Source organism: Streptomyces sp. WMMB303 (assembly GCF_029351045.1).
Taxonomy (GTDB): Bacteria; Actinomycetota; Actinomycetes; order Streptomycetales; family Streptomycetaceae; genus Streptomyces.
On the sequence record NZ_JARKIN010000001.1, the window covers coordinates 3,121,252 to 3,176,186 of the forward strand.

57 protein-coding genes and 1 pseudogene (1 of these 58 running past the window's edge) are annotated in these 54,935 nt (G+C 73.3%); 39 read left to right on the plus strand and 19 right to left on the minus strand.

All coding sequences use genetic code 11. The features are described from left to right. Positions 1-436 carry the 5' end (the start) of a GAF domain-containing protein gene (locus P2424_RS13925; protein WP_276476068.1) on the minus strand. It extends 1,754 nt beyond the left edge of the window, so only the first 436 of its 2,190 coding nucleotides appear in the window; the start codon lies at positions 434-436; its stop codon lies beyond the left edge, outside the window. Between the two features lie 10 nt (positions 437-446). Then, on the minus strand, positions 447-1,298 hold the full coding sequence (locus tag P2424_RS13930; RefSeq protein WP_276476069.1) for a 3-hydroxybutyrate dehydrogenase: 852 nt from the start codon (positions 1,296-1,298) through the stop codon (positions 447-449). Between the two features lie 319 nt (positions 1,299-1,617). Between P2424_RS13930 and P2424_RS13935 the strand changes: the two genes are divergently transcribed. Beyond that, positions 1,618-2,973 carry an MFS transporter gene (locus tag P2424_RS13935; protein WP_276476070.1) on the plus strand — a complete coding sequence of 452 codons (1,356 nt, stop codon included), beginning with the start codon at positions 1,618-1,620 and terminating at the stop codon, positions 2,971-2,973. Positions 2,974-3,078: 105 nt separating this feature from the next. Here the strand turns inward: P2424_RS13935 and P2424_RS13940 are convergent, their stop codons facing one another. Both P2424_RS13940 and P2424_RS13945 read right to left on the minus strand, forming a co-directional pair. Beyond that, a complete protein-coding gene (locus tag P2424_RS13940) occupies positions 3,079-3,294 on the minus strand; it encodes a DUF397 domain-containing protein (RefSeq protein ID WP_276476071.1) in 216 nt (71 codons plus the stop codon). After that, a complete protein-coding gene (locus tag P2424_RS13945) occupies positions 3,291-4,148 on the minus strand; it encodes a helix-turn-helix transcriptional regulator (RefSeq protein ID WP_276476072.1) in 858 nt (285 codons plus the stop codon). Before P2424_RS13945 ends, P2424_RS13940 begins: the two co-directional genes overlap by 4 nt. A 235-nt stretch (positions 4,149-4,383) precedes the next feature. On the opposite strand from P2424_RS13945, the gene P2424_RS13950 reads away from it, so the two are divergent. The 12 genes and pseudogenes from P2424_RS13950 to P2424_RS14005 all read left to right on the plus strand — a co-directional run bounded on the left by P2424_RS13950 (position 4,384) and on the right by P2424_RS14005 (position 11,668). After that, positions 4,384-4,617 carry a hypothetical protein gene (locus tag P2424_RS13950; RefSeq protein WP_276476073.1) on the plus strand — a complete coding sequence of 78 codons (234 nt, stop codon included), beginning with the start codon at positions 4,384-4,386 and terminating at the stop codon, positions 4,615-4,617. Further along, positions 4,614-4,841, plus strand: coding sequence for a hypothetical protein (locus P2424_RS13955; RefSeq protein WP_276476074.1), 228 nt, complete (start codon positions 4,614-4,616; stop codon positions 4,839-4,841). Before P2424_RS13950 ends, P2424_RS13955 begins: the two co-directional genes overlap by 4 nt. Beyond that, positions 4,838-4,960, plus strand: a complete 123-nt coding sequence (locus P2424_RS13960; protein ID WP_276476075.1) for a hypothetical protein — start codon at positions 4,838-4,840, stop codon at positions 4,958-4,960. Before P2424_RS13955 ends, P2424_RS13960 begins: the two co-directional genes overlap by 4 nt. Before the next feature lie 178 nt (positions 4,961-5,138). Further along, positions 5,139-5,438, plus strand: coding sequence for a putative ATP-grasp-modified RiPP (tgmA, locus tag P2424_RS13965; RefSeq protein WP_276476076.1), 300 nt, complete (start codon positions 5,139-5,141; stop codon positions 5,436-5,438). A 7-nt stretch (positions 5,439-5,445) separates the two neighbouring features. Further along, on the plus strand, positions 5,446-6,405 hold the full coding sequence (gene tgmB / locus P2424_RS13970; RefSeq protein WP_276476077.1) for an ATP-grasp ribosomal peptide maturase: 960 nt from the start codon (positions 5,446-5,448) through the stop codon (positions 6,403-6,405). Continuing rightward, positions 6,402-7,577 (plus strand): methyltransferase domain-containing protein, encoded by a 1,176-nt coding sequence (locus P2424_RS13975; protein WP_276476078.1) that lies wholly within the window; start codon positions 6,402-6,404, stop codon positions 7,575-7,577. The genes tgmB and P2424_RS13975 overlap by 4 nt, the downstream gene beginning before the upstream one ends. A gap of 185 nt (positions 7,578-7,762) precedes the next feature. Then, positions 7,763-8,478 (plus strand): annotated as a pseudogene (locus tag P2424_RS13980) (SDR family oxidoreductase). A gap of 98 nt (positions 8,479-8,576) precedes the next feature. Beyond that, positions 8,577-8,981 carry a hypothetical protein gene (locus P2424_RS13985; protein ID WP_276476079.1) on the plus strand — a complete coding sequence of 135 codons (405 nt, stop codon included), beginning with the start codon at positions 8,577-8,579 and terminating at the stop codon, positions 8,979-8,981. Positions 8,982-9,216: 235 nt separating this feature from the next. Next, on the plus strand, positions 9,217-9,879 hold the full coding sequence (locus tag P2424_RS13990; protein ID WP_276476080.1) for a GPP34 family phosphoprotein: 663 nt from the start codon (positions 9,217-9,219) through the stop codon (positions 9,877-9,879). 187 nt (positions 9,880-10,066) lie between these two features. Continuing rightward, a complete protein-coding gene (locus P2424_RS13995) occupies positions 10,067-10,555 on the plus strand; it encodes a phage holin family protein (protein ID WP_276476081.1) in 489 nt (162 codons plus the stop codon). Continuing rightward, on the plus strand, positions 10,552-10,971 hold the full coding sequence (locus tag P2424_RS14000; protein WP_276476082.1) for a DUF3618 domain-containing protein: 420 nt from the start codon (positions 10,552-10,554) through the stop codon (positions 10,969-10,971). The genes P2424_RS13995 and P2424_RS14000 overlap by 4 nt, the downstream gene beginning before the upstream one ends. Before the next feature lie 148 nt (positions 10,972-11,119). After that, positions 11,120-11,668 carry a GNAT family N-acetyltransferase gene (locus P2424_RS14005; RefSeq protein ID WP_276476083.1) on the plus strand — a complete coding sequence of 183 codons (549 nt, stop codon included), beginning with the start codon at positions 11,120-11,122 and terminating at the stop codon, positions 11,666-11,668. Positions 11,669-11,717: 49 nt separating this feature from the next. Here the strand turns inward: P2424_RS14005 and P2424_RS14010 are convergent, their stop codons facing one another. Continuing rightward, complete coding sequence (locus P2424_RS14010; protein WP_276476084.1) at positions 11,718-12,218, minus strand: YbjN domain-containing protein; 501 nt, start codon at positions 12,216-12,218, stop codon at positions 11,718-11,720. Beyond that, complete coding sequence (gene mshA / locus P2424_RS14015; RefSeq protein WP_276476085.1) at positions 12,211-13,578, minus strand: D-inositol-3-phosphate glycosyltransferase; 1,368 nt, start codon at positions 13,576-13,578, stop codon at positions 12,211-12,213. The genes P2424_RS14010 and mshA overlap by 8 nt, the downstream gene beginning before the upstream one ends. Before the next feature lie 197 nt (positions 13,579-13,775). Between mshA and P2424_RS14020 the strand changes: the two genes are divergently transcribed. From P2424_RS14020 to P2424_RS14035, 4 genes are all read left to right on the plus strand, one after another. Next, positions 13,776-14,603: a class I SAM-dependent methyltransferase gene (locus tag P2424_RS14020; protein WP_276476086.1), complete on the plus strand. Its 828-nt coding sequence runs from the start codon at positions 13,776-13,778 to the stop codon at positions 14,601-14,603. 106 nt (positions 14,604-14,709) lie between these two features. Beyond that, on the plus strand, positions 14,710-15,249 hold the full coding sequence (locus P2424_RS14025) for a PadR family transcriptional regulator (protein ID WP_276476087.1): 540 nt from the start codon (positions 14,710-14,712) through the stop codon (positions 15,247-15,249). Beyond that, on the plus strand, positions 15,246-15,959 hold the full coding sequence (locus P2424_RS14030) for an ABC transporter ATP-binding protein (RefSeq protein WP_276476088.1): 714 nt from the start codon (positions 15,246-15,248) through the stop codon (positions 15,957-15,959). Before P2424_RS14025 ends, P2424_RS14030 begins: the two co-directional genes overlap by 4 nt. Continuing rightward, positions 15,956-17,536 (plus strand): FtsX-like permease family protein, encoded by a 1,581-nt coding sequence (locus P2424_RS14035; protein WP_276476089.1) that lies wholly within the window; start codon positions 15,956-15,958, stop codon positions 17,534-17,536. The genes P2424_RS14030 and P2424_RS14035 overlap by 4 nt, the downstream gene beginning before the upstream one ends. Before the next feature lie 23 nt (positions 17,537-17,559). Here the strand turns inward: P2424_RS14035 and P2424_RS14040 are convergent, their stop codons facing one another. Next, entirely contained in the window at positions 17,560-18,831 is a 1,272-nt protein-coding gene (locus tag P2424_RS14040; protein ID WP_276476090.1) for a CHAD domain-containing protein, read from the minus strand. Between the two features lie 156 nt (positions 18,832-18,987). Beyond that, a complete protein-coding gene (locus P2424_RS14045; RefSeq protein ID WP_276476091.1) occupies positions 18,988-21,246 on the minus strand; it encodes an RNA degradosome polyphosphate kinase in 2,259 nt (752 codons plus the stop codon). Between the two features lie 227 nt (positions 21,247-21,473). Between P2424_RS14045 and P2424_RS14050 the strand changes: the two genes are divergently transcribed. Together P2424_RS14050 and P2424_RS14055 are read left to right on the plus strand one after the other, a co-directional pair. After that, positions 21,474-23,417, plus strand: coding sequence for a helix-turn-helix domain-containing protein (locus P2424_RS14050; RefSeq protein WP_276476092.1), 1,944 nt, complete (start codon positions 21,474-21,476; stop codon positions 23,415-23,417). A 371-nt stretch (positions 23,418-23,788) separates the two neighbouring features. Beyond that, on the plus strand, positions 23,789-24,304 hold the full coding sequence (locus tag P2424_RS14055) for a hypothetical protein (protein ID WP_276476093.1): 516 nt from the start codon (positions 23,789-23,791) through the stop codon (positions 24,302-24,304). A gap of 251 nt (positions 24,305-24,555) precedes the next feature. On the opposite strand, the gene mshD is transcribed toward P2424_RS14055, so the two are convergent. The 6 genes from mshD to P2424_RS14085 all read right to left on the minus strand — a co-directional run bounded on the left by mshD (position 24,556) and on the right by P2424_RS14085 (position 31,294). Further along, complete coding sequence (gene mshD, locus P2424_RS14060; protein ID WP_276476094.1) at positions 24,556-25,455, minus strand: mycothiol synthase; 900 nt, start codon at positions 25,453-25,455, stop codon at positions 24,556-24,558. Positions 25,456-25,521: 66 nt separating this feature from the next. Further along, positions 25,522-26,973, minus strand: a complete 1,452-nt coding sequence (locus P2424_RS14065) for a HAMP domain-containing sensor histidine kinase (RefSeq protein ID WP_276478966.1) — start codon at positions 26,971-26,973, stop codon at positions 25,522-25,524. 80 nt (positions 26,974-27,053) lie between these two features. Continuing rightward, entirely contained in the window at positions 27,054-27,923 is an 870-nt protein-coding gene (locus P2424_RS14070) for a response regulator transcription factor (protein ID WP_276476095.1), read from the minus strand. Next, on the minus strand, positions 27,920-29,143 hold the full coding sequence (locus tag P2424_RS14075) for a trypsin-like peptidase domain-containing protein (protein WP_276476096.1): 1,224 nt from the start codon (positions 29,141-29,143) through the stop codon (positions 27,920-27,922). The genes P2424_RS14070 and P2424_RS14075 overlap by 4 nt, the downstream gene beginning before the upstream one ends. A gap of 101 nt (positions 29,144-29,244) precedes the next feature. Beyond that, positions 29,245-30,294: a LacI family DNA-binding transcriptional regulator gene (locus tag P2424_RS14080; protein WP_276476097.1), complete on the minus strand. Its 1,050-nt coding sequence runs from the start codon at positions 30,292-30,294 to the stop codon at positions 29,245-29,247. A gap of 217 nt (positions 30,295-30,511) precedes the next feature. Next, positions 30,512-31,294: a response regulator transcription factor gene (locus tag P2424_RS14085; protein WP_276476098.1), complete on the minus strand. Its 783-nt coding sequence runs from the start codon at positions 31,292-31,294 to the stop codon at positions 30,512-30,514. A 302-nt stretch (positions 31,295-31,596) separates the two neighbouring features. Between P2424_RS14085 and P2424_RS14090 the strand changes: the two genes are divergently transcribed. From P2424_RS14090 to P2424_RS14140, 11 genes are all read left to right on the plus strand, one after another. Next, complete coding sequence (locus P2424_RS14090; RefSeq protein ID WP_276476099.1) at positions 31,597-32,706, plus strand: alpha/beta hydrolase; 1,110 nt, start codon at positions 31,597-31,599, stop codon at positions 32,704-32,706. Positions 32,707-32,720: 14 nt separating this feature from the next. After that, complete coding sequence (locus P2424_RS14095; protein ID WP_276476100.1) at positions 32,721-32,987, plus strand: MoaD/ThiS family protein; 267 nt, start codon at positions 32,721-32,723, stop codon at positions 32,985-32,987. Beyond that, positions 32,984-34,510 (plus strand): hypothetical protein, encoded by a 1,527-nt coding sequence (locus P2424_RS14100; RefSeq protein ID WP_276476101.1) that lies wholly within the window; start codon positions 32,984-32,986, stop codon positions 34,508-34,510. Before P2424_RS14095 ends, P2424_RS14100 begins: the two co-directional genes overlap by 4 nt. 124 nt (positions 34,511-34,634) lie before the next feature. After that, positions 34,635-35,351, plus strand: a complete 717-nt coding sequence (locus P2424_RS14105) for a DUF2993 domain-containing protein (protein WP_276476102.1) — start codon at positions 34,635-34,637, stop codon at positions 35,349-35,351. Positions 35,352-35,909: 558 nt separating this feature from the next. Continuing rightward, positions 35,910-36,746, plus strand: coding sequence for a sulfurtransferase (locus tag P2424_RS14110; RefSeq protein ID WP_276476103.1), 837 nt, complete (start codon positions 35,910-35,912; stop codon positions 36,744-36,746). Positions 36,747-36,776: 30 nt separating this feature from the next. After that, positions 36,777-37,064 carry a DUF1416 domain-containing protein gene (locus tag P2424_RS14115; protein WP_075003218.1) on the plus strand — a complete coding sequence of 96 codons (288 nt, stop codon included), beginning with the start codon at positions 36,777-36,779 and terminating at the stop codon, positions 37,062-37,064. Positions 37,065-37,167: 103 nt separating this feature from the next. Continuing rightward, a complete protein-coding gene (locus P2424_RS14120; protein WP_019355238.1) occupies positions 37,168-37,533 on the plus strand; it encodes a DsrE family protein in 366 nt (121 codons plus the stop codon). A gap of 287 nt (positions 37,534-37,820) precedes the next feature. Beyond that, positions 37,821-38,399, plus strand: a complete 579-nt coding sequence (locus tag P2424_RS14125) for an FABP family protein (protein WP_276476104.1) — start codon at positions 37,821-37,823, stop codon at positions 38,397-38,399. A gap of 498 nt (positions 38,400-38,897) precedes the next feature. Further along, complete coding sequence (locus tag P2424_RS14130) at positions 38,898-39,695, plus strand: LAETG motif-containing sortase-dependent surface protein (RefSeq protein WP_276476105.1); 798 nt, start codon at positions 38,898-38,900, stop codon at positions 39,693-39,695. Between the two features lie 77 nt (positions 39,696-39,772). Further along, positions 39,773-40,228: a transcriptional repressor gene (locus P2424_RS14135; protein WP_276476106.1), complete on the plus strand. Its 456-nt coding sequence runs from the start codon at positions 39,773-39,775 to the stop codon at positions 40,226-40,228. Positions 40,229-40,260: 32 nt separating this feature from the next. Further along, positions 40,261-41,274 (plus strand): glycine cleavage T C-terminal barrel domain-containing protein, encoded by a 1,014-nt coding sequence (locus P2424_RS14140; protein WP_276476107.1) that lies wholly within the window; start codon positions 40,261-40,263, stop codon positions 41,272-41,274. Between the two features lie 58 nt (positions 41,275-41,332). Here the strand turns inward: P2424_RS14140 and dtd are convergent, their stop codons facing one another. Further along, positions 41,333-41,758: a D-aminoacyl-tRNA deacylase gene (gene dtd / locus P2424_RS14145; protein WP_276476108.1), complete on the minus strand. Its 426-nt coding sequence runs from the start codon at positions 41,756-41,758 to the stop codon at positions 41,333-41,335. Positions 41,759-41,909: 151 nt separating this feature from the next. Between dtd and P2424_RS14150 the strand changes: the two genes are divergently transcribed. The 3 genes from P2424_RS14150 to P2424_RS14160 all read left to right on the plus strand — a co-directional run bounded on the left by P2424_RS14150 (position 41,910) and on the right by P2424_RS14160 (position 44,928). Then, positions 41,910-42,461 carry an ABC transporter substrate-binding protein gene (locus P2424_RS14150; RefSeq protein WP_276476109.1) on the plus strand — a complete coding sequence of 184 codons (552 nt, stop codon included), beginning with the start codon at positions 41,910-41,912 and terminating at the stop codon, positions 42,459-42,461. Between the two features lie 146 nt (positions 42,462-42,607). Next, positions 42,608-43,558, plus strand: a complete 951-nt coding sequence (locus P2424_RS14155; RefSeq protein WP_276476110.1) for an asparaginase — start codon at positions 42,608-42,610, stop codon at positions 43,556-43,558. A gap of 95 nt (positions 43,559-43,653) precedes the next feature. After that, positions 43,654-44,928, plus strand: a complete 1,275-nt coding sequence (locus P2424_RS14160) for a GNAT family N-acetyltransferase (RefSeq protein ID WP_276476111.1) — start codon at positions 43,654-43,656, stop codon at positions 44,926-44,928. 197 nt (positions 44,929-45,125) lie between these two features. Here P2424_RS14160 and P2424_RS14165 read toward each other — a convergent pair whose 3' ends face one another. Beyond that, positions 45,126-45,308 carry a hypothetical protein gene (locus P2424_RS14165; RefSeq protein ID WP_019354313.1) on the minus strand — a complete coding sequence of 61 codons (183 nt, stop codon included), beginning with the start codon at positions 45,306-45,308 and terminating at the stop codon, positions 45,126-45,128. A 233-nt stretch (positions 45,309-45,541) separates the two neighbouring features. On the opposite strand from P2424_RS14165, the gene P2424_RS14170 reads away from it, so the two are divergent. The 4 genes from P2424_RS14170 (at position 45,542) to P2424_RS14185 (ending at position 49,045) form a co-directional block, all read left to right on the plus strand. Beyond that, positions 45,542-46,408, plus strand: a complete 867-nt coding sequence (locus tag P2424_RS14170; RefSeq protein ID WP_276476112.1) for a GntR family transcriptional regulator — start codon at positions 45,542-45,544, stop codon at positions 46,406-46,408. Positions 46,409-46,509: 101 nt separating this feature from the next. Beyond that, positions 46,510-47,640 (plus strand): phosphotransferase, encoded by a 1,131-nt coding sequence (locus P2424_RS14175; protein WP_276476113.1) that lies wholly within the window; start codon positions 46,510-46,512, stop codon positions 47,638-47,640. Between the two features lie 175 nt (positions 47,641-47,815). Next, positions 47,816-48,484, plus strand: coding sequence for an HAD hydrolase-like protein (locus tag P2424_RS14180; RefSeq protein ID WP_276476114.1), 669 nt, complete (start codon positions 47,816-47,818; stop codon positions 48,482-48,484). Positions 48,485-48,625: 141 nt separating this feature from the next. Continuing rightward, positions 48,626-49,045 (plus strand): ankyrin repeat domain-containing protein, encoded by a 420-nt coding sequence (locus tag P2424_RS14185; protein WP_276476115.1) that lies wholly within the window; start codon positions 48,626-48,628, stop codon positions 49,043-49,045. 155 nt (positions 49,046-49,200) lie between these two features. Here the strand turns inward: P2424_RS14185 and P2424_RS14190 are convergent, their stop codons facing one another. From P2424_RS14190 to abc-f, 3 genes are all read right to left on the minus strand, one after another. Beyond that, positions 49,201-49,980, minus strand: a complete 780-nt coding sequence (locus P2424_RS14190; RefSeq protein WP_276476116.1) for a class I SAM-dependent methyltransferase — start codon at positions 49,978-49,980, stop codon at positions 49,201-49,203. A gap of 208 nt (positions 49,981-50,188) precedes the next feature. Further along, the gene (locus P2424_RS14195; protein WP_276476117.1) at positions 50,189-51,157 is read right to left on the minus strand and encodes a virginiamycin B lyase; all 969 of its coding nucleotides are present in this window, start codon (positions 51,155-51,157) and stop codon (positions 50,189-50,191) included. Beyond that, positions 51,157-52,800 carry a ribosomal protection-like ABC-F family protein gene (abc-f, locus tag P2424_RS14200; RefSeq protein ID WP_276476118.1) on the minus strand — a complete coding sequence of 548 codons (1,644 nt, stop codon included), beginning with the start codon at positions 52,798-52,800 and terminating at the stop codon, positions 51,157-51,159. Before abc-f ends, P2424_RS14195 begins: the two co-directional genes overlap by 1 nt. Positions 52,801-53,274: 474 nt before the next feature. Here abc-f and P2424_RS14205 point away from each other — a divergent pair, with 474 nt between their 5' ends. Both P2424_RS14205 and P2424_RS14210 read left to right on the plus strand, forming a co-directional pair. Beyond that, complete coding sequence (locus P2424_RS14205) at positions 53,275-53,949, plus strand: TetR/AcrR family transcriptional regulator (RefSeq protein WP_276478967.1); 675 nt, start codon at positions 53,275-53,277, stop codon at positions 53,947-53,949. Between the two features lie 433 nt (positions 53,950-54,382). Then, positions 54,383-54,790 carry a RidA family protein gene (locus P2424_RS14210; RefSeq protein ID WP_276476119.1) on the plus strand — a complete coding sequence of 136 codons (408 nt, stop codon included), beginning with the start codon at positions 54,383-54,385 and terminating at the stop codon, positions 54,788-54,790. Positions 54,791-54,935: the final 145 nt, after the last annotated feature.

Genomic DNA, 54,935 nt, shown 5'->3' on the forward strand with positions numbered 1-54,935 from the left:
AGGTGTCGCCCCGCTCGGGATCGTTGAGGGTCATATAGGCGACCTCGGTGCCCAGCAGCCGGCGGGCGCGCTGGACGATGGCCTGGAGCACGTCGTCGAGGTCGCGGAGTCCGGCGAGGTCGTGCACCGTCTCGAACAGCGCCGTCAGCTCCGCCTCGCGGCGCCGCCTGCCCTCCAGCTCGGCGTGGATGCGCAGGGCGAGCTGCTTGCCCTGTTCGGCGGCGGGCACGGGCCCCTCGGCGGCGGGCTCGGTCCGCTCGGCTGCGGTGTGTGCCGCCGGGTCCTCGTACGCCTCGGCCGGGGCGCCCCGGGCCAGCAGCTCCAGATAGCCGAGGCAGGCGGCGGGTGCGGAGCCGCCCGGCGGTTCGTGGCCCGCGGAGCTCTCGTGGCGTGCGGAGCTGTGGCCGTCGGGACCGTGGTCGGTGGTGCTGTGCATGGGCACAGGGTCAGTGAGCGGTCCAGGCGCCGTCGAGGGGCAGGGAGGAACCCGTGAGGAATCCGGCGGCGGGAGTGCACAGATAGGCGACCGCCTCGACCACCTCGGACGGCTCCAGCAGCCGCTTCATCGCCGAGTCCGCGAGCAGGACCTCGGAGACCACCCGCTCCTGAGGGATGCCGTGCGCCTCCGCCTGGTCCGCGATCTGGCGCTCCACCAACGGGGTACGCACATACGCCGGGTTGACACAGTTGGCGGTCACACCATGGGCCGCCGCCTCCAGGGCCGTCGTCTTGGAGAGCCCCTCCAGACCGTGCTTGGCCGCCACGTACGCCGATTTGTAGGCGGAGGCCCGCAGCCCGTGCACGGACGAGATGTGCACGATCCGCCCCCATCCCTGCGCGTACATCCCGGGCAGCGCACCCCGGGTGGTGCGGAACGGCGCCTCCAGCATGAGGGTGAGCATCCGGCGGAACGCGTCGGGCGGGAACTCCTCGATCGGCCGGACCAGCTGCGTCCCGGCCGCGTTGACGAGCACGTCGGCGCCGTCCGCGGCACCCTCCACCGCGTCCAGCCCGTCGGCGTCCGTCAGGTCGAGGGGGTGGATCTCCACGGGCGCGCCGCCTCCGGGCCCTTCTGCGGCCGCGGCGACCTCGGACGCCAGCGACGCGAGTCCCTCCGGATCCAGGTCCACCGCGCGCAGCCGGGCCCCCGCCGCCGCGAGCCGCAGCGCGCAGGCCCGTCCGATGCCGCTCGCCGCGCCGGTGACCAGCGCCGTCCGGCCGGTCAGGTCCAGGTGGACGGAGCGGGTCGGTACGGGCGACTGCTGCTGCGGAGGCACGGACTCGGGCTCAGGCGTCATGGCCGCAGCCTAGGAGCGCCCCGCGGGCCCCCGGATGTGGCGCACCTCCGCAGTTCACGCGGACCGTATGTGCCTGTGCCACATGGAGCGATCCGCCGACGGCAAGACCGTCTCCCCCGCGCGCCCGGGGCAGACACGGCGCCCCGTACCCCGCACCTGCGGGGTGAACGGGCGCGGCGCCACGTCGATTGACGGCTGCCGTCAATTCGCTGGCGGCCCCCTGAGCGCCCTCGGTAGCGTGCCCGACGCGGTTCAGCCGCTTACGTCTTTCACCGCATACGTCGGTCGCGGCGAGTGCGGGCACACAGGGGGAGCGGTCATGGCCGGGAACGTGTCGTTGAGCAAGGTGCGGCGGGCTGCCGCCGAGAGCGTCGGGGGGCTGCCCCGCCAGTTCTGGTGGCTGTGGACGAGCACCCTCGTCAATCGGCTCGGCGCCTTCGTGGCGACGTTCCTGGCGCTGTACCTGACCCTGGACCGCGGCTACTCCGCCTCGTACGCCGGTCTCGTCGGCGCCCTCTTCGGCCTGGGCGGAGTCGTCTCCTCACTCGGCGCCGGAGTACTGACCGACCGGATCGGCCGGCGTCCGACCCTGCTGGGCGCCCAGTTGGCGACCGCCGTCTCCGTCGCCGCCCTCGGCCTGGTCACGCACCCGGTGGCGATCGCGCTGGTCGCCGCGCTCGTGGGGATGTCCACCAACGCCTCCCGGCCCGCCGTGCAGGCGATGATCGCCGACATCGTCCGCCCCGAGGACCGTGTTCGAGCCTTTTCCCTGAACTACTGGGCCATCAACCTCGGCTTCGCCGTCTCTTCCACCAGCGCCGGGCTCATCGCCCAGTACAGCTACCACCTGCTGTTCTTCGGCGAGGCCGCGATGGTGCTGGCCACCGCGCTGATCACGTTCCGGAAGCTGGCCGAGTCACAGCCCGCCGCGGCCGGCTCCCCGGCGCCCGCCGCCGACCCCGCCCCCGAGACGGTGCGGGACTCCCAGCCCGACGGCAGCAGCGACGTCTCGCTGTGGACGGTGCTGCGCGACCGGCGCTTCATGGTCGTCGTCGCCCTCAACCTGCTGCTGGCCACCCTCATCCAGCAGGCGTTCGTCTCCCTCCCCATCTCCATGGGCGAGCAGGGACTCACCAGCACCGACTTCGGCACCGTCATCGCCCTCAACGGCGTCCTGATAGTCCTCCTCCAACTCCCCCTCACCCGCTTCATCCAGCACCGCGACCCGGCCAAACTGCTGATCGTCTCCGCGCTGCTGACCGGATACGGCTTCGGCCTGAACGCCTTCGCCGCGTCGGCCGCGTTCTACGCCCTCGCCGTCGCCGTCTGGACACTCGGCGAGATGATCAACGCCCCCACCCAGATGGGCCTGGTCGTCCAGCTCTCGCCCACCCACGGCCGAGGCCGCTACCAGGGCGTCTACGCCCTCTCCTGGTCCGTCGCCTCCCTCGGCGCCCCCCTGCTGGGCGGCGCCGTCATCGACCACTTCGGCGCCGACACCCTGTGGACCGCCAGCGCCGCAGTGGGCACCCTCGCCGCCCTCGGCTACGCGCTGCTGCTGCGCGGCATGCGAGCCGAACGTCCCACGGAGACGGTGCGCTCCCCCGCCGAGCCCGCCTCCGCGGGGCCCGCGTCCGCGGAGGCGCCGACGGCACCCCCGGAGCCAGCGGTCTGAGCGCACTTCGGGGTCGCGGCCTGCGCAGCCCTCGAGAGCGCAGGTACTGAAATTCCCCCGCCCCCGCCCCGGTTCCGGGAAGGGCGGGGGCCATCTGTCGTTGACCTACCGGTCGAGCTGACCGTCGACGACCGCGGAAACGAACGCGGACAGCTGATCGCGATTCACCAGCAACGCGGGCCCTTGGGGCGCCTTACTGTCCCGGATCGCGACCGTCTCGGCATCAACGATGCCGCACTCGACGCACTGCGCCCCACTGTCGCTGTACGAGGACGCCCACCAACGGGTGGGAAGAGCGGAGGCATCGTCAACATGCGTCATGTGTTCTTCCTTATCTGTGTAATCAGTTCCGCCGACGCCTCAACCGAGAGCGCTGCGGAGGTCAACCGCTGCCAAGCATCCCGGTGAGCGGCTACCTGCTCGCGTTCCTCGATGTACAGGGCCGAGGTCAAACCTTCGGTATGTACGACGTCGAGATCAGCATGAGAGCCGAACCCGAGAACGGTGAAGCTGCCCAGTTGTCCGACGTGCAGCGGCGCATCTGCGGGCAGCACCTGAACGTTCACGTTCGGGCGCCTACCCATCGCGAGGAGGCGGCTCAACTGCTCGTGCATCACTCCGTCAGCCTCGGAGGTGGACCGTAGAGCCTGCTCGGCGATGATGGCCCACAGCGCGAGCGGGTCCTCGCGCGTCAGGATGGCCTGTCGGGCGAGGCGCACCTCGACAAGCGCATCGACGCGAGCCTCGACCGCCTCAGACATGGCCGTCGCACGAATGATCTCGCGGGCGTACTCGCCGGTCTGGAGCAGACCGGGAATGACTCCGAGCTGCCACGAGGACACCGATTCCGCCTCAGCTTCGAGGCTGATCAGATCCTCGTAGACGGGCGACAGGACGCCTCGGTACGAGTGCCACCAGCCGCGGCGTGCGCCCTCCCGCGTGAGTGTCAGAAGTGCGGCACACACGTCGGGGTCGGACACCTCGTACAGGTCGAGCAGCGCTCTTACATCGTCGGGGCGCACGGCAGTGCGCGCTGTCTCGATGCGGCTCAACTTCGCAGCGTTGAATCGGCCGTCGCTGCGTTCGGCGACATCGTCGAGAGTCCATTCGCGCGCCTCCCGGTACTCGCGAAGCTTCGCGCCGAGTCGTCGGCGTCGCACCGTTGGCGCGCTCATTCGCTCCCCTCCCAGGTCGGGTGTTCAGTCTGCCCGTGCGGTGTTCGCTGACGCTACCCCGGGCCGGGACCCCCCGAGCAGGCATATGCAATCTTGCACGATCGAGTTGATCCTCTTGCATGAATTACTAGTCAAGGAGCACGCTATTCGTAACGGAGTGCACCCAGACCGCAACGGTGTGCACAGCGATGCTGCCTGCTCTCAGCAGGCAGGCACCTGACTGGAGCCACGATCTATGGCCGCACAGACCTACCGCATCGGCGTTTACGTCATCGACCGACGCACGGGCCGCCTCGGCCGTGTCATGGGGCAGGACGGGCCCCACCTCTTACTGCGGCCCCCGCGCGGCGGCACCGAATGGGACTGCCCGCCCGCTGCGGCACGGCTCGCCACCCAGGCCGAGTGCCACGACGCAGGTATCACCGCCAACGGCACCCCGCGCGCACTCCGCCATGGCACCCGCTCGTGAAGCGCGGCACGCTCAGCGTCCAGCCCGGACGGTGCGCCTACTGCGAGACCGACCGGGACGAGACGGTTCAGGTCGCGGTCATCAAGTGCGGCTCCGGCTCCCCTCACGGCCTGCGCATGTGTCTCGCGCACGCCACTCAGTACGCCGTCACCCGCCAGGCTCCGCCGCACCTCGCCGACGAATTGGCGCACCTCTGGCGCGTGCGGGAAGAGCGGACCGAATGATGCGCAGCATCCGGCACCGCGTGATGACCACCTGCGGAATCGCCGGACCATTCCTCCTGCTCACGATCGGCTTCGGCACCGGCTTCACCGTCGCCGCCGCCCTCAGCAGCACCTCATGACTCCCGCCCGCGCCGGAGAGACGCCCCGCGGCACACCCCAGCACCGGCGGGCCGCTCCCCGGCCGACGGCAGTTTCTGACGTACATCGTCGTCGGCCGGGGCACACCAGCGCACCACCCATGGCGACCGACGGGTCAGGGTCGCGACACCTCTACCGGATCTACCGGAAGGCAGGAAGATGCACGCATTGCTCTCACATCCCCGGGAAGCGTTCCCGGTCGCGTCGCAACACGGGCGCATCCCGCACAGCAGTGCCCCGCCGAGCGGCGAGTACTCCCGCCCGTGGGTGCTGCGCTTCGCCCGCGTCCCCGATGCCGCGCAAGCGCTCGTGCGGCCCCCGGCGGTCTACGACAACGAGTTGCAGATGTCCCGCGGCCTGTACGACGGCCCGCTCCCCTGCATGCAGACCCACACCCCGACCGTCCCCGACGGCAGCCCTACGAACCCGCCGCCGCTGGACGAGGGCCCGAAGGACTGATGCCCTCATGCCCGCCGTGCTCGTGATCGCAGCGCAGGACGACTGGCCGACCGACCGCGTCGTCAAGGCACTCACGGACGGTGGTGCGGAGGTGTTCCGGATGGACACCGCGCAGTTCCCGCAAGAGCTGTCCCTCGCCGGGCGCATCGACGCCCGGCGAGGGTGGTCCGGCGGGCTCAGCACCGCACACCGCACCGTCGACCTGGCCGACATCTCCGCCGTCTACTACCGCGCCCCGAACCCCTTCGACCTGCCCGCCATGTCCGACCCCGAGCGCAGGTTCGCCGCCGCGCAGGCCCGCGCCGGTCTCGGCGGCATCATCACCGCACTCGACTGCCGCTGGATGTCCCATCCGGCCGCCATGTCCCGCGCGGAGTACAAGCCGCTCCAACTCGCCACCGCACGCACAGCCGGACTCACCGTGCCCGCAACGCTCATCACCAACAACCCGGCCGCCGTCCGCATGTTCGTCGGTGAGGTGGGAGGCCGGGCCGTCTGCAAGCCGGTGGCAACCCCTGTCTTCATCGAAGGCGATCAGCTCAAGACCGTCTACACCCGCCGTCTCTCCGCAGCGGATCTCGCCGATCTGCGGGGCATCGACACCACCGCGCACCTCTTCCAGGCATGGGTCGACAAGGCCCACGAAGTACGACTCACCGCCGTCGGCGAGCGGCTGTTCGCCGCTGAGATCCACGCCGCCGGCAGCGCTGGACACATCGACTGGCGCAGCGACTACGCCTCCCTCACCTACCAGGCCACCACGGTCCCGGACGCGACCGCAGAGGGCGTGCGACGGTACCTGCGCCGGCTCGACCTTCGGTTCGCCGCCTTCGACTTCGCCGTCACCCCGGACGGCACATGGACGTTCCTGGAAGCGAACCCGTGCGGACAGTGGGACTGGATCGAGCGCGCGACCGGCCTCCCCCTCGCCCAGGCCAACGCCGACGAACTGCAAGGAGCCGCATGAACGACTCGCCTGACAGCGCCCGCCCGCACAGGGAGGCTCTCGTCCACCAGCTCACCGCAGCGGGCGCGATCCGCACCCACCCCTGGGTCGACGCCTTCGCCGACGTTCCCCGCCATCTGTTCGTGCCCCGCTGGTACGAGCAGGAGGCCGACGCGCGCGGGATCACCGTCTGGCGTGAGCGGCAGGCCACCGGCACGGACGCCGACCTCGCCGCCGTGTACCGCGACCAGACCCTCGTGACCGCGCTCGACCCGGCCACCGCCGAACAAGGCGACGAGACGGCATGGACCGGCATTCCCACCTCCTCCAGCACCCTGCCGAGCCTGATGGCCCGCATGCTCGAAGACCTGGCCGTCGAGGACGGACACCGCGTGCTGGAGATCGGCACCGGCACCGGCTACAACGCGGCGTTGCTCAGCCACCGGATCGGCGAACACCTCGTGCACTCCATGGACATCGACCCGGCCCTGGTCGGGACGGCCCGGCAGCGCCTCGCCGAGGCCGGGTTCGTTCCGCAGCTCGCGGTCGGCAACGGCTCGCACGGACACCCTGCCGGCGGCACGTTCGACCGGATCATCGCCACCTGTTCCGTACCGGCCGTCCCCGACGCATGGCTCGACCACAGCGAACCCGGCACACTCCTGCTCACCGACCTCGATCTCGGTATCGAGGGCGGACTTGTCACGCTCCGCGTCGACGGCGGCCGCCGGGCCGTCGGGCATTTCACTGCGACCTGCGGGCGCTTCATGGCCGCCCGCACGGACGCGACCAGCTACCCGGCACCCCAGTGGCCCGACCGGGCACCGACCGCCGACATCCGCCCGACAACGGTCACCGCGGCCGACATCCGGTCCAACTACCCTCTCGGCCTGCTCCTCTCCTTCCACCTGCCCGGCGCCCAGCTCGTCCACCACATCGACGAAGCCGGTGCCCTGGCGCTCCAGCTCCAGCACCCCGACGGCTCCTGGGCTCGCGCACCCCTCGGCGACGACCACACCACCGTCACCCACGGCGGGGTACGGGATCTGTGGCAGCAGGTCGAAGCGGCCTGGCAGTGGTGGAACGAGGCCGGCCGCCCCTCCCAGGACCGGTTCGGGTACGCCCGCGAAGCGGACGGAAACGCCTACGCCTGGCACATCCCCGACGGCACCCGCTGGGACCTGCCCGCATGAGCGTGAGTGCCGAAGGCAAGGACCGGACCCCTCGCGCGGCACCCGGCCACGCCACTCCTGCCGTGCCCGTGCGCCGCGTCCGGGTCAGGTCGCCCGGGCGGCCAGGCTGCGCAGGGTGCGCGTTCCCGCTGCCTGGTACAGGCTGTCCCTGGCAGGGCACTCACGCCCGGAGAAGCATGGTTGCCATGAACGCACGCACAGCTCTGGTCACCGGTGCCAACAGGGGCATCGGCAAGGATATCGCCCGGCTGCTCGCCGCCGAGGGGTTCACCGTGTACGTGGGCTCCCGTGATCCCGCGCGCGGGAAGCGGGCCGCGGCGGAGCTCGGCACCGGGGCCCGCCCGCTGGTCCTCGACGTAACGGATCCGGACGGCATCGAACGGGCCGCGGCTCGACTGGACCGTCTGGACGTACTGGTCAACAACGCCGGCATCTCGCCGTCCCTCGCCCCGCCGACCCAATCCGGCATCGAGGAGTACCGGCGCACATTCGAGACCAACGTGTTCGGGGTGGCGGCGGTCACCAACGCCTTCCTGCCCGCGCTGCGCCGGTCCCCGCGTCCGCGCATCGTCAACGTCTCCAGCGGCACCGCTTCGCTGACCTGGAGCACCTCACCCAATCCGCAGTTCGCCCCGGGCACCGGCGGCGCCGCCGCCTACCGGTCGTCCAGGCGGCCCTCAACGCCCTCACCGTCCTGTACGGACAGACGCTGGCCGAGGACGGCTTCAAGGTCAACGCGCTCGCCCCCGGCCTGCGCGCGACCGATCTCAATCCGCAGGCCGCCGCTGCCGGCGGCGATCCGGCCGAGGCCGCGCAGGGCGCCCTCCACCTGGCCCTGCTGCCGGACGACGGCCCCACCGGCGGCTTCTTCTCCTGGGACGGAACACCCGTGCCCTGGTGAGCGGCCGGGGCGGCGAAGAGGCTCTCCCGTCCACCCTCGTGGTGTTCAATAATGCGCACAGATACGTCACTTGAGTCACACAGGCAACAGGAGCACACATGAGAACACTCGGGCGCGCGCTGCTGGCGGTTCCCGCCGCGCTACTCATCACCGCCGGAACGGCGACCGCGGCAGCCGCCGCGAACGGCACCCCCAGCGGCGCACCGCCGTCGAGCGCCCCGTGCGTGTCGACGTCCGGCGCGAAGGCGTGCTTCGTCGCGAACGGGGACGCGATCTACGTCAAGGACACCAAGGCCAACGGCGACTCGGTCGCGGGCACGCTCAATTCGAGGCTCCCGTCGCACTGGGACCGCCAGTGCTTCAACGCCCGCGGCGCGGCCGCCGGCTGGGTGAAGTGCAGCTTCAACGTGCCGGAGTACGAATGGGCCGACCTGTGGGCGGTCAACAAGCCCTTCATCGGCAGCCAGGCATACACCGGGGTCTACACCAGCCCCATCATCTGAGGCGCGGCCGGTCGGTGGCCGGGCGGGGCGACCTCGCCGGCCACCGGCCGGAGAACAGCCGACAGCGGGCGACCGGCACCACCGTCCGCAGTTCGGCGCATCGGAAGTCCCTTCGGGAAACCGGGGCTTCGAGAAGCTACCTCACACGCATCTCCCTTGCTTCACAGGGTAGTTGGCGCAGGCACGACCGCCCGTACCGTCCGCACGCCGGACCCCACACCCTGGAGAATCACGCATGCCCGCACCCACCTTGGCGGAGGACTTCCTCCAGCTGATCCTCGACGACGACTCCGGCAAGCGGGTCGTCGGCCGCCTGGAGGCCACCCGCGGCCTCGCGGGCGCCGTCCTCGTCGACCTCGTACAAGCGGGGCGAGTGGCGCAGGCCGAGGAAGAGGACGACGAGCGGACCGGACGTTTCGTGGTCCGCGACGCCTCCCCGACCGGGGACCCGGTGTGGGACGAGGCGCTCGAGCGGCTGGGCGACAAGCCGCGCACCGGACGCCGCGCCGTGGAGAAGCTGGTGAAGGGGGCTGAGACCGCGGTACGCGAACGTCTGGTCGAGCGGGGGGTCGTGCGCCAGGAAGAGCCTTCCGTCCTCGGCGTCTTCCCCACGAAACGCTGGCCGGCGTCGGACTCACGGCACGAGGAACAGCTCATGCAGCGCATCGAGAGTGTCCTGGCGGGTGGCGCGGTTCCCGATCAGCGCACCGCCGACCTGATAGCGCTGCTGCATGCCGTTCGGGCGGCGCACAAGGTCATCGACGGTGATCGGAAGACACTGAAGGCGCGTGCCGAGGAGATCGCCGAGGACAACCCCGGCGGGGACGCCGTGCGGCGGGCCGTGCACGCCGTGCGGGCCGTGGTGGTCACCGTGGCCACCAGCGGAGCCGGCGTCTGACACCACCGTGCGCCGCGCCGCGTCCAGGGGCCGACGGCGCACGCTCCGTGACCGGAGACCCCGGCGACCCCCGCGAACCGGGCCTCCGGTCACGGAGCGCTACCGCATAGGCCGGGAAGGCGGGGGTACCGCCGGGGGGAGAGTGACCCGGCACCGGACGCCGAGCAGCGAAAGGCTGGTGCGCACCATGACGACGACGCATGAGGCCCCGACCCGGAGCCCCGAGGCCCCGCCCCGGACGCAGGAGTCCCCGCCGCGCGAGGACGGGCCCCCGCCCCGCAGGGACGCGGTCGGCGAGGAATCGGTCGGCAGGCTGGTACAGCACGCGTCGGAGCAGATCTCCCAGCTGATGCGGCAGGAACTGCAACTGGCGCAGGCCGAGATGCGGCAGAAGGGCAAGCGCTTCGGCCTCGGCGGCGGCATGTTCGGCGGAGCGGGGGTGCTGGGCTTCGTCGCCCTCCAGGCCCTCGCGGCCACCGTCATCGTCGCCCTCGACCTGGTGCTGCCGCTGTGGCTCGCGGCCCTGGTGGTGACCGCCGCGCTGGCGGTGGTCGCGGGGACGCTGGCCGTGCTCGGCAAGGGTCAGATCGGCAAGGCGACGCCGGTGAAGCCCGAGGGGACCGTACAGAGCCTGAAAGCGGATGTCGCCGAGGTGAAGGAGAGGTCGCACCGATGACGCAGAGCCCCCACAGTGACGGTTCCGCACCGAGCCCGGCGGAGCTGCGGGCCCAGGTGGAGGAGACCCGCCGGGAACTCGGCGAGACCGTCGAGGCGCTGGCGGCGCGCGCGGACATCAAGGCACACGGGCAGCGGAAGACCGCCGAGCTGAAGGCGAGAGCGCGGCACGCCGGGGAGACCACCCGCGGCGGCACCCTGCCGGCCGCCGGTGGCGCGGCGCTGATGGCCGCGGCCCTGTTCCTGCGGCACGCCAGGCGGAAGCATGGCGGAGCGCAGTCCTCACCTGCGATCCGGCAGCATGCGGCCGGGGGCAGGCGGCGCCTCGGCGTGCACGGCCACCGAGCAGGTCCGAGAGTCCACCGGCCTGGAGGAGGGAGCACCCGACGGCACCGTCCTGGACAGCGGCCGGCGTGACGTTGCTGTCGCCGGCCCCGCCCTGCAAGGTGCGCTCCGCGCTGCGGCCAGGGTCGCGATCCACCGGCGGCGCCACCATGGTCGTCCACCGCCTGACCGGAACCCGGTGGCCGAGGCCGGCCCGGGGGTACCGGCGTAGGCTGTCCGGGTGCTGAGCTGGCGGCGTCTCGACGAAGGCGACTTTCCGCTGCTGCGGGCCTGGTTGGCGCAGCCGCATGTGGCCCGCTGGTGGCACCACGAGACCTCACCGGAGGCGGTGGCACGGGATTTCGGTCCCGCGGCCCGCGGTGAGGAGCCGTCCGAGGACTGGCTGGTCCTGCTCGACGGCAGGCCGCTGGGTCTGGTGCAGCGGTGCTTCCTGGCCGACTACCCGGACTGCCGGGCCGAGTTGGCGACGGTCACCGAGGTGCCCGGGCGAGCGCTGACCCTCGACTACCTGATCGGGGAACCCGGACTGACCGGTCGCGGCCTCGGGCCCGAGTTGATCCGTTCCGCTCTCGGCCGGGCGTGGACGGACCACCCGGATGCCACCTGTGCCGTGATCCCGGTACAGGCCGCCAACCGGCCGTCCTGGCGAGCCCTGGAGAAGGCAGGGCTGCATCGGGTCGCCGAGGGCGAGCTGACCCCGGACAATCCGGCCGACGACCGTCGCCACATCATCTATCGCATCGACCGGCCGGCAGCCGGACCGGCTTGAGCGGCCGCCTCGACTGCGGCTCGGGTACGGCGCGGTGGCGCGCCCGTGCTCATCCCTCGCGTTCGGTCAGGTGCGTGAACGCGTCCAGGTTCCGGGTGGACTCGCCGCGCGCGGTGCGCCAGGCGTACTCCTTGCGGATGGCGTCGGCGAAGCCCATCTCCAGGAGGGTGTTGAAGGAGCCGTCGGCGTTCTCCAGGACGCTGCCGAGCAGGCGGTCGACCTCCTCGCCGGTGACGGAGGCCAGCGGCAGCCGTCCGACGAGGTAGATGTCGCCGTGCCCGTCGATCGCGTAACCGACGCCGTACAGCTTGGTGTTGCGCTCCAGGAGCCAGCGGTGCACGGCGGCGTGGTTCTCGTCCGGGTTGCGGACGACGAAGGCGTTGACCGAGAGGGAGTGCGCGCCGACCGCCAGGGAGCAGGTGGTCTGCAGCTTCCGGGTGCCCGGGAGCGTGACGACGTACGTGCCCTCCGCCGGGCTCTCCCACTCCAGCTCGGCGTCGTTCAGTGTCCGCTCGATCGCCGCACGTGCCGCGGCAGCAACGTCACCCATGCGGCGATCGTAGGCGACGGCGCCGCTCCTGCAACGCGGCGGCGTACACCTCGGCGGTGGACCCGGCGGCGGCGGCCCAGCCGAAGCCCTGCGCGTGCCGGGCGGCGGCGGTGCCGAGCCGGTCCGGGAGGTGCGGGTCGTCGGCGAAGCGGCGCAGGGCGCGGGCGTACTCGGCGGGGTCGTGTCCGGCGACCAGGTAGCCGCTGACGCCGTCCCGCACGGCGACCGGGAGCCCGCCGACGGCGGCGGCCACCACGGGGGTGCCGCACGCCTGGGCCTCGACGGCGACCAGCCCGAAGGACTCGCTGTAGGACGGCATGACCAGCACGGAGGCGGCCCGGTACCAGTCGGCGAGCTGTTCCTGGCCGACCGGGGGGCGGAAGGCGACCAGGTCGGCGATGCCCAGCCGGGCGGCGAGCTTCTGCAACCCTTCCGGCTTGGCGAGCCCGCTGCCGCTGGGCCCGCCCACCACGGGCACCACCATCCGGCGGCGCAGCGAGGGGTCCTCGTCCACCAGCCGGGCGACCGCGCGCAGCAGCACGTCGGGGGCCTTGAGCGGCTGGATGCGGCCGGCGAAGAGGGGGATGAGCGCGTCCTGGGGCAGGCCGAGCCTGGCCCGGGCGGCGGCGCGGCCGTCCGCGGGCCGGAAGCGGTCGAGGTTGACGCCGGGGTGGACGACGGCGGTGCGGTCGCGGGGTGCCTCGTAGTGGTGGACGAGGTCGCCCGCCTCCTCGTCGGTGTTGGCGACCAGGCGGTCGGCGGCGCGCACGATCTGGGTCTCGCCGATGACGCGGGCGGGCGGCTCGGGGGTGTCGCCGTCGGCGAGGGCGGCGTTCTTGACCTTGGCCATGGTGTGCATGGCGTGCACGAGTGGCACGCCCCAGCGCTGGGCCGCCAGCCAGCCGACGTGCCCGGACAGCCAGTAGTGGGAGTGCACCAGGTCGTAGTAGCCGGGCCGGTGACCGGCCCACACCTGCATCACTCCGTGCGTGAAGGCGCACAGTTGCGCGGGCAGCTCCTCCTTGGAGAGGCCCTCGTAGGGGCCGGCGTCGATGTGCCGCACGAGGACGCCGGGGGCCAGCTCGACGGTGGGAGCCAGGGTGCCGGTCGTGGCGCGGGTGAAGATCTCGATCTCGGTGCCCTGTGCTGCGAGCTGCCGCGCCAGTTCGACGATGTAGACGTTCATGCCGCCCGCGTCGCCGGTGCCCGGCTGGTGGAGCGGAGAGGTGTGGACGCTGAGCATCGCCACCCGGCGGGCCCGGCGCGGGCCGGTCAGGCGCAGCAGCGGGGGCCTGGACTGGTGCGGGAGGGCGGAGCGTCCGCCGCGCCGCTGACCGAGCCGGGACACGTGGTGGCTCACGGTTCCGATGCCTCCTCCGTTGCGGACGGTGCGGTCCGGGACACGGTGCGGTACGAAGTCGCGGCAGCCGCGACCCGGCCACGCGCGGCCCGGGTGCGAGAACAGCGAAAAGGTTGCTCCGTCTTCCCTCTTCACGGTCGAATTTGCCGAACTGTGACAATCGGCTCGGTTCTCGGGGCCCGCGTATCCTCGCCCTCATGCCGCCGCGTCCCCCCGTACCGTCCCGTCCAGTCGGTACGGTCACCCGCGGGACGACCAACCCGAACCGGCTGCGCCGGATGGACCGCTGGATCGCCGCCGCGCACGGCCCCGCACTCCGCCGCTCCCCCGCCCCGCCCGTCGCCGTCGACCTCGGCTACGGCGCGGCGCCCTGGACGGCCGTCGAACTGCTGGAGCGGCTGCGCGCGGTACGCGGCGACGCGCGGGTGTACGGCGTCGAGATCGACCCGGCGCGGGTGGCCGCCGCGCACCCGTACGCGCGCCCGGGCCTGGCCTTTGTCCGCGGCGGCTTCGAACTGCCCGTCGGCGGGGGCCGCGGGCTGACACTGATCCGCGCGGCGAACGTGCTGCGCCAGTACCCGGAGGCGGAGGTCGTCCCGGCGTGGCGGCGGCTGTGCGCGCGGCTGGCGCCGGAAGGACTGCTGGTGGAGGGCACCTGCGACGAGATCGGGCGCCGCCATGTGTGGGTGGCGCTCGGTCCGGAGGGCCCGCGGACGGTGACCTTCGCAGCCCGCCTGGCCACCCTGGCGGCCCCCTCCGACCTGGCCGAACGGCTGCCGAAGGCGCTCATCCACCGCAATGTGCCCGGCGAAGGGGTGCACGCCTTCCTCACCGACTTCGACCGGGCCTGGGCCACCGCCGCCCCCTACGGCGCCCTCAGCGCCCGCCAGCGCTGGATCCGCGCCGTACGCGCCCTCGCCGCGGACTGGCCGCTGGCCGACGGGCCCCGCCGCTGGCGCCAGGGCGAGGTGACGGTCCGCTGGAGCGCCCTCGCCCCGCACACCACGCCGAGCACCTTCCGCTGACGCCCGCGGCCGGGTCGAGAGCGGGCCCGGACCTCTGACACATCGCCGAGAACCGGTGACGGTGCGCACTTGACCCCCACTATTCATTGAGAGAATAGTGGGGGTCATGTCCACCGCAGCTCACGTGTTGCTCGCCCTGCTCGCCGCCGGACCGCTACACGGGTACGACCTGAAGAAGGCCCATGACCTGCGCTTCCCGAAGGCGAAGCCGATGGCGTTCGGCCAGGTGTACGCCACCTTGGCGCGGCTGGAACGGGACGGGCTGGTCGAGCAGGTGGGCACCGACCGCGACGGCGGGCCCGACCGGACGCTGTTCGCGCTGACCGACGCCGGACACGGGGCACTGGGCACCTGGCTGGCCGCAGTCGAGACCCCGGCCCCGTACGTGAGCTCCGACCTGCTCGCCAAGGTCGTCGTGGCGCTCCTGGTCGCCGATCCCGAACAGGCCCGCACCTGGCTGAGCGCCCAACGCCGGGCGCACACGGCGCGGCTGCGGGAACTCACCGCCCTCAAGGCGGATCCGGCGACCGGCCTCGGCGACGTGATCGCCGCCGACTTCGCCCTCACCCACCTGGACGCCGACCTGCGCTGGATGCAGACCACGCTGGAACGCGTCACCGACCTCCACCGGGAGATCCACGGATGACAGTCCTGCAAGCACGCTCCGTCGTGAAGTCCTACGGCCCCACGCCGGCGCTGCGCGGCGTCGGACTCGAACTGGCCGAGGGGGAGGTGCTGGCCGTCACGGGGCCGAGCGGCTGCGGCAAGTCCACCCTGCTGCACTGCCTGTCCGGCATCCTGCAACCCGACTCGGGCGAGGTCCGATACCGCGGCAGGCCGCTGAACGCGTACTCGGAGGCCGACCGGACCCGGCTGCGCCGTACGGAGTTCGGCGTGTTGTTCCAGTTCGGCCAGCTCGTGGCGGAGATATCAGCGGCGGAGAACGTCGCGCTGCCCCTGCTGCTCACCGGACGCAGCCGCGCCGAGGCCCGCACGGCGGCACTCGGCCAACTCGACCGCCTCGGCGTGGCGGACGCCGCCGAGGCCCGGCCGGGACAGCTCTCCGGCGGCCAGCAGCAGCGCGTCGCCGCAGCGCGTGCGCTGGTCACCGAACCCCGGGTGCTCTTCGCGGACGAACCGACCGGCGCCCTCGACCAGCTCGCCGGGGAGAAGCTCCTGGGCGAACTGGTCCGCACGGCCCGCGAGCGGGGCAACAGCGTCCTGCTGGTCACCCACGCCCCGGTCGTGGCCGCCTACGCCGACCGGGAAGTCGTCCTCCACGACGGCGTCGTCGACCCCAGCGGACTCGGCACCGGGCGACTCGGCACCGGCGCGGGGACGGGGACTTCGCTGTGAGCGCCGTCCTGGAGATGCGGCCCGCGGTACTGCTGCGGCTCGCCCGCGCCGGAACCCGCACGGACACCCTCCGGGTCGTCCTCACCGCGGCGGGTGCGCTGCTGGGCACCCTCGCCCTGCTCGCCGCGCTGACGGTGGCCGCCATCGGCACACCCCTCGACGTGACCGCGGGCTCCCGCGCGCAGTCGGACCAGTACAGCAGCCTGCTGCTGCGGCAGCCGGGACTGCGGCCCGGGGTGTGTCTCGCGTTCGGTCTGCTGACCCTCCCGGTACTGGCGTTGGCCGGACAGTGCGCCCGCATCGGAGCACCCGCCAGGGACCGGCGGCTGGCCGCGCTGCGGCTGGCCGGAGCGACCCCCCGGCAGAGCACCGCCGTCGTCGCCACCGAAACCGGGCTCGCGGCCCTGCTGGGCGCCTGCGCGGGCTTCGCCGTCCACTTCGCGCTCCGGGCCGCCCTCGACGAGCCGAACGCGGACGGCCGGCTGCCGCTGCCCACCGATGTGCTGCCCCACCCCGCCGGTATGACCGCGGTTCTGCTCGGAATCCCCCTGCTCAGCGCGGCGAGCTCCGCCGTGCTGACGCGCCGGGTCGTGGTGAGCCCCCTGGGGGTGACCCGCCGCGCCCGTACGCGGGCCCCCCGCCCGTGGCCGGGGCTCCTCCTGCCGGCCGCGGCGGCGGCGTTCACCGGGGTGGGCGCGCTGCGCCCGGAGGAAAGCGGCCGGCCGGGAACGGACTCCGTCCTCGTCGGGGGCGGGCTGCCGCTGCTGCTCCTGCTCGTCGGCGGCGTGTGCGCCGTGCTCGGGCTGGTACTCGGCACCGCCTGGATCTCCCACACCGCCGGCCGGATACTCCACCGCTTCGCCCGCCGCGCCCCGGCCCTGCTCGCCGCGCGGCGGCTGACCGCGGACCCCTGGCACGGCAGCCGCACCCTCTCCGCCTTCCTGGCCTGCGCACTGGTCGGCGCCGGTGCGGCGGCCGTCCGCGCCACCTTCTCGGCGCTGTGGGACGCGGAGACAGCGGCGGCGCGCTACGAAGCGCGCGCCGGAGTCGACGACCAGGCACTCACGAGAGCCGATCCGTTCTACCTCGACTCGATGTTCCTGGTGGACATCGCTGTCGTCACCGCTGCGGTGATCGCAGTCGGCGGACTGCTGGTCGCGCTCGCCGAGGCCGTCGCAGCCCGCAGGCGCACCCACGCGGCGCTGCTCGCCTCCGGGGTGCCCAGGAGCGTGCTCGCCCGGGCGACCCTGTGGCAGACCCTCGCCCCCGCGGTACCCGCCGTTCTCCTCGCCCTCTCGCTGGGTGCCGCCCTGGGCCGCGGCGTCATGGGCCGCCAGGCCGCGGCCGGCGGACACCGCTTCCGCGCGTGCGTGGCCGCGGACGGCTGCCCGGACGCACTCACCGAGGCCAACAGCAAGGCGGTCGCGATACCCGAGATGGTCCGCACCGCCCAGATCCCCTGGGCCGAACTGGCCCTCCAGGCCGGTGGCGCACTGGTCCTGCTGCTCGCCGCGACCGCGGGGGCCCTGCTCTTCCTGCGTTCCACCGCGACCGTCGAGGAGCTCCGCACCCAGTGAGCCGAACGGCGCCGCCGCCCGCCTCAGGAGGGGGCACCCTCCGGGTGGGTGCGGGTCCAGTGCCGGCCGAAGGTGAAGCGGGCGGCCTCGACCTCGTGGCGCTGGTCGGCGTGCAGGACGCCGAGGGCGTAGGCGGTGGCGGGCGCGATGCGGGGGGTCGCGGCGGCGGAGGCGGCAGCGGCTGCCGCGGCGGCGGCCTCGTGGTGCCGCTCCAGGGCCTCGCCCGCCGGGCGGAGCCGCGGGTCGGGCACCGCGTGCGGGCCCAGCACCTCCTGCGCGTAGCGGTGCACCCGCAACAGCACCCGGACGTGGTCCCAGGCAGCGTCCTGGCGTGCCTCGGTGCCCAGCGAGCGGGAGAGGCCGTCGGCGTTGTACGGGGCTCCGGCGCGGGAGAGCGGAAGCGCGGCGACGGCCTCGTCGAGCCGGCGGCGTGCCTGCTCGGCCGACGGCGTGAGCACCGCCGCCGGCCGGTCGGCGTCACCGCCCGGGCGGAACGGTGTCTCGGAGGCCAGCAGCGCCACCGCGTCGGCGACCGCGTGGAACCGGGCCGAGCCCAGCGCCTGGAGCGCGGCCGAGTGGGCGCGGGTGCGGGCCAGGGTGAGCCGGCGCTCCAGCAGGGCCCCGGCGCGGGCCGCTCCCACCGGCAGGGCACCCCGCTCGCGGGTGGCGGCACCGCCCCCGGCGGCTCGCCGCCCGCCGCCCGGGGAGCCGGGGGTCCGGCCGGCCGCCTCGGCGGATGCCGGGTCGGTGCCCTCGCCCCGGCCCGCCGCGCCGCTCGCCAGCCGGTGCAGAGCGAGCGACAGCCGCTCCAGCCGGTCCGCGCAGGCGTACTCGCGGGCCACCACCCCGGCCAGCCAGCTCAGTTCGGTGCGCAGATTGTCGGCCCAGACCGGGTCGAGCAGCGAACGGTAGGTGACGAGCACCCCGTTCATCCGGCGGGCGGCGGAGCGGAGGACGCCGACGGACGCGGCAGCCCGGGCGGGATCCGCCGCACCGGCCGTCCCGCCGGGGCCGGCTCCGGCACTTCCCGCACCGGCGCCGGTGCCCGGCGCGTGGGTGCGCAGCCCGCGGAGGAACTCCGCGGCGCGCTCCTGGAGATAGCCGCCCAGCACCTCGGCAGCCGTCCCGACGGGCGCCGCCCCCGGGCCCGCGGGCACCGTGGCCGCCCCCGGGGCTGCCTCCGCTGCCCGGTCCACGGCCGGATCTGCCGCCGTGCCCCCGGCCGCCCCGGCGTGCCGCGGGGGCTCCCGCGTGCCGCGCCCGGACTCGACGACCACGTCCCGGCTCCGTCCCATCACGTCCCCTTCCGCGCACCGCGCACGTTGTCCCCACCGTCCCCACCGTCCCCACCGTCGCCACCAGCCGCACCGGCCGCCCCGCGCGGGTGCGGCGGTGCGCATCCGCGTCGCCGCATCCCCCTCAGCCCTCCGACCACCACGCGACGCCGCACGTCACGTCGCGGCCGGACCACGTTTCCGCCGCCGCCCCTCGATCAGCATTTCCTGCACGTTCGCCAGTCGCTGCCCGCCGTCCTCCTCGGCGGCCCGGGCGTGCCGCGTCCACACCCCGTCCGGTCCCAGATGCCAGGAGTCCGTGGCGTCCGACATCCCGGTGACCAGCAGCCGGTCGAGCGAGGCGCGGTGCCCGGGATCGGTCACCCGCACCAGCGCCTCGATCCGCCGGTCGAGGTTGCGGTGCATCATGTCGGCGCTGCCCAGCCACACTTCCGGCTCGCCGCCGTTCCGGAAGGAGAACACCCGCGAGTGCTCCAGGAACCGGCCCAGCACGCTGCGCACCCGGATGTTCTCGCTCAACTCCGGTACGCCGGGCCGCAGCGCGCAGATGCCGCGCACCCATACGTCCACCGGCACGCCCGCAGCCGAGGCGCGGTAGAGGGCATCGCACACCGTCTCGTCGACGATCGAGTTGACCTTGATGCGGATGGCGGCCTCGCGCCCGGCCCGGTGGTGCTCGATCTCCCGCTGGATCCGGGCGACGAGTCCGTCCCGCAGGGAGCGCGGGGCGACCAGCAGCCTGCGGTAGGTCTCCCGCCGCGAGTAGCCCGACAGCCGGTTGAACAGGTCGGACAGGTCCGCGCCGACCTCTTGGTCGGCGGTCAGCAGCCCCAGGTCCTCGTAGAGTCTGGCTGTCTTGGGGTGGTAGTTGCCGGTGCCCACGTGCGCGTACCGGCGCAGCACCTCGCCCTCCTGGCGCACCACCAGCGACAGTTTGCAGTGGGTCTTCAGTCCGACCAGCCCGTAGACGACGTGGCACCCCGCCTCCTCCAGCTTCCGGGCCCACTTGATGTTGGCCTGCTCGTCGAAGCGCGCCTTGAGTTCGACCAGGACGAGCACCTGCTTGCCGGACTCGGCGGCGTCGATGAGCGCGTCCACGATGGGCGAGTCGCCCGAGGTGCGGTACAGCGTCTGCTTGATGGCCAGCACGTCCGGGTCGGCGGCGGCCTGCTCCAGGAACGCCTGCACGGAGGTGGAGAACGAGTCGTAGGGGTGGTGCAGCAGTACGTCGCGGCGGCGCAGCGCGGCGAAGATGTCGGGCGCCGAGGCCGACTCGACCTCCGCGAGGTCCCGGTGGGTACCGGCCACGAACTTCGGATACTTCAGCTCCGGCCGGTCCATGGCGGCGACGATCCCGGACAGCCCCGTCAGGTCGAGCGGCCCGGGCAGCGGGAAGACCTCCGACTCGCCGACCTTCAGCTCCCGGATGAGCAGGTCCAGGACGTAGGGGTCGATGGACTCCTCGACCTCCAGGCGCACCGGCGGGCCGAACCGGCGCCGCATCAGCTCCTTCTCCAGGGCCTGCAGGAGGTTCTCCGCGTCGTCCTCCTCGACCTCCAGGTCCTCGTTGCGCGTCACCCGGAACATGTGGTGCGCGAGCACCTCCATCCCCGGGAACAGCTCCTCCAGGTGCGCGGCGATCACGTCCTCCAGCGGCACGTAGCGCTGCGGCGACGCCTCCAGGAACCGCGGCAGCAGCGGCGGCACCTTCACCCGCGCGAAGTGGTTGTGCCCGCTGACGGGGTTGCGGACGACCACCGCCAGGTTGAGCGACAGCCCCGAGATGTAGGGGAAGGGGTGGGCCGGGTCGACGGCCAGCGGGGTCAGCACGGGGTAGATCTGCTGCCGGAAGAGGGTCAGCAGCCGGGCCTGCTCCTTGTCCGTGAGCTCCGCCCAGCGCAGCAGGTGCAGCCCCTCGGCGGCCAGCGCGGGGGCGATGTCCTGCTGGTAGCAGGCGGCGTGCCGCTCCATGAGCTCCCGCGCGCGCTCCCAGATGCCCTCCAGCACCTCGCGCGGCTTGAGCCCCGCCGCGCTGCGGGTGGCCACGCCGGTCGCGATCCGGCGCTTGAGGCCCGCGACGCGGACCATGAAGAACTCGTCCAGGTTCCCGGAGAAGATCGCCAGGAAGTTCGCCCGTTCCAGCAGCGGCGTCTTCAGGTCCTCGGCGAGTTCGAGCACCCGTTCGTTGAAGGCCAGCCAGCTGCGCTCCCGGTCCAGGAAGCGGTCGGCGGGCAGGCCGACGGCGGACTCGTCGTCCAGCCGGTCTCCGCCGCCCTCGTACACGTCCGGGTCGGAGTCGAGGTCGGGGTCCAGGCCCAGGCCGGGGCCGGCCCCCGGGACGCTGCCGGGTTCGGTGGGTGAGCTGAGGCGGTGGGCCGCGATCGAGCCGACCGGGGACTGCGGCTGCTGGGTCATACCGCCATTGTCGATGCTCTCTGCGAGGGAGGACCGGGCCATTCCGCGAGGCTCGCACGCGAGTTTGAATCAATGGTTACGCCGACATGGCATCGCGGGGTGCCGCGGATGGCCTGCCGGGGCGGGCCGCCGGCGAAACTCCTCCGCTCCAGGGAGGTCCCGGAAGCGGCTTTGGCGGTTACCATCCCCACACCCTCACCCGACTTTTCCCCCTTTGCGGCTCCCCCATGCTGAACCTCCGCCACCTGACCACCGGCCCCCACCCGGTCCTGCGCTCCCCGGACTCCCCGGGCCGCCCCGGCCGTCCGGAGCGGCCGGGCTCCTCCGGCCCACCCGAACCGGCCGTCGGCGGCACCCCGGCACCGACGACCGCGCAGCACATCGACGACGCCGTGGCCTGCGATGCGCGCTGGCGACTGCCCGCGGACGCGCCCCGGATGCGGGCAGGGCTGGCCGTTCTGCCCACCGGCCCCGAGGGGGCGGTGCCGGACTGCGCCGCCACGGCGCTGCGGGAACTCGTCCGCGCGGGCGTGATCGCGGTGGTGCTCGCGCCCGCAGCGGCCCCCGCCGGCCAGGAGGCCGCCACAGCGGCAGGGGTGCAGGCCCTCGTGCCCGCAGAACCCTGGGACGCCGAGGAGACCCTGCGCCGCGTGCTGCGGAGACAACTGGCGGCCGAGCGGGAGAACGCCCGCTCCACCGCACAGGTGCTGGCCCTCGCCGCGTCCGCGCTGGAGCGGACGGAGGGACCGGCGCGACTGCTGCGGCAGGTGGCCGCTGTCATCGGCGGTCCGGTGACCCTGGTCGAGCCGGGGCACCCCGAATGGGAGCGGCTGGCCGCCGAGCAGCGCCGGGCCCTGGAAGAGGTGCGGTGCGGGCGGCTCCACTCGGCTGCCGTGCCGTTCGGTGACCAGGAGTTGGTGCTGCACCCGGTCGGAGGCGACCGGCCGCACCGGGTGCTGGCCGCGCTGCGTTCCGGTGGCTGGCCGCCGCACCTGCGACAGCTGCTGGCCCACACGGCGGGGCAGGTGGCCTTGCTGGACCGCGCGATGCGGCACCACCGGGACCGCGAGGTGCTGCGTACCGCCCTGCGGGGCGTACGGGTGTCCGTGCTGCAGTACCTGATGCTGGGGAACTGGGAGGGCGCCGTACGGGTCGCCGAACCGCTGGCCCGGCTGGGCGCCGCCGAGTACGGCGTCGGCGAGGTGCTGGCCGCCGCACGCGGAGTGGTGGCCGTGGTGCAACGCGCGCCGCGGGAGGACCGCGAGCAGACCGCCGCGGCCTGCGAACAGGCCGTGGGCGACGGGGGGCTGGTCGTCCTGTGTCCCGCGGATCCACGGCACGTCATCGTGGTGCTTCCGCAGGACCCGGACGGCAGCACACCGGTGGCGCTGCTGCACCCGGTGGTGGGACAGCGGCCCGGACGTCTCGCCGGGGTCTCGGGGCCCCTGCCCTGGTCGCAGACCGGCCTGGCCTACGAGGCCGCGGTGCGGGCGCTGACAGCCGCGCGGGACGACCCGGAGGGCATCGTCCGGGACGCCGGCGCTTCCTCGCTCCTGGCGTCGCTCTCCCCGCGGGCACGTGTGTGGGCCCACCAGGTCTGTGCCGGACTGCGGAAACTCACCGAGGAGCAGCGCTCGCAGGCGGTACCGACCGCCCGCCGCGCGCTGTCCTACGGAGCGCTGCGCGCGGGCCGGCTGCTCGGCGTCGACCGCACCACGGCCAACAAGCGGCTCCGACTGGTACTGGAGGCGATGGGGCTCGACCACCGGCAGGTCGCACACCGTGCGGTGGCCGACCTCGCCTTCCAGCTCGCCGATCTGCCGCTCCCGCCGGACCTCGCACCGCAGGCGGCTCCCGAGCTGCGGGTGCTGCTGCGGGAGTCGCCGGTCGTGGACCGGGCTACGCGCGAGCTGACCGTACTGGAGCAGGCGGACGACCCGGCGCCGCTGCTGGCCGCCTGGCTCACGCACAACTGCCACGCGAGCGCGACGGCAACGGCGCTGGGAATGCACCGGAACACCCTCGCGGCCCGGCTCTCGGCGCTGGGCGCGCTGCTGCGGCTGCCGCTGGGCGAGCAGGGAGCAGCGCCTCACCAGGTACTGTTGCTGATGGTGTCCGCAGGCCGACTCCCGGTCACCGTCGTACCCGATCCGGCGAGGCCGGGGAGCTGAGCGGCGAACCGGAACGGGCGCCTCACATGCACAGCCGCCCGCCTCGAATGCCTACGGCGCGGTGGCGGCCGGTGTGCCTACGATCCCGGCGTCCGACCGCACCGGCGGGGGAAGCGACGAACAGGCGGGCGAATATCCGCCTCTCTCAGGGCCTTGCCGTGTGCCGCTCGAACGAGCGGCACCTTCGGACGGCGCCGGGCGATTGGGGACCGCCCCGTGCGGAAGCCCGGCGCCGACACGGCACACCGCCCTGAAGCCCGTGAAGTCGTCTTCCTGCCCCGGCCCTCGCACCCTGGTGCCGGACCGGGGCGCGGTCGGCACAGCACGTCCCAGCGAAACCGCACCCCGTGCGGAGAACGAGGAGTCACCGAATGCGCACCCTGCTGCGCCGGGCCACAGTCGCCGCAACCTGCCTCGGCACCCTCGCCGGCGCGGCGGTCGTCATGGCACCCCCGGCCATGGCGGCATCCTGCAACACCACCACCAAGACCGTGGACGACCGCGGGTACTCCGGTCCGTGGGCGGACAACTGGACCATCAAGGCGACCATGTGCTCCTACCGGTCCGGCAGCTACATCTACAGCTACGCCAAGCTGAGCTGGGACGTGCCGTCCTCCTACCCGAACCCCACCCCCCGGACCTTCGACGCGGCGAAGTTCCGGGTCGCACTCAAGAAGAGCGTCTCCGGTGCGACGGACCCGGTCCGCGCCCACCGCGACTTCGGCCTCGAAGGCCGGATGGAGAGCGGCGACGGCTCCTACACCACCCCGACCTTCCGGCACGCCATCTCCCGCTACGCGCTCGGTGACGGCGCCTGGAAGCTGAACTGGAACAACGACGGCGACGGCTACGTCAACTACAAGGTCACCGCCTCGCCCCGGGTCTGACGACCCCGAGCGGCCACGGCCGCGCCGCCGGTCCTCGCGGGCCGGGACGACGCGCCCGCCAAAGCCGCCCACATACTCCCTCCCCCGCCCGCGGCGACGGTGTCTCCCCACCGCAGCGGTGTCGGGGGAGGGCCCGCAACGGGGGAGGGCCGGAGGACGCCCGTCCTCCGGCCCTCAGGGCGGTCTCCGGTCTCCGGCCCTCCGGGCGGGACCCGGTATCCGCCTCGGAGCGGAGCCCGGTACCGGGGAGGTCAGGTCTCGGTGCGGTACATCAGATCCGTCTCGTGGGTGCGGAAGCCCAGCCCCTCGTAGACCCGCACCGCGGCCCCGTTGTCGGCGTCGACGTAGAGCATCGCGGTCGGCAGGCCCCGCTCGTCGGCCAGATACCGCAGACCGATGGTGGTGAGGGCCTTGCCGAGACCGCCGCCCTGCTCGCCGGGGTCGACACCGAGGACGTAGACCTCGCCCAGCTCCTCCGCCGAGTGCACCTTCGTCCAGTGGAAGCCGACCAGCTTCCCGTCCCGCTCGGCGAGGAAGAAACCGACCGGGTCGAACCAGGGCTCGGCCTTCCGGTCGTCGAGATCGCGCCGGGTGAGGGTGCCCTGCTCGGGATGGTGCGCGAAAGCGGCGGCGTTCAGCGCCAGCCAGGCCGCGTCGTCCTCGCCGGGCCGGAAGGCCCGTACGGTCACCCCGTCCGGCAGCACCGGATCGGGCAGCTCCAGTCCGGCCAGCGGGCGCCGCAGCTGGCGCAGCTCACGGAAGAGGGTCATCCCCAGGCTCTGCGCCAAGTGCCGCGCCGCGGGATGGCCGCCGTGCGCCCAGACCCGCAGCCGCCGCCCGGACTGCTCCAGCAGGGCCTGCCCCAGCCTGCGGCCGTAGCCGTTGCCGCGGCGTGTGGGTGCGACGACGAGCTCCCCGGCCGGAGCCTCCACCGGGTCGGTGTCCTCCAACTGCGCGTAGCCGGACAGCGCGCCGTCGCCGCCGCGCAGCAGCAGATGGCGCACACCCGGGCGGGAGCCGCCGCGCAGCTGCAGCCTGCCCTGTTCGGAGACGGCCGGCTGGCCGTCCTCCCGCGCCGCGGCGTCGATCAGCGCCTGGACCTCCCGCACGTCGTCCGCGGACACCTCGTCCACAACATCCACGTCACTCATGGAGACGACCCTACGGCGGAACACGCGGGAGTGGACCGCCCGTCGCTCTCCCGACCGCGAACGCACTCAGCCGGGCTGTTCGGACGGTGGCGGGGTGGGGGCACCGGGCAGCCGCAACACCGCCTCGGTCCCCGGACCGCCGTCCGCGGGGGGCTGGAGCCGCACGTCGCCGCCGCTCTGCCGCACCGTGCGGGCCACGATCGACAGCCCGAGGCCGGAACCGGGCAGGCTCCGCGCCGAGGGGGAGCGCCAGAAGCGGTCGAAGACGTGCGGGATCTCCTCGGCCGGAACGCCGGGCCCCCGGTCGCGGACGGTCAGCACCCCGTCCCGCAGCACGACGTGCACGCTGCCGCCCGCCGGGCTGAACTTGAGCGCGTTGTCCAGCAGGTTGACCACCGAACGCTCCAACGCCGCCGCGTCGGCCCGTACCCACCAGGGGGCGAGGTCGGTCGTCAGCGTCAGCCGCGGCCCCCGCGGCCGGGCCCGCTCAACGGCGCGCTCCACGATCTCGTGCAGCCCGACCACCGAGGCCCGGGGCGGGGCAGCGGAACCGCCCGGCCCACCGGGGGCGTCGGCGCCGCCCGGATCGGCGCCCGTTCCCTCCGCGGCGTGCGGTACCGCCTGCGGGCGGGAGAGCTCCTGGAGGTCGCCGATCAGCTCGGCCAGCTCGGCCATCTGCGCCTGTACCGAGGAGAGCAGCTCCCTGCGGTCCTCCTCGGGCAGCGCCCGCCCGGTCTCCTCGCTGCGGACCAGCAGGTCGATGTTGGTGCGCAGCGAGGTGAGCGGGGTGCGCAGTTCGTGCCCGGCGTCGGCGATGAGTTGCTGCTGGAGCTCGCGCGAGGAGGCCAGCGCCTCGGTCATGGCGTTGAAGGACCGGGACAGCCGGGCGATCTCGTCGTGCCCGTCGACCGGGATGCGCACCGCCAGGTCCTCGGTCCGGGCGATGTGCTCCACGGCCCCGGTGAGCCGGTCCACGGGTCGCAGCCCGGCGCGGGCCAGCGCGACGCCGGCGCCCGCCGCGCCCAGCACGCCCGCACCGCCCACCAGGGTGAGGATCAGTGCGAGCTTGCGCAGCGACTCCTGGAGCTCGGCCATCGGCCGCGCCACCGACACCGCCAGCCCGGTGCCCGCGACCGACGTGGTGCGGACCCGGTACTCGGTGCCGTCCGCGGCTCGGGCCGTGTGCAGGGCCTCGCCGTGGCGCTGTTCGGCCACCCGCACGTCGGCGTCGGTGACGTCCAGCTTCCTGCCGACGATCACACAGTTCCCGCCGGACGGGTCCACGACCTGCACGGTGGCGCCGAAGGGGTTGGGCGCCGGCTGGTCGGGCGGGGTGCACTGGCCGGACTGCACCCGGTCGACGACGGCACCGGGCGCCACGGAGCTCTCCCGCAGCGAGTCGTCCAGCGAGTTGAGCAACTGGGCGCGCACCAGGAACCAGCAGGCCAGCGCGCACGCGGCGACCGCCAGCGCCACCGTCGTCGCGGCCAGCAGCGCCAGCCGGCCGCGCAGCGGCATCGAGATCGCGCGGGCGCCGCCGCGCCGCAGCCGGAAGAGTGCGGTGCGGACACCGCGCCCCGCGGGGTCGGAGCCGAGGCTCACGTGTCGTCCCGCAGCACATAGCCCACGCCGCGCACCGTGTGCACCAGCCGGGGTTCGCCGCCCGCCTCGGTCTTGCGCCGCAGATACATCACGTACACGTCCAGCGAGTTGGACGAGGGCTCGAAGTCGAAGCCCCAGACGGCCTTGAGGATCTGCTCCCGGGTGAGCACCTGCCGCGGGTGGGCGAGGAACATCTCCAGCAGCGTGTACTCGGTGCGGGTCAGCTCCACCGGCCGCCCGCCCCGGGTCACCTCGCGGGTGAGCAGGTCCATCCGCAGATCGGCGAAGGCCAGCGTCTCGGGCTCCTCCGCGGCCTCCGCCTGCGCCTGGGCGCGCGCGTAGGAGCTGCGCCGCAGCAGCGCCCGGACGCGGGCGAGGAGTTCGTCCAGTTCGAAGGGTTTGACGAGGTAGTCGTCGGCGCCCGCGTCCAGCCCGGTGACCCGGTCGCCGACGGTGTCGCGCGCGGTCAGCATCAGCACCGGCACCCGCTGCCCCGCGGCCCGCAGCCGGCGCGCGGCGGTGAGCCCGTCCATGCGGGGCATCAGCACATCGAGGACGACGAGGTCCGGCTGGTGCTCGGCCACCTTCTCCAGGGCCTCGGCCCCGTCGGCGGCGAGCCGGGTCGCGTACCCCTCGAAGCTCAGGCTGCGGCGGAGCGCGTCCCGCACCGCGGGCTCGTCGTCGACGACGAGGACGGTCTGCTTCCCGGCGGCGTTGCCGGACGCGGGGGCCGACGGAGAGGGCTCCGCCCCCGAGGAGGGTGGAGGCGGCGGGGACGGCTCGGGCGGCGGGGGCGGGGTGTCGGAGGGCATGGCTCCCAGCTTGGCACCGTCCCGGCCGCCCAGCAGGTCACGCAGCGCCCTCACGCACCCCCCTGCCGGAGCGCGTCCAGGTCCTTCTTGACGTCGTCGACGGGGATGGCGAAGCCCAGACCGACGCTGCCGGCACTGGCCTGGGAGGTCTGGCCCTGCCCCGAACCGGACGAGAAGATGGCCGAGTTGATGCCGATGACCTGGCCGGCCATGTTGAACAGCGGACCGCCGGAGTTGCCCGGGTTGAGGGACGCGTCGGTCTGGATGGCCTTGTAGGTGGTCGTCTCGCCCTGGACGCCGCCGTTGTACTGGCCGCCGTCGAACTCGAACGGCCACTCCTGGCCGCCGCTGCCGCCGCCGTTCCCTCCCGGCAGCCCCCGCTGTCCGCCGTCCTCCTTGGGGACCTTCACCTCGCGGTCCTTGGCGGAGACGATGCCGCTGGTCACCGTTCCGGACAGGCCCTCGGGCGAGCCGATGGCGACGACCTGGTCGCCGACCCCGACCGCCCCGGAGTCGCCGAGCCGAGCGGGCTGGAGGTCGTCCTGCCCGGCCACCTCCAGCAGCGCCAGGTCCTTGTCCGGGTCGGTCCCCACGACCTCGGCGTCCGCCGTTCTGCCGCTGTTGAAGGAGACCTTCACGGTGTCGGCGCCGGAGACGACGTGGTTGTTGGTGATGATCTGACCGCCCTTGGTGATGACGACGCCGGAACCGGTCGACTCCCCCGAACCGCTGGTCGCCTTGATCTCCACCACGCTGTCCTGGACGCTGCGCACCACATCGGAGACCACACCCTTCGCCGTCGCGTTGCTGCCGCCGACCGCGGGCGCCGCGGAACTCGTCCCGCCGTGCCCGCCGAGCAGCCGCTCCATGCCGAAGGCGGTCCCTCCGCCGATCACGGCCGCTGCCACGGCGACCGCCGTCAGCAGCGCCGCGGGCTGCCGCATCCGGCGGCGGTGCGGGCGCCCGGACCCGGCCTCGGAGGCCGCACCCTCGGCACCGCCCGCACCGGGCTCCGCCGGGCCACCCGACGCGCCGGGGGCGCCGGACCCCGCGGCGAAGGCGGCCTGCGGCGGCGCGGCCGGGGGCGGCGGTACGGCTCCGAAAGGCGCCTGCGACTGCTGCCCGGCCCGGTGCGGATACCCCGGGTGCGGGCTCTGCGGGGGCCGGGTGCCGTGCGCCTCGGAGGGTGCCTGCGGGGGCTGGGTGCCGTACGGGGGCTCGCCACCCTGAGGGCCGTACGTGCCGTGCGGGGTCTGCCGCTCGAAGTTGTCCATGCCCTGAGCGTGCTCCGGCAAGATGAGAGCTCTCTGAGGAGGCGGTGAGAAACCTCCGAGTTCTCGCCCCGCGGGGGCCGTTCGGCCCGCGGGGCCGCGGCTCAGGCCGGATCGCAGCCGCAGGAGCGGCGGATCACCAGTCCGGACGGGAACTGCCGGACGCGGCCCTTGCTGCCGGGGACGCCGCCGTTGCGCGTCCCGGGGATCCGCAGCGAGTCGTCCAGCACCAGGTCGACGGCGGCCTTCGCCATCGCCTCACGGTCCGAGCCGACGGTGGTCAGCGGCGGATCGGTCAGCGCCGCCTCCTTGACGTCGTCGAACCCCGCGACGGCCAGCTCGCCGGGCACGTCGATGCCCAGCTCACGCGCGGCCCGCAGCACCCCGATGGCCTGGTCGTCGGTGGCGCAGAACAGCGCCGTCGGACGGTCGGGGCCGCGCAGCAGCTCCAGGGAGCGCTGATAGGTGTCGTACCGGTTGTACGGGGACTGGAAGAGCTGCCCCTCGGTGGACCTGCCCGCCTCCCGCATGGCCCGCTCCCACCCCACGACGTGGTCGGTGACCGGGTCGCCGAGCACCGGGGTCTCCTCCACGCCGCCGAGGCAGGCCACCGCCTCGTGGCCGTGCTCCAGCAGGTGCCGGACGGCCAACTGGGCGCCGCCCACGTCGTCGAGGACGACGGCGACATCGTCGATGGCCTCGGGTCTCCGGTGCATCAGCACGACGCGCGAGTCCCACGCGTCGATCTCCGCGGCCGCGTGTTCGCTGGGGCCGGAGCTGATGAGGATGAGGCCGGAGACCCGCATACCGAGGAAGGCGCGCAGATAGTGCACCTCGCGCTCGTCCAGATAGTCCGAGTTGCCGACCAGGACCATCTTTCCGCGCTCGGCCGCGGCACGTTCGACGGCGTGCGACATCTCCGCGAAGAACGGCTGGCGGGCGTCCGGGACGATCAGCCCTATGAGGTCCGTCCGCCGGGACGCCATGGCCTGGGCCACGCGGTCGGGCCGGTACCCCAGCTCCTTGATGGCGGCGAGCACCCGCTCCCGGGTCGCCGGGGCGACCGGCCGGGGACCGTTGTTGATCACATAGCTGACAACGGCTGTCGAGGTCCCCGCCACCCTCGCCACGTCGTCCCGCGTCACCTTGGCCACGCCGAGAGTCTACGCGGGATGAGTCGCCCCGCTCCGCTCCCGTCGTCGCCCTTCGCACCGGGCCGCGGCCGGGGGCTCCCGCACCGCGGCCGGCGGCTCCGTAAGCGGGCTCCCGGGCCCGGCCGGAGGACGGGCTCCCGGGCCCGGCCGTAAGCGGGCTCCCGGCCCGGCCGGAGGGCTCCGTACCAGCCCCTCCGGCCGTCGTGGCCCTCGGCGGTCAGTCGCCGCCGCGCCGGGACGAGGACGCCGCCTCGCGGGTCACGCGCTCCGCCGCGTCCGCGACGGACCCGGCACCGGAGGCGGGCTCCGCGGCGGGCGGGGCCTCCGCCTTCTCCGGCGAGACGAAGCGGTACCCGACGTTGCGGACCGTCCCGATCAGGGCCTCGTGCTCCGGCCCCAGCTTGGCGCGCAGCCGCCGGACATGGACATCGACGGTGCGGGTGCCGCCGAAGTAGTCGTAGCCCCACACCTCCTGGAGGAGCTGGGCGCGGGTGAACACCCGGCCCGGATGCTGGGCGAGGAACTTCAGCAGCTCGAACTCCTTGAAGGTCAGGTCCAGGACCCGGCCCTTCAGCTTCGCGCTGTAGGTCGCCTCGTCGACCGACAGGTCCCCGTTGCGGATCTCCATCGGGCTGTCGTCCGCGGTGAGCTGGCAGCGGCCGGTCGCCAGCCGCAGCCGGGCCTCCACCTCGGCGGGTCCCGCGGTCTCCAGCAGGACGTCGTCCACCCCCCACTCAGCCGTGACGGCGGCGAGCCCGCCCTCCGTCACGATCAGCATCAGCGGGCAGCCGGGTCCGGTGGAGCGCAGGAGCTGGCACAGGGAGCGCACCTGCGGCAGGTCGCGCCGGCCGTCGACGAGGATCACGTCGGCGGACGGCGCGTCCACCAGCGCGGGTCCCTCGGCGGGGGCGACGCGCACGTTGTGCAGGAGGAGCCCCAGCGCGGGCAGCACCTCCGAAGAGGGCTGGAGTGCGTTGGTGAGGAGCAGCAGTGAACTCATGCGGTGACGCCCTCCCTCGGTGCGAGGGCCCACGTGGGACGGGGTCGGTGCGCTTTCGAACGGCCTCGGTTCCGGTCTCGGTTCTGCACGGTTCGCTTGCCCATGACGTCGATTTCCCTCCTGGCGCCCTGCGCCGGGGGCGCCACCCGGGGCGGTGCCCGGGGGAATATGGCGGCACTGCTTCGTACGGCACTGCCCGAGGGCCGGGCCGCGGACCTGTCCCACCGGCCACGACCCCCAGAAAGCACAAAAGGACCCGGGGGCGACGCTGCCCGGATCCTGCTTGCCAGCAGAATACCCGCATGAGAGTCGGAGCGGCATGTGACATCGCTCGCGCCCCCCGCCAGGGCGTTACGCAGCGTACTGACACTGCGGCGGTACGGAAGGACCTGCGGACCGCCGACGGAGTCCGGATCGAGGCCCGCTACGAGCCGTACGCCGGCCCCGCCACCGGCTCCGGAACCGCCGGGGACCCGGGCGCGATCGTGCTGGCGCACGGCTTCACCGGTGCCCTGGACCGGCCCGCGGTGCGCCGCGCGGCGACCGCGTTCACCGCGCACGCAGCCGTGGTGACCTTCTCCTTCCGGGGCCACGGCCGGTCGGGCGGGCGCTCGACGGTGGGGGACCGGGAAGTGCTGGACCTGGCCGCCGCGGTGGCGTGGGCGCGCGCGCAGGGGCACCGCACGGTGGCGACCGTCGGCTTCTCGATGGGCGGTTCGGTCGTCCTGCGCCACGCGGCCCTGTACCGCGCTGAGTACAGTCAGGATCACACAGAGTCAATTTTCGATTCTGTGGTGCACAGGGGGCGCACAGACGGGCGCACGGCTGACCAGGCGGGCGCGCGGGATGCCGTCGGCGCTGTGCCACCCGCCCCTGCCGCCGCATCCGCTTCCGCCGCCGCCCACGCGGACGCCGTGGTCGCCGTCAGCGCGCCCGCCCGCTGGTACTACCGCGGCACGCCACCGATGCGGCGGCTGCACTGGGCGATCCAGCACCCGCTCGGCCGGCTCGTCTCCCGCTACGGACTCCGCACCCGCGTCCACCACCGGGACTGGGACCCCGTGCCGCTCCCGCCCGTCGCCGCCGTCCCGCGCATCGCCCCGGTCCCGCTGCTGGTCGTGCACGGCGACCAGGACCCGTACTTCCCCGTCGACCACCCGCTCTCGCTCGCCGAGGCAGCGGACCCGGAAGCCTGCGAACTGTGGCTGCGGCCCGGTTTCGGACACGCCGAGAACGCCGCGGACGCCGCGCTGTTGGACCGGATCGGCACCTGGGCGGCCACCCGGCTACACGCACCCGCCGCGAGGCCGCATCATGGGAGCCGCGACCCACACGCCCCGCGGGCCGCCGGAAGCACGCCGGGACACGCCCCGGGACCGGCACCGGACGCCACCGAGGGCACGGACGGCTGAGAGGGACCCCAACCATGGCCAGCGGCACGATCCGCTACTGGGCGGCGGCGAAGGCCGCGGCAGGCACCGCCGAGGAACCGTACGAGGCCGGCACCCTCGCGGACGCGCTCCGGAGCGCCCGCGAGACGCACGCCGGGCGGCCCGAGTTCGCCCGCGTGCTGCTGCGCTGCTCCTTCCTGGTCGACGGCGACCCGGTCGGCGCCCGCGCCCACGACGCCGTCCAGCTCAGCGAAGGCGGCACCGTCGAGGTCCTCCCCCCGTTCGCGGGAGGCGCCCGATGAGCGACGGCCGCCCCGAGGAGCCCTACGGCGGTACGTACGACGCGTACGGCCGGCCCGTACCGCCCGACCCGTACCGTCCGCTGCCCCCGCACACGCCCCGGCCGGGCGCCGCACCCCCGCACGCCGCCGGCCCCGGGCACGGCGGGCCGGCACCGTACGCCGAGGACCCGTACGTCCAGGACCCGTATGCCCCGGGCCCGTACGGGACGGGGCCGTACGCCTCCGAGCCGTACGGGCCGTACGGGCCGGACGCACACGGGCAGCAGGCCGGGTACGGCCCGGAGTACGGCGGGCGCCCCCCGTACGAGGCGACGCACGCGGCTCCGTACGCACAGACGCACGAGCCGACGTACGGACCGCCGTACGACGTCTCCTACGACGTCTCCTACGACGTGACCTACGAAGTGACCCGGATCGACGGGCCGCAGCCCGGCGGCACCGCGGCCTCCGCCCGGACCGGGATCCCTTCGCCAGGGGAGCCCGGGCAGACCGGGGCACTCCCGCACGGGACCCCGTCGGCCCACCAGCCCCTGCCCGCCTCCTCGGGACCGCTCCGGCCCGGAGGGGCCGGAGCGCCCCTGCCACCGGAAAGCCGCACAGAGCACCAGCCGATGCCACAGCACCAGTTCCAGCCCGCACCGCAGCCCGCACCGCAGCCGGCCCCGCAGGCCGGATCGCACTCCCACGCCACCTACGCCACCCGGGCCGCCCCGCAGCCGCCCCCGACCCGGCAGGAACCGACGGACCCGCAGGCCCCTGCGGCACCGGCGGGCACCGGCGGCGCACGGCAGCGGACCGGCTCCCCGATCATCGCGCCGGGGATCAGGCCCGCCGCCGTCACCGCGGTCCTCGCGGCGCTGCTGGCGGCCACCGCGCCGCTGGGGCACGGGGCGCTCGCGGGCGCACTCGTGCTGCTCCAGGCGCTGACGGCGGCCGGCTGGTACCGGCTCAACGGGATGTGGCCCGCCCGGCAGGGCATCGCGCTGGCGTTCGTGGCCGGGCTGACGGCCGACGCCGGGCTGCTGCTGACCGACGGCGGAGAGGCGCCGACGGTGCTGCTCGGTGCGGCGGGCGTGTGGTGCGTCCTGTCCCTGGTGCTGCAGTTGCGCAACAACTCCAGCCCCGACGAGCGCCTCTACGCGCTCACCGCGGGCTTCGCCGCCATCGGGCTGACGGTGCTGGCCGCCGGGCTGCTTCCGGCCGAGGCCGACGCGGTGACGGCGGGAGCAGCCGCGGTCGCGGTGGCGGCGCTGGCCCGGGCCGTACCGCTGCCCGGTCCGGTCTCGGTACCGCTCGCGCTGGCGGCCGCGGCGGCCGCCGGGGCCGCGGCGGGGCGGCTGACCGGCGTTGATCCGGTCCCGGCCGCGCTCATCGGCCTGGGCGCGGGGGTGTGCGCGGTGCTGGGGCTGCGGGTGGCCAGCTACGACTGGCCGTCCCGGTTCGTCCACATGACCGCGGGCGTCGCCCTCCCCTTGACCCTGGCCGCGCCCGCCGTCCAACTGCTGGGCCGCACTCTGCTCTGACGACGAACGGCCGCAACGGGAGCCTCATCGTCCCCCCACGTCCCTGTCATCTCTCCGTCGACAACGCTCCGAAGCGGGTTACGCTCGCAGCCAGCACGCCGACTCATGGGGGGATACGGACACCATGCGCGCACTCCGCACAGGACTGGTGATCCTGGTGATACTCGCCGGGCTCTTCGTGGCGGCCGACCGCGTCGCGGTGAACCTCGCCGAGGACAAGGTGGCCGAGAAGCTGAAGGGTCAGCTCGCCTCCGCGTCGTCCGGCGATCCCTCCGTCTCCATCGAGGGCTTCCCGTTTCTGACCCAGGTCGCCGGCAAGCAACTGGACAAGGTGAAGGTCGACGTCGAGGGCGTCACCGCCACGGCGAACGACCGCCGGGTGCGGCTGAGCAGGATCACCATGGAAGCCCTCGACGTGAAGCTGTCGAACAACTTCGGCACGGCGGTCGCCGACCGGGCCACCGGCACCGTGCACCTGTCCTACGCGGACCTGTCCAAGGCGGCGGACGACGGGGTACGCGTCAGCTACGGCGGCAAGAGCACCTCCGGCAAGGACCAGGTGAAGGTCACCGCCGGCCTCGTCCTCCCGGTGGTGGGCCGCAGCATCGAGCGCAGCGTCTACAGCACCGTCAGCGTGACCGGCGGCGACACGGTGCGGCTGCACGCCGACGAGGTGCCCGGCTCCAAGGTGCCCGGCGTCGAGGACGCGATCCGCAAGAAGATCGACTTCGACCGCAGGATCGACCGCCTCCCCGACGGCCTCCGGCTGGAGAAGGTCGAGGCGACCAAGAGCGGCGTGGACGTCTCCATGGCGGGCACCGACGTCCGGCTGGCCGGCTGACCCGGGCACCCCGGCCCGGACCGCACCCCTCGCCCGCATCGGACCGCCTCGGCACCCGGCTGCCGTGCCGGGCGAGATCATCAATCCCGCCATCCGAGACGGGTGGGGGCGCGCGCCCCGCGCCCACCCGCGCGGGGCGCTCTCCCGGCCTCGGCCGTCGGGCCCCTCATCCCGCCATACGGACGAAAATATCTCAGGATGCGGATCGGCGGTGACACAGCCCCGTCGACGTCCTTACGATCGAGCGCATGAAGCGACAGGCGGACCTCACGAAGCGCCGGGCAGTGGACCTGTGCCGCATCGCCGCCATGCTCTGTCGCGGCTCCCGCTGACCCGCTGACCGTCCGCACGTCCCGCCGGGACCGAGGCGCCCTGCCCGCTCGGCGCCTCGCCGCCTACCCGCACACGTGCCCCAGCGCAGTCCCGCGTACGTCCCACCGCGCACCGTCGCGCACGACAGCACTCCGCCGTGCGCCCGACCCGTGACCGCGAGCCGCCGCGTACGCGCACCTGTTCGCACCCTCCGCCGCACCCACCCACCTCACGAGGAGAGACAGCATGAGCCGCAGCGACGTTCTGGTCGACGCCGACTGGGCAGAGGCCCACATCGACGACCCGAAGGTGGTGCTCGTCGAGGTCGACGAGGACACCTCGGCCTACGACAAGAACCACATCAGGAACGCGGTCCGGATCGACTGGAAGCAGGACCTCCAGGACCCGGTGCGCCGCGACTTCGTGGACCAGGAGGGCTTCGAGAAGCTCCTGTCCGCCAAGGGCATCGCGAACGACGACACCGTCGTGCTCTACGGCGGCAACAACAACTGGTTCGCCTCCTACGCCTACTGGTACTTCAAGCTCTACGGCCACCAGGACGTCAAGCTCCTCGACGGCGGCCGCAAGAAGTGGGAGCTGGACTCCCGCGACCTGGTCGCCGAGGTGCCCGAGCGTCCGGCCACCGACTACAAGGCCCAGCCGCAGGACACCGCCATCCGCGCCTTCCGCGACGAGGTCGTCGAGGCGATCGGCACCAAGAACCTGGTGGACGTGCGCTCCCCCGACGAGTTCAGCGGCAAGCTGCTCGCCCCCGCGCACCTGCCGCAGGAGCAGTCCCAGCGCCCCGGCCACGTGCCCAGCGCCCGCAACATCCCCTGGTCGAAGTCGGCCAACGACGACGGCACCTTCAAGTCCGACGAGCAGCTCAAGGAGCTCTACGAGGCCGAAGGCGTCGACCTGGGCAAGGACACCATCGCCTACTGCCGCATCGGTGAGCGCTCCGCGCACACCTGGTTCGTCCTGCACGAGCTGCTGGGCCAGCAGAACGTCAAGAACTACGACGGCTCCTGGACCGAGTACGGCTCGCTCGTCGGCGTGCCCGTCGAGCTCGGCTCCAACTGACCCGACCCCCCGAAAGGACGGAACACCCCCATGTGCGGAGCACAGGCAGGCGGGCCCGACGCCGCCACCATCAAGCCGGGCGAGACGACGATCCAGGGCAGCGTGACCCGCGGCGGCGAGCCCGTCACCGGGTACGTGCGGCTGCTGGACGCCACCGGCGAGTTCACCGCGGAGGTCCCCACCTCCGCCACCGGCCAGTTCCGCTTCTACGCCGCGGAAGGCACCTGGACGCTTCGCGCACTGGTGCCCGGCGGCACCGCGGACCGCACGGTGGTCGCCCAGGACGGCGGCCTGGCCGAAGTCACCATCGCGGTCTGAGCCGCGCGGGGGCTTCGCCCGGCCCGGCAGCAGCGTGCCGTCCTCCTGGACTCCTGGACCGGCACGGCGCCGGGACCGGGCGGAGCCCCCATATGCTGGCCGTATGGCACACCGGAAGCTCGTCATCAAGGTCACCGCGGGCGCTGACGCGCCCGAGCGGTGCTCGCAGGCGTTCACCGTCGCCTCCGTCGCGGCGGCGAGCGGTACCGAGGTCAGCCTCTGGCTGACCGGCGAATCCGCCTGGTTCGCGCTCCCGGGCCGCGCGGCGGAGTTCGAGCTGCCGCACGCGGCACCACTGCCCGACCTCATGGCCGCGATCCAGGCGAGCGGCCGGATCACGCTGTGCACCCAGTGCGCGGCCCGCCGTGACATCGAGGAGAAGGACGTCCTCGAAGGCGTCCGCATCGCGGGCGCCCAGCTCTTCGTGAGCGAGATCATGGCCGAGGACGTCCAGGCCCTCGTCTACTGAACGGCCCCACATCCACCGAGCGCGCGCCCCTCGTCGTCCGCCGAGTGCGCCCTCATCCGCCGGGCAGCAGCCCCTCGGGAGGTCCGCCCCCGCCGCGGCGATTAGACTCGGAGGGTCACCGAACACCGCGCAAGGAGAGCCACCCGTGCTTGAGGCATTCTTCACCGCCCTGATGGTCCTGGTCTGCGTCGGCACCGTGGCCTTCGCCGGGCTGACCTTCAAGAAGCTCTACCAGGGCCAGCGCTGACCGCTCGCACGCCCGCCACTCTTAGGGATCGACCAGTTCCATGATCGAGATTCCGTCCGACCTCCACCCGGACCTCGTGCCCCTCGCCTTCCTGCTCGGCAACTGGACCGGTGCCGGTGTGGCCGCCCTCGACGCCCAAGAGGGCGAGGAGGAGCAGAAGTGCAACTTCGGGCAGGAAGTCACCTTCACCCACGACGGCCGTGACTTCCTGGAGTACGTCTCGCACTCCTGGGAGCTCGACGCGGAGGGCCGGAAGGTCCGCCCGCTGGAGACCGAGACGGGCTACTGGCGCATCGACGCGGACCGCAAGGTCGAGGTCGTCATGATCCGCGACCAGGGCATCGCCGAGGTCTGGTACGGCGAACTGGCCGAGAAGAAGCCGCAGATCGATCTGGCGACCGACGCGGTGGCCCGCACGGCGGCCGCCGGCGAGTACAGCGGCGGCAAGCGGCTGTACGGCTACGTCAACAGCGATCTGATGTGGGTGGGCGAGAAGGCCACCCCCGAGGTGCCGCTGCGGCCCTACATGTCCGCGCACCTGAAGAAGGTCGTGGACCCCAAGGAGTGGGCCAAGGACGTCGTGGACCTCCCCGACGACGGCATCGCCTTCTTCCGCTGAGATACCGGGCTCTCCGCTTCCGCGGACCACGCCCACTCCGGACCTTCCGCCGGGGACGCGCACTCCCGTTGAGAGCGTCCCCGGTCGCCGTTCGGGACCGGCCCCGCCCTCTCGCGCGGCGCCTCTCCGCCCGCGCCTCGAGGCCGTTCCCGCCCGTTCACCGGGTTGTCGCCGCCGCGTTCGGCGGCAGTGGCGGCCCGCCCCGGCGCGCGTCTCGAAGATGTCACGATTGTGAAAGCTGTGGAATAGCGCGTTTCAGCGCGGCGGTTCGGGAACCCGCCCCCGGCGGCTCGGTCGAAGCGAATCCACTGGTCACAGTGATACCCCTACTGCACGAGTCGCCGAAATCACTCCCGGTAGGCAATCTAATGCGTGCCCTCGAGTGATAAGAATGGCGTTAATCCATTCACCGGCACGAGCGCCGGTGGGGCCCCTGCGGCGCGCTCTCGTGCCCTCTTGCCCCGGCGCTCGACCGCCCAACGGGGAAAAGGCTCTTCTGTGAATCGTTCTCGCATAACCTCCGCCGCCGCCACCGTCGCGCTGCTCGGCGGCCTGGCCACCACTCAACTGGCCACCGCGGCGAGCGCCTTCGCGTACGACAGCGGCGCCGAGCTGAACGTCGGCCTGACGTCCGGGATTCTCTACGACAAGAACTCCGGCAAGGTGATGGGCGACGGCATCGGCGGCAACTTCGGCAACCACGGCCCCGAAGCCACCAAGGCCACCGTCACGGTGACCGCCGTCAAGAACGTCACCTTCACCGGCAAGCCGAAGGTGGACAAGGGCACCGTGAAGTCCTGGAGCGCCAAGAAGGTCGTCATCGTGGCCAACCTGGCCGCGGACGGCGACGCGCTGGAGAACATGGACCTGCCCGCCACCCTCTCCGGCAAGAAGCAGACGCTGCGCGCCGAGATCAAGGGTGACAAGCCCGACCCGGACACCAGCAACAACCGCCTCACGCGCTCCTACAGCGTGGACGCCACCAAGCCCGAGCCGACCGACAAGCCCACGGACAAGCCCACCGAGAAGCCGACCGAGAAGCCCACCGAGAAGCCCTCGGACAAGCCGACCGAGAAGCCCACCGCCCAGCCCTCGAAGCCCAGCGACGACGCCTCGGACGCCAACACCCCGGCACCCGCGGGCGGCTCCGACAAGGGCAACGGCGGCGAGGGCGACCTCGCCGAGACCGGCAGCAGCTCCAACACTCCGCTGCTCGTCGGCGGTGCGGGCGCCCTCGTCGTGATCGGCGGCGCCGCGGTCTTCATGGCCAAGCGCAAGAAGGCCGGCCAGAGCTGACCCCTTCCTCCTTGCGATGACACGGGTCCGGGTGCCACGGGGGCACCCGGGCCCGTTCCGCTTCTACACTGGACCACGTGGCTACCACCGACTGGCAGAGCGACCTCAGGGCGCGCGGATACCGGCTCACTCCGCAGCGCCAGCTCGTGCTGGAGGCAGTGGACAAGCTGGAGCACTCCACGCCGGACGACATCCTCGCCGAAGTCCGCCGCACGGCCGGCAGCGTCAATATCTCCACGGTCTACCGCACACTGGAGCTCCTGGAGGAGCTGGGCCTGGTCTCCCACGCCCACCTCGGCCACGGTGCGCCCACCTACCACCTCGCCGACCGGCATCACCACATGCACCTGGTCTGCCGGGACTGCACCGAGGTGATCGAAGCCGATCTGTCCGTCGCCGAGCCCTTCACCACCGTCCTGCGGGAGCGGTTCGGCTTCGAGACGGACATGAAACACTTCGCGATCTTCGGGCGGTGCGCGAAGTGCGGCGAGAGCGCCGACACCACCCCGGCCGACGGCGCGGGCAACACCTGAGCACCCGCCGCTGCCCGTCGTAGGCTGGGCGTATGTCCTCCAGCAGTTCACGCGGCAGCGCCGCAGCCCCCCTCCCCAGCCCGCTGCTGAACCTGCCCGGCGGGGTCGCGGCCGAAGCCCCCGACGAGGGAGTCGCCGCCCACTACGGCGACCTGTTCAAGGAGCAGCGCGCCCTCGCCGACGGCGCCGGGTTCGTGGACCTCTCGCACCGCGGCGTGGTCACCGTCTCCGGCGAGGACCGGCTCTCCTGGCTGCACCTGCTGCTCACCCAGCACGTCGAACAGCTACCGGCCGGCCGGGCGACCGAAGCGCTGATCCTCTCCGCCAACGGCCACATCGAGCAGGCGCTGGAGCTGGTCGACGACGGGACGACGGTGTGGATGCACACCGAACCGGGCAAACAGGACGAACTGCTGAACTATCTGGAGAGCATGCGGTTCTTCTACCGCGTCGAGATCGCCGACCGCACCTCCGAGGTGGCCGTCGTCCACCTGCCCGCGGGGTCCATCGCCGACGTGCCCGACAGCGCCCTGGCCGTGCGGGAGACGCCGCACGGGCGGGACCTGTTCCTGCCCCGCGGCGAACTGACCGGCTTCGCCGCCACGCACGGGCCGGCCATCGGGGTGCTGGCCCACGAGGCGCTGCGGGTCGAGGCCCGGCGGCCCCGCCTCGGCATGGAGACCGACCACCGCACCATCCCGCACGAGGTGGGCTGGATCGGCTCGGCGGTGCATCTGGAGAAGGGCTGCTACCGGGGGCAGGAGACCGTCGCCCGCGTCCACAACCTGGGGAAGCCGCCGCGGCGCCTGGTCTTCCTGCACCTGGACGGCAGCGAGGTGCGGCTGCCCGCGCACGGCGACCCGGTCCGGCTCGCCGCCGGAGGCCTGGAGGGGCGGCAGATCGGGTTCGTCACCACCTCGGCACGCCACCACGAACTCGGGCCGATCGCGCTCGCCCTCGTCAAGCGCAATGTCGCACCCGACGCCGAGCTCATCGTCGGCCCCGACGCCACCGCCGCCGCGCAGGAAGTCGTCGTCGCCCCGTAGGCCGCCGACAGGCAGCTCCCGGCCGGGCAGCAGACCCGGCCGGGCCGGCCCCCGCCGCTCACACCTCCAGGAGCAGGGTGAAGGGGCCGTCGTTGGTCAGCGAGACCTTCATGTCGGCCCCGAAGACACCCGTGACGACGGTGGCGCCCAACGCCCGCAGCCGCTCGACCACCTCGTCGACCAGGGGTTCGGCGACATCCCCGGGCGCCGCCGCGTTCCACGTCGGCCGCCTCCCCTTCCGCGCGTCACCGTGGAGAGTGAACTGGCTGATCACCAGCAGCGGCGCCCCGGTGTCCGAACACGACTTCTCCTCGTGCAGAATCCGCACGGTCCACAGCTTCCGCGCGAGCCGGGCCGCCTTCTCCGAGGTGTCCTCGTGCGTGACTCCGACCAGCACGCACAGGCCCTCACCCGCTATCTCCCCGACCGTCGCGCCGTCCACGGCGACGCTCGCACCGTCCACCCGCTGCACCACTGCTCGCATGCCGCCATGATGCCGTGCCGCCGTCCGGCCCGGGCACGCGGCCGCAAGCCGCCGGGGAAGATCGGTGCGAACAGGGGACACGGAGTGGCACGATGCGCACACGCGGTGCGTTCACCGGTACCGCGCGATGGGGATGAGGGGACACAAGCCCATGAGCACAACCGGAGCGGGCCCGCCCAGGACACCGCGGCGGTCCGGGGCCCTGGAGGCGCTGCGCGAGCCGGAGCGGCCGGATCTGACCGCGCTCTCCTTGCGGGAACTGCGGATCCTGCGGCGGTCGGCACAGCAGGACGAGGCGGACCTGAGCTATGTGCGCAGACTGCTGCAGGGGCGTATCGACATCCTCGGCGCCGAACTGGCCCGCCGCAGCTCCGCCGGCTCACCACTGCTGGACCTGCTGCCGCAGATCCTCGCGGACGGTCCGTCCAGCCACCGCTCCTCCGCCCGGCATGTGACTCTCGCCGCACCCCGCAGCGAGGAGTACCGGGCACTGGCCGAGGAGATGCTGGCCGAGGTGGAGCTGAGCGACCTCAAGGCCCGCACCGACGGCGAGCTGCACGACGCGACGGCACGGCTGATCCGCTACGAGCAACAGGTCTCCGAACGCCGCCAGTCGCTGCAGCAGACGGCCGACGAGTGCAGCACCGAGATCGCCCGACGCTACCGGGAAGGCGAAGCACAGGTGGACGACCTGTTGCCGTAGCGCGGGGCGGGAGCCGGGACGGGATCGGAGCGGGAGGGGCCAGGGGTGTCTGTTCTGCGGCACCGTGCATCCGGTTACGGTGAAGGGCCACATATCCGTCTGCTCCGCACGCCGCCGAACGGCGTGCACCACCGGAAGGTCCCGAGATGCCCGAGATACTCCCCGTGCTCGCCGAGGTCGTCAGGTCCGGCTTCACCGAGGGGCGGCACCGGGGCTCGCTGGTGGTCCTGGCGGCCGACGGGAGCGTCACCTTCGCGCTGGGCGACCCGGAGGCGCCGGTCTTCCCCCGCTCCGCGAACAAGCCGTTCCAGGCGGCCGCGGTGCTGCGCTCGGGGCTGGAGCTGTCCGGCGAGCGGCTGGCGCTGGCCGCGGCGAGCCACTCGGCCGAGGGCTTCCACCTCGACCTGGTCCGTACGATGCTGGCCGAGCACGGGCTGACCACCGCGGACCTGAAGTGCCCCGCCTCCCTCCCGCTGGACGCGGAGGAGGCCGAGGCGTTCCTGGCGGCCGGCAGCACCCGCACCCCGCTGGCCATGGACTGCTCGGGCAAGCACACGGCCATGCTCGCCGCCTGCCGGGCCAACGGCTGGCCGCTCGACAGCTACCTGGACCCCGACCACCCGCTGCAGAAGCTGGTCCGCGAGACGCTGGAGGAGGCCACCGGCGACCCGGTGGCGCACACCGGCGTGGACGGCTGCGGTGCGCCGCTGATGGCCGTCTCGCTGACCGGGCTGGCGCGCGGATACCGCGCCCTGGCGCTGGCCTCCGCGCAGAGCCCCGAGGGCCGGGTCGTCGAGGCGATGCGCGCCCACCCCGCCCATGTGGGCGGCACCCGGCGGCACGACACCTGGCTGATGCGGGAACTGCCCGGGGCGGTCAGCAAGATGGGTGCCGAGGCCGTACAGGGGATCGCGCTGCCGGACGGGAGCGCCCTCGCGCTCAAGGTGGAGGACGGCGCGGAGCGCGCCCTGGGGCCGGTGGTGGCGCGAGCCCTCGCCACCCGGATGGGAGTCAGCTCCGCGGTGCTGGACCGGCTCGCGACCGTGCCGATCCTGGGCGGCGGCGTCCGGGTCGGCGAGGTCCGCGCGGCGTTCTGAGCCCGCGGGACGCCCAGGACGAGGCCGCGGGGCGAGGCGGCGCACCGGGGTGAAATCCAGGTGCGGGCCGGGTGGGCACGGCCTAGCGTGAGCCCATGCCGACCCCCCTCGACATCCGCGCCCTGGCCGGTCCCGACGCGTATCCGGAGTGGCTGCGCGCCGTCTCCACCGGCTTCTTCCGCGGCCCCGGCACCGTCGGCGAGCAGGAGGTGGCGGCCCGCGCGCTGGACACCGACCTCGACCGGATCCAGGGCGCTTACGACGGCGAGCGCTGCGTGGGCACCTTCCGCACGCTGCCGCAGTCGCTGACCGTTCCGGGCGGCGCGCTGCTGCCCGCGTGCGCGGTCTCCAGCGTCACCGTCTCGCCCACGCACCGGCGGCGCGGACTGCTCAGCAGGATGACTGCGAACGCGCTGGATGCGGCCAAGGAGCGGGGCGAGGTGTGCGCGACCCTGGTCGCGGCCGAGTACCCGATCTACGGGCGGTACGGCTTCGGCCCCGCGGCCTGGACCACCGACTGGGAGGTCCTCGTCGCCCGCACGGGCCTGGACCGGCGCTACGCCGGACCGGCCGACCTCGGGGACGGCGGCCGGGTGGACCTGGTGGACGCCGCGGAGTTCCGGGCCCTGATGCCCGCCGTCCACGAGCGGTTCCGCACCGGCCGGCACCGGCAGGGCGCCATCGACCGCCGCGCGAAGTGGTGGCGCACGGCGACCGGCGCTCTGCGCTTCCCGGACGACGGATTCACCCCCGCGTTCCACGCCGTCTACCGCGACGCGGACGGGCAGCCGCAAGGCGGGGTGTCCTACACCTCCGACGATGTGTGGCAGGCCAAGCAGCCCGAACAGACCCTCACCGTGCGCGACCTGTTCGCCACCACGACCGCCGGGGAAACGGCGCTGTGGCGGTTCGTCCTGGCCGTCGACTGGGTGCTGCGGGTGCGGACCGGCTGCCGCGCCCCGGACGACATCCTGCCGATGCTGCTGCCGGACCCGCGCGCCGCGCGCACCGTCACCCACGCCGACTGGCTGTGGCTGCGGCCACTGGACGTGCCGCGGATGCTGGCGGCCCGCGACTACGCGGCCGCGGACGCGCTGGTGCTGGAGGTGCGTGACCAGGACGGCTACGCGAACGGGCGCTTCGCGCTGGAGACCGGCGGACCACGGGGCGGGGCCCGGTGCGCGGCCACCCGGGAGGAGCCGGAGGTGTCGCTGGACGTCCGCGAGCTGGGCAGCCTCTTCCTGGGCGACGAGTCGGCCGTGCGGTTGGCGGCGCTGGGACGGCTGGCCGAGCACCGCGAGGGGGCGGCGGAGCGGGCCGAGGCGCTGTTCCGCACGGCGCGGCGGCCGTGGTGCCAGGACATGTTCTAGGCGGCCGGTTCCGGGCGGCGACCGGTTCCGGATGGCGGCCGCCTGGCGGTTTCCCACTTGGGCCCGGGGGCCGGGGTGCCGTCGTCAAGCCGCCTTCCCCGTGGCGTGGGTTGATGGGTGGGGAAGGCGGCATGACGGCGGTCGCCGCGCGGCGCTGTGCGCGCGGTCCGGACGACCCCCCGCCGGTCGTCCGGAGTTCAGGGATGCAGCAGCAGCGTGGCGAGTACGAGGGCCCCGGCGGTGCTGCATCCGGTGTGCCGGGCTTTGAGGCCGATGCTCAACAGCAGGAAGCCCACGAGGCCGAGGACCCCGTAACGCACTTGGACCAACTGTTCGAAGGCGACGACGGCGATGGCTACGGCGAGCGCGAAGAACGGCATGGCGGTCCCTCCTTCTCGGGCGTGAGAGGAACGGCAGTGCTGGGAGTACCGGGGCCCGCACGGCGTCGGGCGGGCGGATGGCTCGGGGCCGACCTGGAGGCAGAACCGGCGAGGTTGTCTGCCAGATCTGAAAGTTGGCGACCAACTCACCCAGTACCTTCCCAGTTGTCCACCATCTGGAAACATCTTCTGGACAACTAACGGCCCGTGAGGCGAAGTTGTATGGTCGTCGCGTGACCAGGAAGCCGACGTCCGCAAGCGGCCGCCGCCCGCGCGATGTGGTCGCTGACACCCTCCGCGAGCAGATCCGGACCGGAAGACTCCAGGCCGGCACCCGCCTGCCCACCCAACGGGAGCTGGAAGCCGAGTTCTCCGTGGGCCGCAGTGCCGTCCGCGAAGCCCTGGCGGCCCTCGCCCAGGAAGGGTTCCTGGAGAACGTGGGCCGTGGCGCCTCCCCGACCGTCGCCGAGCCCACCCACCACGCGGAGGCCCCGCGCAGTGCGGGAGTGGAGCTGGCCGACCGGCTGCACGAGGCGTTCCAGACCGAGCACATCACCATCGACGCCTTCTCCCTCACCACCGAAACCCTCAACAACGCGCTGGCCTGGCCCGTCCGCCAGGTCATGGACCACCAGCTCACCCCCCACTCGGTCACCGCCCGCGTCCTCGTACCCAGCCTGCAGGCCAGACTGGCCCTCCCGCGGCTCATCGACGATCCGGAAGACCCCAAACCCCGCGAACGGCTGCACCGGATGCAGACCACCTACGTCGACGCGCTAAGCAACTCCCTGCACTCCCTCGCCCCGTTCGGCACCACGGTGACGCTGACGGTCCGCGCCGTACCGCTCACCCCCACCCACAAGCTCTACCTGCTCAACGGCGACGAGGCGCTCATCGGCTACTACCAGGTCGTCAAGAACGAGGAAGCCGCCTACCGCGGCGAGCAACTCGCCCTCTACGACGTCCTCGGCCTCACCGCCAAGCTCTTCCGCTCGGTGCGGGGCCCGGAGGCGCGGGACGAACAGGAAGCCAGCTTCGTGACGGAGTCCCAGCAGTTCTTCGACTCCCTGTGGGACACCATCGCCACCCCCTTCGGGTGACCGGCGAGGACGCCGCGAGAACCGGTCCGGCAGCGCCCGGTACAGTTCCGGCACCCCGGTGATCTCCGTGGCCGCGCCCACCGCCCCGAGGACAGCTCCCGATGACCTCTCCCGCCCTCCAGCAGGCCGAAGCGATCGGTGCCGTGGACGGCCCGCTGGCGGGATACCACCGCGAGTGGTACGTGGTGCGGCCCCAGGGCGAGCTGACGAGGCTGGGCCGAGTGAAGATCGGCGAACCGCGCGAGGACGCCCTGTGGTTCGACCGGCGGTACTTCGCCTCGGAGGACGAGGTACTGCTCGACCTGGCCCGACTCGGCGTGCCCCGCGTACCCCCCGTCCACCGGGTCCGCCGGTCGGGCACGGTCTTCCACGGGTTCATCGAGGGCCGGACCCTCGCGTCCCTCACCCCGCGCGGCCACCCCGTCGCCCCCGGCCACCTGCGGCAGATCATCGAGCGGTTCGTCTCCCTGAGCCGGCTGCGCCCCGGTGACCTGCACGCCCGCCTGCTCCGCGACACCCCCGGCCGGGCGCCGGAGCGCGGCGCCGCCCCGCCCGGGCCCGCCGCGGACGAGGGGCCCGGCCCGGGCGGAAGCAGTGCGCACTTCCTCCGCGAACTCCTCGCCTTCACCCGGGAACACGCACACCGCGCCCGCCTGCCGCAGTTCGGCCCGCTCTTCGCCCGCCTCGGCATCCCGCCGGACGTGCTGGGACCGCACTCCCGGCCGGCCGCCGAAGCCGCACAGCTGACCGACCGGCCACCCTGCCTGCTCCACGGTGACCTGCACCGGGCCAACTTCATCGTCGACCCGGCCGACGCGCTGTGGACCATCGACTGGGAGCTGGCCGCGTTCGGTGACCCGCTCTACGACCTGGCGACACACCTCTACCTGATGGACTATCCGCCCCGGCAGCGCTCCCAGGTCATCGACCAGTGGCGGCAGGCCGTCACCGCGGTACTGCCCGGAGCCGACGCCGGACTCGCGGACGACCTCCCCCGCTATCTCGCCTACAAACGCGCCCAGTCCGTCTTCGCCGACGTGGTCCGGCAGGCCGTCGCGGTCGGCGCCGCCCACGGCACCCCGGCGCAGGCCGACCGGCTCGGCCGTACCGCCAAGCTCGTGCACGACATCCTCGCCCGCGCCGCCGAACCGCTGGAGCTGACCGACGTGCCCAGCCCCGGAGCGATCGAGCTGGCGTACGCCGACCTGTGCGCAGCACCGCAGCTCCGCTGACCGCGACCACCGGCCGCTGCCCACCCCACGGAAACGCCTGCGACAATCACTGCCTGCCCGGCCGACGGCGCTGCCCCGGCAACGGGACGGCCGAGGCCCACGAACGGGGACACGGAGGATGGTGGCCGCAGTGCAGCCTCAGAACAACTCGGCTCGGATCAGCTCGGCAGAGTGCGTGATATTCGACTTCGACGGCCCGTTGTGCCACCTCTTCGCCCGGCACACCGCCGCCTCGGTGGCCGCCACACTGCGCGCGACCTACGCCGACGGCCCCGACGGCCCGGCCGCGGGCTGGCCCGAGACCTCCGACCCGCTGCGGCTGCTGACCGCCGCCTTCGACGACAGCACACTGCTGCCGCCGGAGAGCGCACGGCGGATGGAGCAGTCCCTGTCGAGCGAAGAGGTCGCCGCCGCGGCGGTCGCCTTCCCCACCGGATACGCGGACGCCCTCGTACGCACCCTGCACGCCACGGGCCGCACGATAGCCGTCGCCACCGACAACTCCGCCGAGGCCGTACGGCGCTACCTCGCCGGACGCAACCTGTTGGAACCCTTCGGCGAACGGCTGTGCGGACGGGTGTGCAACGGCACCGGCCTGCGACTGAAGCCCGACCCGGACTGCGTGCTGCGTGCCCTGGAGTCGACCGGCGCGGACGCGGCCGTCACGACGATGATCGGGGACTCCGCGCAGGACGCGACGGCCGCCCGAGCCGCCGGGGTCGGCTTCGTGGGCTACGCACGCAACGAGCGCAAGGCGCGGGAGCTGCGCGCGGCCGGAGCCGAATGGGTCGTCGGATCGCTGCGCGAGGTCCTGCTCACCGTCGACCCCCTGGCGCACGTCTGAAGAACCGTCCGCGGGGACGACTGCGAGGACGTCCTCCGGGAGGCCGCCGGGGCACCCTCGGGGAGGCCCGCGGATCGTCCGAGGAGAGCGCTCGGCCCCGGCAGACCCTCCGGCCCCCGCGGCGGTCCGTACGCTGGCCCCATGAGTGACGCACCCACCCCCGCGAGCGAAGAACCGGCACACGACCCCGAGGTCCTCGAACTGGCGCAGCGGATCTTCGACCTGGCCCGGCACGGCGACACCGACACCGTCGCCGCCTACGTCAGGGCGGGCGTCCCGGCGAACCTGACCAACGACAAGGGCGACAGCCTCCTGATGCTGGCCGCCTATCACGGTCACCCCGAGACCGTGCGCGCCCTCGTGGCGCAGGGCGCCGACCCCGACCGCACCAACGACCGGGGCCAGTCCCCGCTCGCCGGAGCGGTCTTCAAGGGCGAGGACGCGGTGGTGCGAGTCCTCGTCGAGGCGGGCGCCGATCCGCGTGCGGGGACACCGTCCGCCGTGGAGACCGCCCGGATGTTCGAGAAGCAGGAGCTGCTCGAACTCTTCGGGGAGCAGTAACCCCCGGCCGGCTCCGGCCCGCCGGAGTGGGCCGCGCGGCCGGCCCCTGTCCGAGCCCGCCGCGGGGCCTTCCCTTCATGGCATCAGCGGTCGGGGACGGGCCGGACGCCTTCGTTCGGAGGGCGTCCGGACGGCGGCGGCCCGCGGCCACCCGGTCAGGCGGACTCGTCGGCCCTGTCTGCCGACTTGCGGGCCTCGATGAGGAAGCGCGCCGAGTGGGCGACGAACGGCCCCTCGCGCTCTATCCGGTCGTGCAGCTCCCGCAGCCGGTCGCGGTACCGCTCCACGCTGAAGTCATGGACCATCCACACGACCTTGCGCAGGAAGTAGACCACCGCTCCGACGTCGAAGAACTCCATCCGGAGCCGCTCGGACCGCAAATCCACCACCGACAGCCCGGCCGCCTCGGCCGCAGCCCGCTCGTCCTCGGGCCGCCGCAGCCGACGGGCCTCCGGCTGGGGACCGAGGAAGTACTCCACCAGTTCGAACACCGACGCCGGTCCCACATGCTGAGCCAGATAGCTGCCGCCCGGCTCCAGCACCCGGGCGATCTCCGACCACCGGGCCCGCACCGGGTGCCGGCTGACCACCAGGTCGAACGCGCCGTCGGCGAACGGCAGCGGAGCCTCGTCCGTATCCGCGACGACGACCACGCCACGTGGACGCAGCAGCCCGGTCGCCTTGACCACGTTCGGCGGCCACGACTCGGTGGCGGCCATCACCGGCGGCAGCCGCTCCGCCCCCGCGAGCACCTCACCGCCGCCGGTCTGGATGTCGAGCGCGGCGGAGGCGGTGGCGAGCCGGGCGCTCATCTGCCGCTGATATCCCCAGGACGGCCGTTCCTCGGTCGCCCTGCCCTCCAGCCAGGAGAAGTCCCAGCCTTCTACGGAGACGGAAGCGGCCTCCGCCACCAGATCATCGAACGAGCGCACCATCCCGTCATCCTCACGGCTCGGCCCCGCCGCCGCCAACCGATTTCCACTGCCCCAGGCACCGACGCTGCCTCCGGACCGCTCCACCTCCTCAGGGCCGTCAGGGCCGTCAGGGCCGTCAGGGCCGTCAGGGCCGTCAGGGCCGTCAGGGCCGTCAGGGCCGTCAGGGCCGTCAGGGCCGTCAGGGGCCGTCAGGGGCCGTCAGGGGCCGTCAGGGCAGCAACGTGCTGATCCGCACCACCTCTCCCCGCTCCAGCGCAACATGGACGTCACCGTCCGGGCCGACGGCCAGGCCGTGTGGTTCGGATCCGGGCGTGGGCAGCGGATGCTCCACGAGGTGGCCGGAAGGGGCGCGGGCAGCCACGCGGTTGCCCGCCCACTCGGTGACCCAGCAGGTGCCGTCCGGGCCGACGGCCACTGCGTGAGGCCTCGACTGCCGGTCGGGCAGTGGGAACTCCTCGACCCGGCCGTCCAAGCCGATCCGCCCGAGCTGGCCGGCGCCGATCTCCGCGAACCACAGCGCGTCCGCTCCGGCGGCGATACCCACCGGTGCCGCTCCCGCAGTGGGCAGCTCGTACACGGTGACGCTGCCGTCGAGCGTGATCCGGGCGATCGCGTCCGCCTGGTTCAAGGTGCACCACAGTGCCCCGTCCGGGCCGGCTGCCAGCGCGGAGGGAAAACAGCCGTCGACCGGCAGGGGAAACTCGGTGACCTCGCCTTCCGTGGTGATCCGGCCGATGCGATGGGCGCTGGTCTCCGTGAACCAGAGTGCGCCGTCCCCGGCCGCCGCGATGCCGTACGGGCCGCACTCCGGTGTCGGGAGGGCGAAGGACGTGGTCTCCCCGTCGACCGTGATCCGACCGATGCGATGGTCCCTGGTACGGGTGAACCACAGGGCTCCGTCGGGCCCCGGCGTGATCACCGTCGGGCCCGAATCCGCCGCGTCCAGCGGAAAGGTCGTCACCCGGCCTTCCGGCGTGACGCGGGCCACGGCGCCCGCCGTCACGAGAGTGACCCACAGTGCCCAGTCCGGTCCCGCGGCGATGCCATAGGGGCCCGTCCCGGGGCCGAAGGCTGCCGTGGTGGTCACGGCCACCGGAGGCGCCGAAGGGGTCGGCTCCGGACCGTGGTCGGACTCGGAACGCGGCGCGTGTGCGGTGCTCGCTGGATCCTGACTCATCAACAACTCCTCTCTCCGGCCGCTCCCTCGGAGAGCGCCGCGTCCGGTTCTTCCAGTGCCAGCTGCGCACCCCGCCAGCGCTGCCGCAGCCTGCGGTCGTGGCTCACGACGACCACGGCGCCCTCGTAGGCGTGCAGGGCCTCCTCCAGCTCCTCGACCAGCGCGGGGGACAGGTGGTTGGTCGGCTCGTCCAGCAGCAGGATGTCGGCCGGCGTGGTCACCAGCCGGGCCAGGGCCAGGCGCTGCCGCTGGCCGGTGGAGAGCCGGGAGACGGGCACCTCCAACCGCTCCGGGGCGAACAGGCCCAGCGCCAGCAGCCGCCGGGTGTGCTCAGCTTGCGGCCCAGGGCGGCCGTGCGCGTAGGCGTCGAGCAGGGTCTGCTCCGATCCGCCGGAGATCTCCGGATCCTGGGACAGGTGGCCGATCGTGCCCCGGTGCGCGACCCGGCCGGTGTCCGGTACCGGCTTCCCTGCGAGGGCGTTCAGCAGGGTGCTCTTCCCCGCGCCGTTCGGCCCCGTCACCAGCAGTCGCTCGCCCGCCACGAGTGCCAGGTCGGTCCGCGCCAACCTGCCCCGGACCGCGATCCCCTCGGCCGTCAGCACCGTACCGCGCAGACCCCCGGTGCGTAGCTCGGGAGCGAACCGCAGCGGGACGGGCGGGGGCGGCACGGGGTCCGCCAGCAGTCGGCGCAGCCGTTCCTCGGCATTGCGGACCCGCCCGGCCAGGGACTGCTGTACGCGCCCGGCGGCCCGGTCGTAGGCCATCTTGTTGCCGTCCTTCATCGCCCTCCCGGGCGCCACCCTGCGGGCCGTGGTGGCGGCGGCCTCCCGGAGCCGTTCCACCTCGGCCCGCCGACGCTCGTACGCCTCGGCCCAGCGGCGGCGGGCTGCGGCCTGCTCCGCCAGATAACCCGCATAGCCGTTGCCGTAGCGGACCACCGTGTGGCGATCGCCGTCCACCTCCAGCAGCGTCGTCGCGACCCGTTCCAGGAAGGTGCGGTCGTGCGAGACGGCGAGAGTGGTGCCGCGGCGGGTCCGCAGATGCTCCTCCAGCCAGCGGAGCGCGGCGTCGTCCAGATGGTTGGTCGGCTCGTCCAGCAGCAGCACCTCGGGGCCCGCGGCCAGCAGCGCGGCCATCCGGAGCCGCACCCGTTCGCCACCCGAGAGGCCGCCGACGATGCGGCTGCGGGGCAGGAGCCCCAGTCCGAGACCGTGCAGCGCACGCTCGACGCGGGCCTCGGCGTCGTAACCGCCCCGCAGTTCGAACGCGGTCAGCAGGTCTCCGTACTCGGCGAGGGCCGATTTCTCGCCCTCCGCCATCGCCGCCTCCAGCGTGCGCAGGCGCCGCTCCATGGCGCGCAGCTCGCCCAGCGCACCGTCGATGACCTGCTGGACGGTCAGCTCCGAAGGAAGCGGCGCGTCCTGAGCGAGGTAGCCCACTCCTCCCTCGGCGTGCAGCACGACCTCTCCCGCGTCCGGCTTCTCGTGCCCCGCGAGCAGCCGGAGCAGGGTCGACTTGCCGGAGCCGTTCTCCCCGACGATCCCCGCTCGTTCACCCGCCGTGAGGGAGCAGCTCGCTCCGTCCAGAACCGTGCGGCCGTCGTACGACTTGGTGACGGCCGAAGCCGTGATCCGGGTAGCCATCCGTGCTCTCCAGGGCGATCAGGAATGAAGCGGCCAACGGGGACCGCGGGACCGGGTGAACGCTCTGGTAGAGCATCGACAACTCCTCTTCCGTGTCGCGGCGTGCGCGACGGGTGACTCCTCGGGCGCGACCGGCGGACTTTTACCGCGACGCATGTCGCGTTAAGATGTTGGCACGGCGAGCGCGGTCACGGCAAGGCGGAAAAGAGGGAAACCGCGGAAGCCGGACCGACACCGGTCGCGGACCCGGGTCGGCGGAGCCGGAGCGCGAGGCGAGGGAAGCGGGATGAACGCGACGTGACAGCAGAGGAACACAGGCCGGAGAAGCCGGCCCGGCACGCACGAAAGCCGGGCGGCACGGACGGCGGCAGGGAGCAGGCCCGCCCGGGCCGGGACAGCCAGGGCAGTCGGGACAGCGAGGACAGTCGGGACTCCGACCGTGACCCGGAAGCCGCCCGAGGTGACGAGGGGCCCCTGGACAGCGGTGCGGCCCGGAGCGCCGGCGCCCGGCGGCCGGGCGGACGCACGGCGCGCGTGCGCGAGAAGGTACTGGAGGCCGTCGGCCCGCTGCTGGTCGAGTACGGCTTCGACGGGCTGACCGTGGACGCCGTCGCGGCCCGCTCGGGCGTGCACCGCGCCACGGTCTACCGCCGCTGGCGGGACGTGGGCGGCCTGCTGGCCGACGCGCTCGACGCGGCGGGCGACGACGGCTGGCGCCCGCCCGACACCGGCTCCCTGGAGGGCGACCTGCGAGCGCTGAACGACGAGGTGCAGGAGGCGTTGACCGAGGAGCCCTCGCTCGCACTGGCCATGATCGCCGCTTCCTTCCGCTCGGAGGAGGCGGCGCGATCGCTGCGGCGGTTCTGGGACGAGCGCTACGCGCGCTGCACCGTGGTCGTGGACCGCGCAGTGGCGCGCGGGGAGCTAGAACCGCCCGTCGACGCGCGGAAGCTCGTGGTGAGTTCCACCTCTCCCGTCTACCACCACCGGGTACTGCTGCACGCTCCATCCGACCCGGAACTGCCCGCAGAGGCGGCCCGCGCAGCGGTGCTCGCCGCGCGGGCCGGGGCGTTCCGCAGCCCGCCCGGCGCCCCCTCCGGACGCCGGGCGGCGGATCAGGCCGCCGCAGAGGCCGGACCCGGGACATGAGCCGGGGCCGGGCCGGGGCCAAGCCCGGGACCTGACCAGGACCGGGCAGGGACTCGATCGGAACCGGGGCCGGACCGGGACCGAGGGTGGAACCGGAGCTGCACCCGGGACCGGAGAGCGGGGCCGGGATCCCGACCCGCCCGGTCCGCCCGACCCGCCCGGCTCGTCCGCCGTCCGCGGTCGGCCCCGAACCGTGCCGCGCCCCGCACCGCAGAAGGCAGCAGGGGGCAGCAGGGGGCAGCAGGAGCGAGCGGACGCCCCGCCAAGGCGAATCCACCGGGGAGCTGCACGGTCACCTTCTGGTGCCCACGGCACCGAAAAGTGCGTTCTTCCACGTCAGAAAGCACTCTCTTATGGTGCTCGAGTATCCATAAGAGACCGTACGACGTCTGAACGCGCGGGCCCCGCACCCGTACACAAGGAGGCGCACAGCATGCCCGTGACTCTCGTGAACCCCGCCGGACTGCCCGCGATCGACGCCTACCGGCAGGTGTCGATCGCCTCCGGATCGCGACTCGTCTTCGTCGCCGGACAGGTGTCCCGGGACGCCGAGGGGACCACCGTCGGCGAGGGAGACCTCGCCGCGCAGGTCGAGCAGTGCTACCGGAACATCGGCACGGCGCTGGCCGAGGTCGGCGGCACCTTCGAGAACGTGGCGAAGCTGACCTTCTACGTCGTCGACTGGACACCCGACAAGATGCCCCGGCTCATGGAGGGGGTCTCGAGGGGTGCCGCGGCAACAGGTGCGGCTTCGACCCCGCCGGCCACGCTGCTGGGCGTCGCGGCGCTCGACATCCCCGAACATCTCGTGGAAATCGAGGCCACCGCGGTCCTGGAGTGACAAGCCGCCTTTCGCGGGCGGTGCCGCAGGGCGGCTATCGGCGCATCGGACGACTTCTGAACCGCAGTTCGGAAGCACGTTGCACACTCCCCGCCACTCTTAACGTATAGCGCACCGGGGGCCTTGCCACAAGCCCCCGGTGATG

Bases quoted from the DNA above. Each gene is read 5' to 3' on its own strand.
- P2424_RS13930 (WP_276476069.1), bottom strand. From the start codon at position 1,298: ATGACGCCTGAGCCCGAGTCCGTGCCTCCGCAGCAGCAGTCGCCCGTA.
- P2424_RS13935 (WP_276476070.1), top strand. From the start codon at position 1,618: ATGGCCGGGAACGTGTCGTTGAGCAAGGTGCGGCGGGCTGCCGCCGAG.
- P2424_RS13940 (WP_276476071.1), bottom strand. From the start codon at position 3,294: ATGACGCATGTTGACGATGCCTCCGCTCTTCCCACCCGTTGGTGGGCG.
- P2424_RS13945 (WP_276476072.1), bottom strand. From the start codon at position 4,148: ATGAGCGCGCCAACGGTGCGACGCCGACGACTCGGCGCGAAGCTTCGC.
- P2424_RS13950 (WP_276476073.1), top strand. From the start codon at position 4,384: ATGGCCGCACAGACCTACCGCATCGGCGTTTACGTCATCGACCGACGC.
- P2424_RS13960 (WP_276476075.1), top strand. From the start codon at position 4,838: ATGATGCGCAGCATCCGGCACCGCGTGATGACCACCTGCGGAATCGCC.
- tgmA (WP_276476076.1), top strand. From the start codon at position 5,139: ATGCACGCATTGCTCTCACATCCCCGGGAAGCGTTCCCGGTCGCGTCG.
- tgmB (WP_276476077.1), top strand. From the start codon at position 5,446: ATGCCCGCCGTGCTCGTGATCGCAGCGCAGGACGACTGGCCGACCGAC.
- P2424_RS13975 (WP_276476078.1), top strand. From the start codon at position 6,402: ATGAACGACTCGCCTGACAGCGCCCGCCCGCACAGGGAGGCTCTCGTC.
- P2424_RS13985 (WP_276476079.1), top strand. From the start codon at position 8,577: ATGAGAACACTCGGGCGCGCGCTGCTGGCGGTTCCCGCCGCGCTACTC.
- P2424_RS13990 (WP_276476080.1), top strand. From the start codon at position 9,217: ATGCCCGCACCCACCTTGGCGGAGGACTTCCTCCAGCTGATCCTCGAC.
- P2424_RS13995 (WP_276476081.1), top strand. From the start codon at position 10,067: ATGACGACGACGCATGAGGCCCCGACCCGGAGCCCCGAGGCCCCGCCC.
- P2424_RS14000 (WP_276476082.1), top strand. From the start codon at position 10,552: ATGACGCAGAGCCCCCACAGTGACGGTTCCGCACCGAGCCCGGCGGAG.
- P2424_RS14010 (WP_276476084.1), bottom strand. From the start codon at position 12,218: ATGGGTGACGTTGCTGCCGCGGCACGTGCGGCGATCGAGCGGACACTG.
- P2424_RS14020 (WP_276476086.1), top strand. From the start codon at position 13,776: ATGCCGCCGCGTCCCCCCGTACCGTCCCGTCCAGTCGGTACGGTCACC.
- P2424_RS14025 (WP_276476087.1), top strand. From the start codon at position 14,710: ATGTCCACCGCAGCTCACGTGTTGCTCGCCCTGCTCGCCGCCGGACCG.
- P2424_RS14030 (WP_276476088.1), top strand. From the start codon at position 15,246: ATGACAGTCCTGCAAGCACGCTCCGTCGTGAAGTCCTACGGCCCCACG.
- P2424_RS14040 (WP_276476090.1), bottom strand. From the start codon at position 18,831: ATGGGACGGAGCCGGGACGTGGTCGTCGAGTCCGGGCGCGGCACGCGG.
- P2424_RS14045 (WP_276476091.1), bottom strand. From the start codon at position 21,246: ATGACCCAGCAGCCGCAGTCCCCGGTCGGCTCGATCGCGGCCCACCGC.
- P2424_RS14050 (WP_276476092.1), top strand. From the start codon at position 21,474: ATGCTGAACCTCCGCCACCTGACCACCGGCCCCCACCCGGTCCTGCGC.
- P2424_RS14055 (WP_276476093.1), top strand. From the start codon at position 23,789: ATGCGCACCCTGCTGCGCCGGGCCACAGTCGCCGCAACCTGCCTCGGC.
- mshD (WP_276476094.1), bottom strand. From the start codon at position 25,455: ATGAGTGACGTGGATGTTGTGGACGAGGTGTCCGCGGACGACGTGCGG.
- P2424_RS14065 (WP_276478966.1), bottom strand. From the start codon at position 26,973: ATGCCGCTGCGCGGCCGGCTGGCGCTGCTGGCCGCGACGACGGTGGCG.
- P2424_RS14075 (WP_276476096.1), bottom strand. From the start codon at position 29,143: ATGGACAACTTCGAGCGGCAGACCCCGCACGGCACGTACGGCCCTCAG.
- P2424_RS14085 (WP_276476098.1), bottom strand. From the start codon at position 31,294: ATGAGTTCACTGCTGCTCCTCACCAACGCACTCCAGCCCTCTTCGGAG.
- P2424_RS14090 (WP_276476099.1), top strand. From the start codon at position 31,597: ATGAGAGTCGGAGCGGCATGTGACATCGCTCGCGCCCCCCGCCAGGGC.
- P2424_RS14095 (WP_276476100.1), top strand. From the start codon at position 32,721: ATGGCCAGCGGCACGATCCGCTACTGGGCGGCGGCGAAGGCCGCGGCA.
- P2424_RS14100 (WP_276476101.1), top strand. From the start codon at position 32,984: ATGAGCGACGGCCGCCCCGAGGAGCCCTACGGCGGTACGTACGACGCG.
- P2424_RS14105 (WP_276476102.1), top strand. From the start codon at position 34,635: ATGCGCGCACTCCGCACAGGACTGGTGATCCTGGTGATACTCGCCGGG.
- P2424_RS14110 (WP_276476103.1), top strand. From the start codon at position 35,910: ATGAGCCGCAGCGACGTTCTGGTCGACGCCGACTGGGCAGAGGCCCAC.
- P2424_RS14115 (WP_075003218.1), top strand. From the start codon at position 36,777: ATGTGCGGAGCACAGGCAGGCGGGCCCGACGCCGCCACCATCAAGCCG.
- P2424_RS14120 (WP_019355238.1), top strand. From the start codon at position 37,168: ATGGCACACCGGAAGCTCGTCATCAAGGTCACCGCGGGCGCTGACGCG.
- P2424_RS14125 (WP_276476104.1), top strand. From the start codon at position 37,821: ATGATCGAGATTCCGTCCGACCTCCACCCGGACCTCGTGCCCCTCGCC.
- P2424_RS14140 (WP_276476107.1), top strand. From the start codon at position 40,261: ATGTCCTCCAGCAGTTCACGCGGCAGCGCCGCAGCCCCCCTCCCCAGC.
- dtd (WP_276476108.1), bottom strand. From the start codon at position 41,758: ATGCGAGCAGTGGTGCAGCGGGTGGACGGTGCGAGCGTCGCCGTGGAC.
- P2424_RS14150 (WP_276476109.1), top strand. From the start codon at position 41,910: ATGAGCACAACCGGAGCGGGCCCGCCCAGGACACCGCGGCGGTCCGGG.
- P2424_RS14155 (WP_276476110.1), top strand. From the start codon at position 42,608: ATGCCCGAGATACTCCCCGTGCTCGCCGAGGTCGTCAGGTCCGGCTTC.
- P2424_RS14160 (WP_276476111.1), top strand. From the start codon at position 43,654: ATGCCGACCCCCCTCGACATCCGCGCCCTGGCCGGTCCCGACGCGTAT.
- P2424_RS14165 (WP_019354313.1), bottom strand. From the start codon at position 45,308: ATGCCGTTCTTCGCGCTCGCCGTAGCCATCGCCGTCGTCGCCTTCGAA.
- P2424_RS14175 (WP_276476113.1), top strand. From the start codon at position 46,510: ATGACCTCTCCCGCCCTCCAGCAGGCCGAAGCGATCGGTGCCGTGGAC.
- P2424_RS14185 (WP_276476115.1), top strand. From the start codon at position 48,626: ATGAGTGACGCACCCACCCCCGCGAGCGAAGAACCGGCACACGACCCC.
- P2424_RS14190 (WP_276476116.1), bottom strand. From the start codon at position 49,980: ATGGTGCGCTCGTTCGATGATCTGGTGGCGGAGGCCGCTTCCGTCTCC.
- P2424_RS14195 (WP_276476117.1), bottom strand. From the start codon at position 51,157: ATGAGTCAGGATCCAGCGAGCACCGCACACGCGCCGCGTTCCGAGTCC.
- abc-f (WP_276476118.1), bottom strand. From the start codon at position 52,800: ATGGCTACCCGGATCACGGCTTCGGCCGTCACCAAGTCGTACGACGGC.
- P2424_RS14210 (WP_276476119.1), top strand. From the start codon at position 54,383: ATGCCCGTGACTCTCGTGAACCCCGCCGGACTGCCCGCGATCGACGCC.